The following is a 56,361-nucleotide window of genomic DNA, read 5'->3' as shown; positions in this document are numbered from 1 at the left end:
CCGGGGCGGGCGGCCGGCACCCCGCTGGAGCCGCCCGCCCCGGGCGCGGTACGGTCCCTCCGCGACGCGTCGAGCGGTACGTCTCCGCGCCGCCCGCCCCGAGGGCCATCAGGCCGCTCGGGGTCAGGAGCATCAGGGACATCAGGGGAACTCATGCGCATATCTCTGCGCCGGCGCCTGGCCACCGCGGCCACGGCGCTCGGCCTCGCCACCATCGGCGTCCTCGGCGCGGGCGCGGCCCCCGCCCAGGCGGAGCCGAGCGACTGCCCGAAGGGCTACTTCTGCGCCTGGACCACCGCGCACGCCACGGGCACGATGCTCAAGACCACCACGAGCATGCCGACGCTCGGCACCTGGGACAACAAGATCAACGCGGTCTCCAACCGCACGAACATGTACGCGTGCGGCTACGACGAGCCGAACTACACGACCTCGTACTGGGGCGTCGGCACCCGTGAGCCCGACCCGGGCGGCACGGAGTGGGGGTACATGGGCCTGAGGTCGATGAGTTCGCTGAAGCTCGTCCCCACGTACCGGGAGTGCACCGGCCCCGCGTATCCCAGCTGGCACGTCTTCTCCGACGCCTCGGTCCGTTCTTCCTTCGCCAACCTGGACGGCAACCTCTCGTCGGACCTCCTGGTCCGCGACAAGGCCGGCCGCCTGTGGTTCCTCCCCGGTGACGGCAGCGGCAAGCTGGTGGGTTCGGGCTGGAACGCGATGAACGCCCTGACGCGGCACGGTGACTTCTCCGGTGACGGCAAGGAGGACGTGATCGCCCGCGAGGCGTCCACCGGCAAGCTGTGGCTGTACAAGGGCGCCGGTACCGGTTACGTCGGTTCGCGCGTGCTGATCGGTTCGGGTGGCTGGAACTCGATGAACCACCTCACCGCCTTCGGCGACCTGTCCGGCGACGGCCGTTCGGACCTCCTGGCGGTGGAGAAGTCCACGGGCAAGCTGTGGCTGTACCCCGGTACGGGCAGTGGTCTCGGTGCCCGCAAGCTGATCGGCTCCGGCGGCTGGAACGGCATGAACGCGCTGGTCGCCCCCGGTGACATGAACGGCGACGGCCGGGCCGACCTCCTCGCCCGCGAGGCGTCGACCGGCAAGCTCTGGCGCTACCCGACCAAGCCCGGAGCCCTCGGCACCCGGGCCCTCGTCGGCGGCGGCTGGAACGTGATGAAGACGTTCGTCGGCATCGGCAACATCGAGTACGGCGACCCCAACGACCTGCTGACCATCACCGGCAGCGGCGCCTCGACGTCCCTCACGGGCAGCAGCTGCGAGGGAGCCGGCTGCATGATGGTGTACACGGGCAGGGGCACCGGCGGCCTGAACGCGGGCTTCCACCACGACAGCGACTACAACTGGGACGACATGAACGCCGTCTTCTAGCGGCTCGCCCCACGACCCAGGGCCTCCGCCCCGACCGGGACGGAGGCCCTTTCGCGTGCGCCGCGCCTGCTTCGCCCGGGCGAGGAACTCGCTCCAGGCGGCGGGGAGACGACGCGGGAGAGGAACGCCTCCTCCTCCTGGCGCCGGGTACGCGTGGCCGCGGGGCCGGAGGTCGCTCCCGACGCTCGAAGATCCGTTCGTGGAGGGAGAGTTGTTGTACCGGACGGTGGAGTCTGCGCTACGGTGACGCCAACGTCACGCTCCGTAAAAGGAGCGGCCCCCGGGGGTGCGCCAACACCGTCCGAGGGCCTTCATCGCCAGTGGATTCGGAGTCCACCAGAAATGCTTCGGCATGCTATCGCGCCCTTGTCGGCGTACACGAAGGTCTCGCACGGTGTCGTCCGGAATCCGCGACTGACCAGCGACGCGAAGATCCTCCTCATCTACCTCCAGGGCCTCCCGGCGAGCGCGGCCACCGTGAAGCCGCTCGGCGAGCACGCCGTCGACCTGGGCATGAAGCCCCGGGCGTACCAGCGCGCGAAGGCTGCCCTGGCCGCATGCGGACATCTGCACGAGTGGCGATGGCAGGACGACCGGGGGCGCTGGATCACCGAACAGCTCGTCGCGAACGTCACCCTCACGCGGGACGAGGCGACGGCGGTGCGCCACGGCGACCGGTCACCGACCGTGCCCGATCCGACGGTCGGTGGACCGGCCGCCCCGGAACCCGGTGGCTCCCCCCAAGACGAAGACGGGGAGAAGAACAACCCCCACCCCCCGACCCCCCGCTCGGCGACCGCCGTCACCGGACCGGAGGAGCCGCCCCAGGGCCGACCCGCGCCGCCGCCCCGGGGCATGCCCGCGCCGCCGCCCCACGACCGCCCCGAGGCCCCGCCCCACGATCATCCCGAGGCTCCGCCCCACGACCGGCCCGGGGCCCCGCCCGAGGACCACCCCGAGCCCGACGATCCCGCCCTCGTCCACGCCGAACGCCTCCTCCTCACCCTCCACCACGTCCACCGCGACCTGCGCCTCGGCGTCCGCGAGGCACGTGCCCTCGCCGCCACGGCTGCGGAGTGGCTGCGCAGGGGCGTATCGGCGAGCGACCTGCGGCACGTGCTGACGGGGCACCTGCCCCGGGGCGGCGTCCACTCGGCAGCGGGTTTCCTGCGGCACCGGCTGACGGAGAAGCTCCCGCCGGAGCCGACGGAGGCTCCGTTCGGCGAGGCCCCGCGTCCGGCGCCCGGCCCGCTCGTGGAGTGCCAAGGGCCGGGCGAGGCGCACGTGTTCCGGCCGGTGGCGGACGAGACCCACTGCGGCCCCTGCCGCCGCGAGGCCGCCCGGAGGGCCGGTCCGTACGCCCGGCACGCGGAGGACAAGCCCGCCCCCACCGGCTGGCGGGGGCGCGTGGCGGAGGCGTTCGCCGAACGCCCCGGGCTCACCTGGGGCGCGCTCGACGGCTCGGCCGGGCCCGAACCGTCCGGCGGCTAGCGTTCCGGGCCTTACGCGGCACGGGCCTCACGCGGCACGGACCCCACGCGGGACGGGCCCCACGCGGGACGGGCCCGCGTCCCTGGCGCCGGGAGGTCCCGATGCCGGAGAGCGCTCCGGACGCCGGGACGCCCGCCCCGGCGGAGCGTCTGCACGCCCTCGTCGACGAACTCGACTCGACGGAGCCGGAGTTCGCCGCCTGCGACCGGCTCCGCTTCGGCGGCCCCGCCTCCGGGGCCACCCGCGTCGACGCCGCCCGCGCCCGTCACCCCCGCGTCGGGGCGGCTAGCCTGGCCCGGTGACACGCTCCTGGGTGACGCCGACCCTCCTGGCCCTCGCGGGGCTGCTCGCCGCGGGGAGCCGTGCGGCGGACGGCGGGCCGGTCACCGGCCTCGCCCTCCTGGTGCTCTTCCTCCTCCTCGCCGCCGCCACCTCCCCGCTCGTCTTCCCCAGGCCGACCGGTGCGGCCGAGGCCCTGCGCCGCAGCGCGGCCGACGGCCGCCCGGTCGTCTACTGGCGTCCCGGCTGCACCTTCTGCGTGCGCCTCCGCGTCCGCCTCGGCCGCCGGGCCCGTCAGGCGTACTGGGTGAACATCCGGCGCGACCCGGACGGCGCGGCCGCCGTCCGCGCCGTGAACGACGGCGACGAGACCGTGCCCACGGTCCTCCTCGCCGGCCGCCACCACACCAACCCGGACCCGGCCTGGCTCCGCGCCCGGATCGACGGCCTCAGCCGGGAGTCCGGGCCGGCACACCGACCCCGTGCGCCAGGAAGGCGCCGGTGAGCACGGCGTAGTCGGCGGCGCTGAGCCCGTCCCGCTTCCAGACCGCCTGCGCGGTCATCGTCGTACAACCGATCGCGGCGCGCAGGCCGCCGGGCCGGCCGGCGCGCAGTTCCCCGGACCGGGGGTGGAAGGCGTCGCGGACCGCCTTCCGGAGCGTGGCGAAGCGGGCCGCGTCGAACTCCGGCACGGCATCCGGTTCGTACTCCCCCGACGCCACCGCCCGGGCGGTGGCGTCCCGGATCTCGTCCAGGGCGGCCAGGGGCAGCCGGGAGGCCTCGATGACGAAGGCAGCCACTTCAGGGGGGATCAGAGACACCGGAGCACCTTCGCACGGCCGTCCTCGGCCGCTCCCGCGGGGCGGGACCCGCAGCCGTCCCTCACGCCTTCGCGAGCGTGGCGCGCACGGCCTTCGACGCGGCCGTCACGTCCTCCGCGAAGGAGTCCCGGCCCGCCGCGAGCGCCGCGCGGGAGGCGACCGCCAGGGCGTCGCGCCAGGGTCCGGCGAGGGCGGGCAGCAGGTCCTCGTCCCCGTCGGGGGCGCGGCGGGCCAGGGAGTCGCATATGAGGTGGGTCTCCAGCGCGACGCGCCACGCCTCCGGCACGTGTCCCTCCCGCAGCAGCAGGTCCGCCACCGTCGTGAGCGCGGCCGCCTCCGGGGCGAAGGCGGACCCGCTCCGCACCCGCACCGAGGCCGAGTACGACTCGTGCCCCGTCAGCTCCTTCCGCAGCCGCGCCGCCTCCTCCGGCCGCAGCGGCGCGTCCTTCCGCTCCCGCAGCAGCGACTCGCCCGTCGTGAGGGCCTGCGCCAGCGACGGCGGCAGCGGCAGCGCGGCCAGCTCCTCCTCCCGGGCCACCGACCCCGGCGCCACCTCCTCGGCACGGGCCAGCACCGGCTCCGCCTGCCGGACCCGGCCGGCCAGCCGCAGGTGCAGCCCCTCGCGGGCCAGCGCCTGCCCGAGGGCGCCGGCCCCCGCCTCGGCCGCCTCCCGTGCCACCTGGTTCACCGCCAGCGCGGCCTCCCAGTTGCCGCGCGCCGCCTCCAGCCGGGACGCGGTGTCCCCGGCCGCGTCCGCCATGTAGCCGGCCTCCTCGCGGTCGAGACCGCCCCGCTGCCGCGTCAGGTCCTGGTAGCGGGCGAGGGACTGGCGGGCGCAGGCCAGGGCCTGGTCCACGTCCCCGACCTTCAGGTGCACCGTCGCCGCCAGCGCCAGGACCCGCGCGAAGTCCGGGAGCAGCGGGTGCGGTGACGCGTACGCGCCCGCCTGTACGTACGCGCCGATCGCCCGGTCCACGTCCGCCAGCGCCGCCATCGGCCGGCCCGCCTCGCCGTACGCCCGGGCCCGGCGTATCAGGGCGTCCGCCGCCAGGAGGGCCGCCTCGGGGAGCCCGCTCCTTCCGTAGGCGTCCACACAGGCGGTCAGGTCCGCCGTCGCCGCCTCGTGCCGGTCGAGCGTCAGCTGGGTGGAGGCCCGCGCATAGAGCAGGGCGCCGCGCATCCGCCACAGCTCCGGGTCGTCCGGAGCCGTCGCGAACAGGTCGTCGAGACGGGCGGCCGAGCGGTCGAAGGCGTCGAGCGCCGCCCGCGCCCGGCTCGGCAGCACCTGGTGCCCGACCCCCTCCTCGTACGCCTCCCGCGCCCGCCGCTTCAGCAGCTCGCGGTCCGGGCCCGTCGCCTGCGCGATCGTGTCCGGCTCCGGTGCCGCGCTCCTCTTGTCCCGCCGGCCGAAGAACCCCATGCGAACCTCCCCCAGTCGTCACCGCCCGTGCCCCTCGCCAGCATCATGTCCCGCTCCCCCCGCCTCCGACACCCCTGTGGACAACGGCCTGTGGAAAACCCGTGGCCGCCGTTCGCGACGGCCGGATACGTTGCCCGCCATGACCAGTTCCCGCCCGCAGGCCCGGCCGACGACGACCCTCTGGCGCCCCACCGGCCCCGAGGAGCTCGCGCTCGTCCGTGAGCTCGGGTGGCGCGCCTGGCCGCCCCGCCTCCCCGAGCAGCCGATCTTCTACCCGGTCCTCGACGAGGACTACGCGATCCGCATCGCCCGCGACTGGAACGTGAAGCACAGCGGCTCCGGCCACGTCACCCGGTTCGAGGTCGACTCCGCGTTCCTCGCGCGCTACCCCGTCCGGCAGGTCGGCGGCAGCACGATCCTGGAGCTGTGGGTGCCGGCCGAGGAGCTGGACGAGTTCAACGCGCACATCGTCGGGCCGATCAGGGTCACCCACACGTTCCGTTGACCCGGGCGGCCGGTACGGTCGGCGCCGAAGAACGAACACCATCCACAGGAGAACCGATTTTGCGCGCTGCCATCAGAAAGAGCCTGGCGTCCCTGCTCGGGGCCGTGACCCTGGGGGCCGCCGGGCTCGCCGGGGCCGCCCCCGCCCAGGCCGCGGTCTCCGACTGCCCCGCGGGCTATTTCTGTGCCTGGACCAAGGAGAGCGCCCAGGGCACGATGCTCAAGACCCGTACGAACATGCCCACCATGGGCTCGTACGGCACCCGGTTCGGCTCGTACATCAACCGGACCTCCTCGTTCGCCTGCATGTACGAGGCGGCCGACTACGTCCCCTGGGAGGGCTACTGGTCGGAGAGGCCGGCCGTCAACGGCTCCTGGACCACCGGGCCCATGTTCACCATGAGCTCGCTCAAGTTCGTCAAGACCGACCGCGAGTGCTCGCAGAACGCCTACCCGGACTGGTGGTCCGAGACCTCCCCCAAGGCGTCCGGCTTCGGTGACCTCGACGGCAACCGCAAGTCCGACGTCCTCGTCCGCGACACGGCGGGCCGCCTCTGGTTCACCCCCGGCGACGGCACCGGCAAGCTCGTCGGCACGGGCGGCTGGAACGCCATGAACGCCCTCGTCCGCCACGGCGACTTCTCCCGCGACGGCAAGGAGGACGTCATCGCCCGCGAGGCGTCCACCGGCAAGCTGTGGCTGTACAAGGGCGCCGGCACCGGCTCCGTGGGCTCCCGCACGCTCATCGGCTCCGGTGGCTGGAACGGGATGAACCACCTCACCGGCGTCGGCAACCTCACCCCCGACGGCTACGCCGACCTCCTCGCCGTCGAGAAGTCCACGGGCAAGCTGTGGCTCTACCCCGGTACGTCCTCCGGCGGTCTCGGCGGCCGCAAGCTCATCGGCAGCGGCGGCTGGAACTCCATGAACGCCCTCGCCGGGCCCGGTGACCTCAACGGCGACGGCAAGGCCGACCTGATCGCCCGAGAGGCCTCCACCGGCAAGCTGTGGCTCTACCCCGGTACGTCCTCCGGCGGTCTCGGCGCCCGCAAGCTCATCGGCTCCGGTGGCTGGAACGCGATGGGGACGCTCCTCGCCGTCGGCGACTTCAGCGGCGACGGCCGACCCGACCTGGCCGCCGTCACCAACGAGCGGTACGCCATCGACGGCTTCGTCGGAAACCCGGGCTGGCTCCTCACCTACAACGGCCTCGGCAACGGCGGCTTCGCCTCCGGCGTCCGCGCCAACAGCGAGTGGTGGCGCCTCAACGGGGCCTTCTGACCCCGAGGGACCGGCAGAAAGGGGCGTCCACGCGCGCGTGGACGCCCCTTTCCCCTGCTTCGGGTCGCGTCAGCCCTTGCTGACCGCCGCCAGGATCTCCGGCAGCCGCCGCGCCATCCGGCCCGACATCAGCCGCAGCGCGCCCCACAGCAGCAGCGCCCCGTACGCCACGCCCAGCGGCAGCAGCAGCCACAGCAGGCCGTGGTGGCCGGAGACGCGCAGCCACACGAGGAGGCCGATCAGCGGACCGCACAGCAACGGGCCGGCGAACATGCCGCCGAAGATCGCCGCGATCGCCATGCCGCCCTGGCCCGGTGCCACGTTCCGGTGCGAGTCCTGGGGGATCGAGTACGGGTAGCGGACGGAGACGACGACGCCCAGCGCCAGCATCGCGCCCAGCAGCGCGAACGCCAGGCCGAAGACCTCCGGGAGCTGCGACCAGCCGCCGGCGACTGCCGCCGTGCCGACGGCGACGAGCACGGTGAACGGGACGGTGACCGCGGCCATCACGTACGCCCGGTCCCGCAGCTCCGCGTACGCGTCCGCCGGCGACGCGATGGTCTGCGCGACCATCCAGAACGCCGACGAGTCCTGCCCGAACTGGTTGAACATCTGGAGGCCGAGCATCCCGGAGGCGAAGCAGGCCCAGTAGACCGAGCCGTTCTCCTGGAAGGCGTTGAACAGCGGCACGAGCGCGCCGACCGCCAGCGCCGACACCCACGCCGCCTTCGTCTTCGGGTCACGCCAGATGTAGCGGAAGCAACGTTCCATCACCGCTCCCGTACGGCCTCCGGGCAGCAGCCGCGCCAGCAGCCCCCGCCCCGCCGCCGGGTCCTTGACCGTGTCCGGGGCCGCGCCGATCGTCGAACCGTCCGGCTCGACCATCAGCCGCACCAGGCTCCGCCGCCACCACCACAGCAGCGCCGCCAGCGCCACCACGGCGAGCAGCAGCCGCGCCCCGGCGAGCACGAGGTCGCCGTCGGCGGCGGAGTCGACCGCCGCCACCGCCGACGCGGGCGGCAGCCAGCCCACCACCGACGCCGCCGTGTCGAGCACCGACAGGTCCCCCGTGCGGCCCAGTGCCTGGGCGCCGAAGTTGACCGCCTGGATGCCGAGCGCGATCAGCAGGCCGCTCAGCAGCGCCATGTCCCGGCCCTTGCGGGAGGACAGCAGCCGTACGTTCGCCGTGGCGATCGCCCGCGACAGCGCCACGCACACCATCAGCACCAGAGGCACCGCGAGCACCGCGGTCACCGTCGCCGCCGTCCCGTGCGCCACGGCCGCCACCGCCCCGACCGCCAGGCAGAGCGTGAACAGCGGGCCGGTGCCCACCAGCGAGGCCACGAGGAGCGCCCGCACCAGGGGCTGCGGCCGCAGCGGCAGCATCACCAGACGCGACGGGTCGAGCGTCTCGTCCCCGCTCGGCAGGAACAGCGGCATCACCGCCCAGCCGAGCCCGAAGACCCCGGTCGTCAGCACCGCGACCGCCCCGGCCGCCCCGTGCCCCCGCAGCAGGAGGAAACCGAGCACCATGAAGGCGGCGATCAGCAGCACCACCACCAGGGAGGCGACGAACGCGGCCGTGCGCCCGCTGGACTGCCGCAGACCGTTCCGCAGCAGCGACAGCTTCAGCCGGACGAAGACCGGGGTCAGCGACGGCTCGGCAGCGGCGGTCGGAGCGCCGGCGGTGGCCGGGGCGCTCACGAGCGGTCTCCCCGGGCGCCGCCCAGCCAGTCCAGCGAGTCCCCCGCCGCCGCCCGGTCATGGGCGCCCACCAGCTCCAGGAACGCCTCCTGGAGGGTCGCGGCCGAGCCCTTCACCTCCGCCAGCGGACCCTGCGCCCGGATCCGGCCGCCGGCCATCACCGCGACCCAGTCGCACAGCGACTCCACCAGCTCCATGACGTGGCTGGAGAAGACCACGGTCGCGCCGGAGGAGGTGTACCGCTCCAGGACGCCGCGGATGGTCTGCGCCGACACCGGGTCGACGCCCTCGAAGGGCTCGTCGAGGAAGAGCACGTCCGGGTTGTGCAGCAGCGCCGCCGCCAGCCCGATCTTCTTCCGCATGCCGGTCGAGTAGTCGACGACCAGCTTGTGCTGCGAACCCGCCAGGTCCAGGACGTCCAGGAGCTGGGTGGCCCGCTTGTCGACCTCCGCACCGGGCAGCCCCCGCAGCCGCCCGCTGTACGCGAGGAGTTCACGCCCCGAGAGCCGCTCGAAGAGCCGCAGCCCCTCCGGCAGGATCCCGATCCTGGCCTTCACCCGCGCCACCGACTCGGGGTCCCGCCACACGTCGTGGCCGGCCACCCGGATCCGGCCGGAGTCCGGCCGCAGCAGGCCGGTGATCATGGAGAGGGTGGTGGTCTTGCCGGCGCCGTTGGGCCCGACGAGACCGATGAACTTCCCCGCGGGCAGCACCAGATCGATCCCGTTCACCGCGATCTGCTGCCCGAACCGCTTCCACACCCCCTCCACCTGCACCGCGGGCGCCGCACCGGAGTTCTCCGGTGCGGCGCCCGTCGGTTCGAACGTCCCGTCAAATGCCTGGTCGGGCATGGTCCGTCAACCCTTCGGTTGTCCCCTGCGACGCCTGTGCGCGCCGTTCCGGCCACCCTAAGGGGCCGTCCGGGGAGAACCCCAGGTCACGGACGGCGCGACCGCGCCTCCGCCGCCTCGCGCCCGCACGCGTACGCGAGCGCGCTGATCAGCTCCTCCGCGTCCGGCAACCAGCGGTTGGCGGGCGTGGGGCGCCGCGCCCACTGCACCGCGCCCCGGCCGCCGATCCGGGTGGGCGGCGCGGCCACGTAATGCCCCTCCCCGCGCGTGGTGAGGTCGAGCGCGGACGGGGCCCAGCCGAGCTTGCGGATCAGGTCGGGCACCTTGGCGGCGGCGCCCGGCAGCACGAAGAAGAACATCCGGCGGTCCGGGGCGCAGGTCACGGGACCCAGCGTCAGCTCCATCCGCTCCATGCGGGCGAGCGCGAGGAAACCGGCCGCCTCGGGGACCTCGATCGCGTCGAAGGTGCGGCCGGTGGGGAGGAGGATCGACGACTTCGGCTGCTTCGACCACATGCGCCGGGCGCCCACCCCGCTCCCGGTCGCCAGCGTCGCCCAGTCGGGCTTCACCGCGTGCCCGCCGGGCAGGGGGCAGTCGGCGGTGCCGCAGGAGCAGCGCTCCCGGCCGTCGACGGCTTCCAGCCAGGTCCCCGGGAACACGTCCCAGTGCCGCTCCTCCGCATACCGCACGGCGCTGTCGAGCAGCTGCTCGCCTCGCTGCTTGGGGATCTGTGCGGTTTCCGTCGTGACTCCGATGGTCTCATCCACGTCGAAGACAACTCCGCCCGTCACCTGGGGTTACGGGCGCGGCGGCGCCGGGGGTGAGGCATCGATCCTGCATGCGGGGCGCATGGGTGCACGCGCGGGGGCGCGCGGGGGACCGGGGAGCGGGGGAGGGGTACGGAAGAGGACGGGGCGGACACGGCACGGGGCGGGGCGGGGTGCCGCGGACCGCTCACCGTCGTGTCCGGTTTCGCGTGTTCACATCTGCATTGGCCGGATATTCGCCGGGCAGTGATCCCTTCGTGTCCGTATCCGTCCCTTCTGGGGGTTCCACTCATGGCAGCCAGGCCACTCGTGCCGCGACAGCCCAACGAACGGCTCCAGGCGCTCATCCAGGAGGCCGCCTGCTCCAACGCCGGTCTCGCCCGCAGGGTCAACATGGTCGGCGCGGAGCGCGGTCTCGACCTGCGGTACGACAAGACCTCGGTGGCGCGCTGGCTGCGCGGGCAGCAGCCGCGCGGCCGGGCGCCCGGCATCATCGCCGAGGCCATCGGCCGCAAGCTGGGGCGGACGGTGACGATCGACGAGGTGGGGATGGCCGACGGCCGGAACCTCGCGGCGGGCGTCGGCCTCCAGTTCGCGCCGACCGTGCTCGGCGCGATCGAGCAGGTCTGCGAGCTGTACCGCAGCGACGTGGGCCGCCGGGAGTTCCTGACCGGTTCCGCGGTCGCCGCCTCCGCGCTCGTGGAGCCCAGCCGCGACTGGCTGATCAGCGGCGTCGACGCGCAGGTGGCGCGGGCGGCCGGGGCGCGGGTGGGGCGCGCGGACGTGGCGGCGGTGCGGGAGACGACGGCGGCGCTCGTCGAGCTCGACCGGCGCTTCGGCAGCGGGCACGTGCGCCCGGTGGTGGTCCACTACCTCGACAGCGTGGTCTCCGGGATGCTGTCGGGCTCCTACCGGGAGGAGGTGGGAAGGGAGTTGTTCGGCGCGGTGGCCCGGCTGACGGAGCTGGCCGGGTACATGGCGGTGGACACCGGCGAACCGGGGCTGGCGCAGCGGTACTACATCCAGGCGCTGCGGCTCGCGCAGGCGGCCGGGGACCGCGGCTACGGCGGCTACGTGCTGGCCGCGTCGATGAGCCACCTGGCGGCGGAGCTCGGGAACCCCCGGGAGATCGCCCAGTTGGCGCGCGCCGCGCAGGAGGGCACGCGGGGCGGGGTGCCGCCGCGGGCCGAGGCGATGTTCCTGGCGGCGGAGGCGCGCGGGCACGCGCTGATGGGCGACGAGCGGGCCTTCGAGTCGGCGGCGGGACGTGCCGTACGCGCGCTGGAGGCGGCCGATCCGGAGTCGGGCGACGACCCGGTGTGGATCGCCCACTTCGACCGGGCCTACCTGGCGGACGAACTGGCGCACTGCTACCGGGACCTGGGGCGCGCGGACGCGGCGGTGCGGGCGGCGGAGGAGTCGCTGGCCGGGCATCCGGAGGGGCGGGCGCGGCGGCGGGCGATCGGACTCGCGCTGCTCGCGCACGCGCGCGTGGAGCAGCGGGAGGTCGAGGAGGCGTGCCGCACGGGCACGCGCGCGCTCGAACTCCTCGGCACGCTGCGGTCGTCGCGCGGGGCGGAGTACCTGGAGGAGCTGAGGGAGCGCCTGGAGCCGTACGCGGGCGAGGCGGTGGTCCGGGAGTTCGAGGCCCGGCTGGAGGCGTACGCGGTGTGAGCGGACGGTTCCGGGGGCGGTTCCGTTCCACGGGAAGGGTGTTACCGGGCTCACACGTGTGTGCGGAGCCATGGACGCACCCGGTAGCGTGAGCCGACGATTCCGTAGGTCGGTCCATCAGTAGGAGTCCCGGTGACGCAGAACGGACAGGGTCCGGAGCAGGGGGGCGCGCAGGCGTGGGGTGGTGCCTGGGGCCCCGCGGGCGGCCCGCCCCCGCCCGGCGGGCAGCCGCTGCCCCCCGCGCAGCCGCTGCCGCCCGAGGCGCCGGCCGCCGGTGATCTCCAGGCCACGCAGTACATCGCGCCGATCCCGGCGCAGCCCCAGGGCCCGCCGATGCCCCCCGCGGGCCCCCCGGCCGGTCCGCCGGCGGGGTACGGCTACCCGCCGCCGGTCGCCGCGCACGGCACGGCCGGCGACATGCAGGCGACCCAGCACATGGCGCCCGTGCCCGGCGGCGTCCCGCCGCAGGGCCCGCCCGCCGGGTACGGCTACCCGCCGCCGGCCGCCGCTCCGGTCCCGGACATGCAGGCGACCCAGCACATCGCGCCGGTGGCCGGCGGCGTCCCGCCGCAGGGCGGCGCGCAGACGCAGTTCCTGGGCACCGGGCCGCTGCCGCAGCCGCCCGCGGGGGCCTCGGACGCGACGCAGTACATAGCCCCCCTGCCGGGGAGCGGCGGCCCCGTGCCGGGAGGTCCCGTGCCCGGTGGTCCGGTGCCCGGTGGTCCGGGGCCTTCGCAGCCGCCCGCCGAGTTCGACAGCCTGTTCCGGGACTCGGCGCCGGCGCAGCCCGCGCCGCCGGCGTACCAGCAGCCCGCCCCGGCTCCGTACCCCCAGCAGCCCCAGCACCACCAGCCACAGCAGCAGTACGGCTATCAGGGCGGCGGTCACCAGGCGCCCGGCGGGCACCAGGACGCCTACTACGACGACGAGCCGGCGCCGCGCCGGAAGTCGCCGGTGGCGCTGATCGCGGCCGTGGTGGTGGGCTGCGCGGTCGTCGGTCTCGGCGTGGGCGCCCTGCTCAGCGGCGGTGACGAGGAGAAGGAGACGACGGCCGGGACGAGCGTGGCCCCGAGCTCGGCGCCGTCGGCCGCCGGCGGCGACTCTTCTCCGGCGCCGGAGAAGAAGGACGATCCGGCCGAGCCGCAGGCGAAGGAGCTGGACAAGCTCCTCGCGACGAGCAACGACAGCCGGGACGCGGTGATCCGCTCGGTCGAGGCGATCAAGCAGTGCAAGAACCTCGACAAGGCGGCCGCCGACCTGCGGGGCGCGGCCCAGCAGCGGCGGGGTCTGGTGACCAAGCTGCAGACGCTGAGCGTCGACAAGCTCCCGGACAGCGGGGCGCTGAAGGCGGCCCTCACGCGCGCGTGGCAGGCGTCGGCGGAGGCCGACGACCACTACGCGGGCTGGGCGGAGCAGTCGAAGGCCAAGAACGCCTGCAAGGGCGGCCAGGCCAAGTCGACCAACCGGCTCAAGGCGGCCAACGCGAAGAGCGGCGAGGCGACCGAGGCGAAGAAGGAGGCGGCCGGGCTGTGGAACCCGACCGCCGGGAAGTACGGACTGACGAAGCGGTCCGCCACCCAGCTGTAGGGGCGGCGGACCGGGGGCGGGCCGGGGCGGGCCGTGGACGGACGGTCAGCCCCGGTTGGTGACGGTGGGGCCGATGTCGACGAAGCCGGGCTTCTGGGCGACGAGCCGGCCCTTCCTGACCACCTGGAACGTCACCTCGTGGTTGACGATCCTGGGGAAGTCGGGGGCGCCGAGCAGGTCCTCGTACATCCAGCGCAGCGGCGGGGTGAGGCCGCCGGTGTCCACGCGGGCGCCGTGGTCGAGGGCCTGCGTGATGCGCGCGCTGGTGATCACGTCGGTGTCGAGGGACTCGATGACCTGCTTGAGGACGGTGTACGCGATCCAGGTCGTCTGCACGCCGGTGTCGGTCGGGTCGACCCGGTTGTCGGCGAAGGCGTGCTCCTTGACGACCTTGCGCATCGGCTCCCAGCTCTTGTCGTCAGCCTCCGGGTACCAGCCGGTGACGTAGGCGCCCTCGAAGGGGCTGCGGGCGCCGCCGGTGCGGTCGATGACGGGCTGGCCGACGCTGCCGAGGACGGACGAGATCCGGATCGGGGAACCGCCGGAGCCGGAGCCGGATCCGGAATCCGAGCCGGAGCCGTCGGACCGGGCGCCGCCGGTGGGCTCCGGGAGCCGCCGGAAGGAGTCGAAGAAGGTCTGGGTGCGCTCGCCGAGGACGGCGGCGACGCAGCCGTCCTCCGTGCCCGCCCTGTCCCGGGCGCGGGCGGCCTGGGAGGTGTACTCGGTGGCGTCCTCGACGGCCGGGATGTCGACGGCGCCGCGCTTGCTCGCCTTCTTCAGTCCGGCGTCGAGCAGTTTGGGCAGCCGGTCGCCGGCGAGGGTGTCCGGGCGGACCAGGGAGACCTTGTCGCAGTCCTCGGCGAGCTGCATGCCGTGGCCGGCGAGCAGGGCGGCGAGGCCGCCGTTGACGGGGTACGAGAGGGGGCTGGTGAACTCGTCCTCGGTGATGCCGTAGCCCCCGATGTAGGGGATGCCGGCGGCTTCGAGGGGGGCCATGAAGGCGCGGCCGTTCTGGCTGTACGAGCCCACGACGGCGACGGCCTTCTCGCGTACGGCGCGGCGGGCGCACGAGGCGGCGCCGGTCGGGGTGTTCTGTTCGTTGCACGTGAGGACGCGCAGTTCGTGGCCGTCGATGCCGCCCTGGGAGTTCACCCAGCGGGCGAACGTCTGGGCCATGGCGGGCATGCCGGGCATGTTGGTCGCGCGGGTCTGGTCGGGGGCCCAGGTCATCACCGTGACGGGCTCCCTGGAGCCCCCCGTGGCACCAGGGAGCACGCCACACCCGGTGAGGAGCGCCGTGCCGGCCGCCGCGGCGGTGACGGACGCGAGGAGAGTGGACAGTCGCCTACCGGTCATGGACACGCACAATTCCGCCTCAGGGGTAACGCGGGAGTGTGCACCGTTCAACGGACGGTGACCTGGAGGTGAATTACGGGGGGCGGAGGGTCTAAGAGGAGGGGGTGAGTCCGGTTGTCGGTGGGCGACCGTACGATCGGACGATGTCCAGTACCGCGTCCAGTACCGCCTCCAGTACCGCCCCGGGTCCGGCCGGCTCTTCCCGTCGCGGGCGTCGCTCCTCCACCATGGGCGGCATGCCGCTCAACGACATGCCGTGGTGGCGCTGGCGCACGAATGTGCGATCGGCGCTGCACATGCTCTCCGATCCCGCGTTCCACCAGTCCGTCTGGCTCGCCGGCCAGGAGGGCTACGGGGACGTGACCGACGCCGTCTACCGGCTCGTCGAGGACACCTGGCTCGACAACTGGTCCGCCGAGAAGTACGTCGGCGCGATCTTCCGGGACTCGGGGGAGGCGCAGCTCGTGGACGTCGCCGTCCTGCGGGTGCTGCGGATCCTGCACCAGGTCGGTCCCGACGCGCCCGTCTCCGCCTACCTGGAGCACCCGGGCTGGCCCGAGGCGGTCCGGGCGGCGCGCGAGGCGCACGTGCGGCTCGCGACGGCGGACGGGGACGACCCGGACGTGCCGCCGCGCTCCCTGGACGTGCTGAGGATCCTCACGCGCGCGTGAGAGCCGGTGGACGGGGTGTTCCGGAGGACGGACGGGGTACGGCCCGGACCGCGCGGTGTGGCACGCTGTCCGGATGACCGACCAGTACGTCCTCACCATCTCGTGCCCGGACAAGCAGGGCATCGTGCACGCCGTGTCGAGCTACCTCTTCATCACCGGATGCAACATCGAGGACAGTCAGCAGTTCGGAGACCGTGACACGGGTCTCTTCTTCATGCGGGTCCACTTCTCGGCGGAGGCGCCGGTGACGGTGGAGAAGCTGCGGGCGAGCTTCGCGGCGGTGGGCGACTCCTTCCAGATGGACTGGCAGATCCACCGCGCCGACGAGCGCATGCGGGTCGTGCTGATGGTCTCGAAGTTCGGACACTGCCTGAACGACCTGCTCTTCCGGTCGTCCATCGGGGCACTGCCCGTCGACATCGTCGCGGTCGTCTCCAACCACACGGACTTCGCGGAGCTCGTCGCCTCGTACGACATCCCCTTCCGGCACATTCCCGTGACGAAGGAGACGAAGGCGGAGGCGGAGGCGGAGCTGCTCGCGCTCGTCGAGGAGCAGAACGTCGAGCTGGTCGTGCTCGCGCGGTACATGCAGGTGCTGTCGGACGAGCTGTGCAAGCGGCTGTCCGGGCGGATCATCAACATCCACCACTCCTTCCTGCCGAGCTTCAAGGGCGCGAAGCCGTACCACCAGGCGCACGCGCGCGGCGTGAAGCTGATCGGGGCGACGGCGCACTACGTCACGGCGGACCTCGACGAGGGGCCGATCATCGAGCAGGAGGTCGAGCGGGTCGGTCACGAGGTGACGCCGGACCAGCTCGTCGCGATCGGGCGCGACGTGGAGTGCCAGGCGCTGGCGCGGGCCGTCAAGTGGCACGCCGAGCGGCGCATCCTCCCCAACGGCCGCCGCACCGTCGTCTTCACCTGAGCCCCGCGCTGCCGCGCCTGCCCGCGGGGACGGCGGGTGCGCCGCTCGTGCGTCCTGAGGGTGGGGGCGGTCAGAGGTGGCTCAAGGAGGCGGCCGCTGCCAGGACCTCCTGGATGGCCTGGCGGTCGCCGGTCTGGCCGGCGGCGGCTTCCTCGGGGGTGATGTGCCCCGCCACCAGCTGGCAGAACTCGACGCCGTCCAGGGCGACCTGCGCGACCGTGTGGTCGGGGGAGCCGAGGGCCGCCGGGGAGTCCAGGGCGATGTACCAGTGGCCGCCGCCCGCGCCCTCCACCTCCAGGTGGAGCGAGCGGCCCGGCGCGCCCGCCGTGACGAGGTGGCGGGGCGCCGCCGCCCGGCCGGTGCGGCGGCGGTGGGCGACGGCGGCCGGCAGCAGGCGGGCCGCCAGGTCGATCATGCCGTGGAGGTGCGGGCCGCTCGGCGGCTCGTACGGGTAGGCCACCGCGTTCGCGATGTCGTCCGCGTGGAGCCAGCACTCGAAGGCCCGTTCCAGCAGGGCGTCCTTCAGGGGCAGGGCGAAGTCGCCGTAGGTGACGGTCAGGTCGGCGACCTCGCGGCCCGCGAAGGAGACCGTGCGGATCAGGGTGTGGCTCTGGTCCCGCCAGGGGCCCCGGAGGGAGCGGTTCGGCGGGCGGTCGAGGGACTCCCAGAAGGCCTCCGTCCGCTCGGTGGGGGTGAGCTCCGGGGAGACGTCGGCGCCCAGGGGGTCGGTGAGGCCCAGGGCGCCGGACACCAGGCCGTCCACCGCCAGGAGGTGGCCGATCACGCCCGCGACCGTCGCCTTCCGCCGGACCTGGCGGTCGTCCTCGTACCACTTGAGCCGCACCGGCGCGTGCCACTCGGATTCGCCGATGTCCCGCAGCAGCGCGTCGAGACGGGCGGTCTCCGCGTCGTACGGCGTCGCCCACGCCGGCACGGGGATGCGGGCCGGGCGGCGGCCCAGGCAGTTCTCCAGGACCCGGGAGCGGAGGAGCGGGTCCAGGTCGAGGTCGCGGTCCTCGTGGAGCAGCGTCACCGCGTCGCGCAGCCGCAGGGCCTCGTCCGCACACGGCGCGCAGGCCGTCAGGTGGTCCTCCACGGCCCTCGTCTCGGCGGCCGAGCACGCCGAGAGCGCCCACGCCCCGAGGAGGGACTTGAGCACGGTGTGGGAGAGGACCGGCGGTTCCGCGAGCTCGGCGTGGTCGTCGGCCGACTCCCTCGGAGCCGGTATCCACGGGGCGCGTGCGAGGTCGTCGCCCTCGCCGTTCGCCGCCGTCACAGCGCCCGCCCGTAGCCGCCCGGCGGTCCGTCCAGCGGGCGGGTGTTGGCCGAGGAGAGGAGCTGGAGGCCGAGCCGCAGCCGGCGTCTCGCCTCCTAGTGGCTGATCGACAGGTCGGCGGCGGTCTGGCGGTAGTCCCGCCGCTGGAAGTACGCCAGTTCGAGCGCCTTGCGGAGCGGGGCCGGCATGGAGGTGACGATGTAGTCGGCGCGGGCGGCGACGGAGGCCCGGTGCACCTTGGCCTCCAGCTCCTCCGCCGAGCCGATGCCGGTCTCCGCGTACGCCGTCGCCTCGGCCTGCCGCAGCCGGTGCACGGCCGTCCGCTGGGTCACGCCGGCCACCCAGGAGCGGAGGTTGCCCTGCCGGGGGTCGTACGCCTCGGGGTTCTCCCAGATGTAGCCGAAGACCTCCCGGGTGACCTGGTCGGCCGCCTGGTCGTCGTCGAGGACGCGGTGGGCGAGGCTGTGCACGAGGGAGGCGTAGCGGTCGTACAGCTCGCCGAGGGCCGCGGCCTCGCCGCGCGCCAGCCGCTGCTGCATCCTGCGGTCCCAGCGCGGTGGTGTGTCCGTCGCCATCCGAGCCCTCCGCCTTCCGCTTCCCGTGCCGTGCCGTGTTGTGCACTGCCGTGCTGTGCCCTGTCGTGCCGTGTCGCCTTGCCGTCGCCGGTTCCTGTCCCGCCCCGTCCCGTCCCGTCCTCCACCCCAAACTAGTGCGAGGCGCCGACGACGCACGCCTCTTTGCCGCAAGTGCGGCCTTCACGCAGGAGCGGATGGTAAGGAAAGCGTCATAGCGGGCGCCAGGGGTTTCGGCGGGGCCTCCGGGGGCAGGCGCCCGTCCGTGACGACGATCGAGGCCGACCAGGACGACCGCGGCGGGTGGACGGTGCTCCGCCTGCGCGGTGAGCTCGACCTGTTGACCTCGCCCCAGATACGGCGGCGGGTCCACGACGCCGTGGCCGCCGGCCGGCACCATCTCGTCGTCGACCTCACCGGGGTGCGGTTCTGCGACTCCAGCGGGATCGGCGTGCTCGTCGCCACGCGCCGGCTGCTGCGCTCCTGCGGCGGGCGCCTGCGGCTCGTCCTTCCCCGCGCGGGGGAGGGGCACGGCCATGTGACGCGGGTGTTCGCCGCGCTGGGCGTCACCCGGCTCTTCGAGGTGTACGAGGACCTGCCCGCGGCGCTCGCGGGCGGGCCCGCCGCCGTCCCTCCGCAGGCCGGACCTACCCTGCTGCCCCCGGGCCCCCCTCTGGCGTCGGTGTCCCCTCCGCCCCCGGTGACCCCGCTGCCCCGAACCGCTCCCTGAGCCTGTACTTCAGCACCTTCCGCAGGGTCTCGTTGCGCGGCGGGGCGTCCACCACCTCCAGCTGCTCCGGCAGTTTGTGGACGGAGAGCCCGGCCGCGCGCAGGAAGGCCGTCACGCCCTCCAGGGTGAGCGGCGCGGCGCCGTCGGGCTGTTCGACGACGGCGCAGACCCGTTCGCCGCGCTCGGGGTCGGGGAGGCCGATGACGGCGGCGTCGACGACGGCCGGGTGTCCGTGGAGCAGGTCCTCGGTCTCCTTGGCCGAGACGTTCTCGCCTTTGCGGATGATGACGTCCTTCTCCCGTCCGGTGAGGACGAGGTGCCCGCTGGGTCGGGCGGCCGAGGTCGCCGGTGATGAGGAAACCGTCCTCGTCGAAGGCGGCGGCGGTCTGCGCCGGGTCGAGGTAGCCGCGCCAGACGCCGGGCACGGCGAAGTACTCGGCCCGGGACTCGCGCAGCGCGAAGCCGACCTCCTTGTCCCGGTAGAACGGGATGACGGGGGCCTGGACGGCCCCGAGCCGGGCGAGCGCGAAGGACGGCACCGCCGTCTCGATCCGGGTCGGCGGCTGCCAGGCGACGACCGTGCCGGGCCGGACGCCCATGCCGTACAGGCCGGCGGCGCAGCGCTCGGCGCGGTGCTCGACGAGCTCCCAGAGCGTCCGGGAGGCACCCAGGGCGTGCGCGGTCCCGGTGTCGGTGCCGGTTTCGGTGCCGGGCTCGACCTTGGTCGTGGCCTCGGTCTCGGTCTCGGCCTCGGTCCTCGTCCCGGTCCTGGTCACGCTCTCGGTCACGGCGACTCCCTGGGCGAACCTGTCTGACTGACCGTCAGGTGGTGGGGAGGGCGTAGGGGGCGGACCCTCGCCGGTCCAGAGGCGCGCACGGGGTGCCGGCGCCGGCCGGCGCGGCCCGGCGGGGGTGCCGCCGGGTGCCGGCGGCGCGGGCGCCGGTCGTGGCTCCCGGGGGCCCGGAGAGCAGTGCGGTGGAGGCGATCAGGGGGCCGAAGCGCAGCTGTGCGGGGTTGGGACCGGAGAGCTTCCTGGAGGTGCGGACGTGCGTCACGGGGCGGTTCCGTTCCGGTGGGGGGCGAGAGGGACCGGCGAGGAGTCTTCCCGGCCCGCCCCGGGCTTTCCAGGGACGGATCGTGCAGACAATCCGGTGGCCGGTCCGGTGGCCGGTCCGGCGGTCGATCAGGGGTGGGTCGAGGCCGGACCGGGGTCGGTCCGGCGGTCGGTCGGGGGCAGGTCGAGGCCGGACCGGTGGCCGGTTCGGTGGTCAGCCCGGCGGTCGGTCGGGGGAGCAGTCGAGGTCGAACCGGCGGTCAACCCGGTGGTCGGTCCAGGGGTCGGGTCGGCGCGCGGTCCGGTGGCTGGACCCGCGTCGGTCGGGTGGCCGGACCCGCGTCGGTCCGCGTCTCCGTGCGTCGACGGGTACTACCCATGCCCACCCGGAGGCGTTGGCTTGAGTGCGTCAGAATCTGACGGTCCATCAGGCATGAGGAGGGGTCATGGCCGAACTGCCCCGCATCATGAGCGTCGACGACCGCGTGATCGAGCCCGCCCACCTCTTCGACACCTGGCTGCCCGCGAAGTACCGGGACCGGGGGCCCAGGGCACTCACGGTGGGGATCGGCGAGCTCGCGTACGTCGGGGGGGACCAGATCACGATGGACCCGGCCGGACCGCCCACCGACTGGTGGATCTACGAGGACCTGAAGTTCCCGTACAAGCGGAACATCGCGGCCGTCGGCTTCGGCCGGGACGGCATGACCCTGGAGGGCATCACCCGGGAGGAGATGCGGGGCGGAGTCGGGCTCGGGCTGCCGGAGGCGGTGCTCGTCTTCGAGGAGGCGGGGCGGGCGCTGGTGCCGGGACCGCTGGTGGCCACGCACGGGGCGGCGGGGTCGGTGCGGGGCGCGGCCGAGGGGACGGTGGTCGTCACGGAGGTCTCGGCCGAGGGGCTGGCGCCGTGGCTGGACGCCGCCGACGTGGTGCTGGGCGACGCCGCCGGAGGGGTACCCCTGCGGTCGGTCGATCCGCTCACGCCGCTGCACCGGGTGCCCGGCGCCGGAAGGTGCGCGCGGAGGCGGTCGCCGGGGGGGGGGCGTGCCGGAGGCGGTCGCCCGGGGGGGTGCGCGCCGGAGGCGGTGCTCCTCACCGCCGCCGAGCAGGTCGGGACCGCCGCCTGGTGCACCGACGCCGCCGTGGCCCACGCGGGGCGGCGGGAGCAGTTCGGGCAGGCTGTCGGGGGGTTCCAGGCCGTGCAGCACCTCTGCGCGGGGATGCTCGTGCGGACCGAGCCGGCGCGGGCGGCCGTGCACGGCGCCGCCGTCACCGCCGACCCGGTGGAGATCTCGGGGGCGAAGCTGCTCGCCGACGAGGCGGCCGTCGCCAACGCGCGGGACTGCCTCCAGGTGCACGGCGGGACGGGGTTCACCTGGGAGGCGGGCGTCCATCTGCACCTGAAGCGGGCGTGGGTGCGGGCCGCGCTGGTGCTGCCGGCGGAGCGGGCGGCGGAGGAGGTGGCGGCCGCGCTCTGAAGGCCCGAACTGGTGACGGAGCGTGTTCGAATCCCGGTGGGCGTGGGCGGAATGTCGATATCGGGTTGTGTCCTTCGGAGGGCCGTCGCGGGCCGGAGACCGCCCTCCGCTCCGGTACTCTCCGTGGGATGCGAGTGCTTGTGAGCCCGGGTCGCGCCCCGCGTTCGACTCCCCGCCGCGTGCGTCGCACAGTATGGACCATGCGTACTCCTTCGCGCTGGAATATGCCCGAAGCGCTTGTTGCGGTGACTGTACGTCAACCATGCTGTCTCACAAGGGAATCACGTTCCGTAAAGGTGTGTTCGCCGGTTCGGATGGTGTGAACGGTGCAGGTGCTTCAGGTTCAGTTGGAGGTCGGGCCGGACCCGGCCGAGGTGGGGCGTGCGCGCCGGTGGGCGCGGAAACGGCTGGCCGGCTCCGGGATAGGCGACGACGAGCCGCTGGCGGAGACGCTGGTGCTGCTCATCTCCGAGCTCGTCACCAACGCGGTGGTGCACACGGGCTGTCCCGCCGTGCTGCGGATGCTCTTCGCGGCGGAGGGCGGGGTGCGGGTCGAGGTCGCCGACAGCAGCGAGCTGCCGCCCCGGCCCCGGCGCGCCGCGGGCGAGGACACCAACGGGCGCGGCCTGGAACTGGTCGACGGCCTCGCCGACCGGTGGGGCTGGCAGGCCGAGGGGCGCGGGAAGAGCATCTGGTGCGAGGTCGACCGGACGCCCGCGGTCGTCCCCCTGGCCGTGCCGGGGGTCGGTGAGGGCGTCAGTTCACCCGGGCGGGTGCGCTGTTGACGGTTCGTTCCGTTTTGCCCACCCTGGGGTGAGCGATTCGTGGCGAGGGGAGCCGAGGGCCGTGTGCCCTCGGCATGTGCGGGTCGTGGTCGGGTGGCGGCGGTCCGTGCCGTGCTCGGGGCGCGCGCGGGCGCGCCGCCACCCGTGAACCCGGGAGCGCGTGAACCCGGGAGCGCGTGAACCCGGGAGCGCGTGCACCAGGGAAGGCGGGAGCGCGTGCACCAGGGAGCTCGTCAACCCGCGAACGCCTGAGCCCGTGATGAACGCGTGAGCTCGTGAATCCGAGACCGTGGAGGGCCGTTCAGAGGATCGCGACCGGGGCCACCGGCGTGCCGGTGCCGCCGACGAAGGGTTCCGGCATCGCGGAGAGCGGGAAGGCGTAACGCCCTTCTTGTGCACAGGCTGTGGACAACTCCTCCAGGTTCCAGTTCTGACCCTGGAGCATCCCCATCTCGACCAGGTCGAGCGCGTGCACGCCCAGCCACAGGTCCTCGATCTCCGGCGGGAAGATCTCGAAGGTGAGCGTGTCGTTGGCGACGGCCGCGACGTCCCGGGCGTGGAACCACTCCGGCGTACGGATCGAGAGCCCGGGCGACGGGAAGGCGTACGCGTGCCGGTCCCCGGCCAGGTACAGCCGCAGCTGCCCGGTCCGTACGAGGACGACGTCGCCGGCCCGTACCTCGTCGTCATCGGCACCGGCGGGATCGGGCTCAACGTCATCCAGGGCGCCCGGCTCGCGGGCGCACCGACGTCGTCGCCGTGGACGCGAATCCGGCCAAGGAGGAGGCGGCGCGGCGGTTCGGGGCGACGCACTTCCCCTCCTCCGCCGACGGCGTGCGGGACGTGCTGCCGACCGGCGCCGACCACGTCTTCGAGTGCGTCGGACACACCGGCCTCGTCCGGACCGCGATCGACCTCCTCGACCGGCACGGCAGGCCGTCCTGCTCGGGATGACCGCGCCGAGGGCGGAGGCGAGCTTCCCGCCGGCGGCGATGTTCCCCGACAAGTCGATCCTCGGCTGCCGGTACGGCTCCTCCCGACCGCAGAAGGACGTCCCGCTCTACACCGCGCTGTACCGGACCGGCGAGCTGCTCCTCGACGAACTGGTCACCGCGTCCTCCCCGGTGGAGGAGTTCGCGCGGGCGCGGGATACGCGGCGAGCGGCACGCTCGCGGGCGGGCTGCTGCGCGTGGTCGCCCCGTCGACGGCGATCCTCTGCGGGGTGGGCCTGACCCTGCTGCTCGTCGCGGTCGCGGCGCTCGGCGAGCTGAGGCTCGTACGGAACCGGGAACGGGAGGCCGCCCCGGGGCGGGCCGACGGTGCCGACGACGGGGACGACGGCGGTCAGCCGGCCGGCAGGCCGGGGCGGAAGGTGCGGCGGTAGGCGGTCGGGGTGACGCCGATCGCGGTCATCAGATGGACCCGCAGGGACTGGGCGGTGCCGAAGCCGGAGTCCTGGGCCACCCGGTCGACGGGCAGGTCGCTGGTCTCCAGGAGGTGACGGGCCCGTTCGATCCGCTGCTGGGTGAGCCACTGGCCGGGGCTGATGCCGACCTCGTCGCGGAAGCGGCGGGTGAAGGTGCGGACGCTCGTCGCCTCCCGTTCGGCGAGGTCGCGGAGCTGGATCGGTTCGTGGAGGTGGGCGAGGGCCCAGGCGCGGGCGGCGGTCGTGCTCTGGGTGCCGGCGTCGGGGACGGGGCGGGCGATGTACTGGGCCTGGCCGCCGTCCCGGTGCGGGGGGACGACGGTGCGGCGGGCCACGTCGTTGGCGACGGCCGCGCCGTGGTCGCGGCGGACGATGTGCAGGCACAGGTCGAGGCCGGCGGCGACGCCCGCCGAGGTGAGGACGTCGCCGTCGTCGACGAAGAGGACGTCGGCGTCGACCCGCACGGTCGGGAAGAGCCGCTGGAAGTGGTCGGCCGAGGCCCAGTGGGTGGTGGCCGGGCGTCCGTCGAGGTACCCGGCGGCGGCGAGGACGTACCCGCCCGTGCAGATCGCGACGAGCCGGGTGCCGGGCCGGACGCGGGCGAGGGCGGCGGCCAGTTCGGGGGTGAGCCTGCCCTCCTCGTAGACCGGGCCCAGTTCGTACGACGCGGGGACGACGACCGTGTCCGCGGTGGCCAGCGCCTCCGGCCCGTGTTCCACCTGGATCGCGAAGTCGGCGTCGGTCCGCACCGGCCCGGCGGCCACGGCGCACGTCACGATCTCGTACAGCGGCCGCCCCTCGGAGTCCTTGGCGCGGCCGAAGATCCGGTGCGGGATGCCCAGTTCGAAGGGGAGGAGGCCGGGCAGGGCGAGGACGGCGACGCGGTGCGGCCGGTGCGGCGTGGTCTCTCCCATGGGCGTCTCCCTCGGCTAAATCAATGGTGGTCCAGACCAGTCGGTGGTACGACTGGCTGCCCGTGACGGACAACACGTACAAGCCCGGGGCCGACGCGCTGATTCCCCTGCCGGCCGCGCCCCCCGCGCTCTGGAACCGTAACTTCAGGCTCTTCTTCACGGCCAGGGCCGCCGCGGTCCTCGGCGAGGGGATGGTCCCCGTCGCGTTCGCCGCCGGCCTGCTCGGCGCGGGCCGGCCCGGCTCCTCCGTCGGCTACGCGCTCGGCCTCTGGACGGCCGCCTTCGCCGTCTTCGTCCTCTTCGGCGGCGTCCTCGCCGACCGCTTCACCGCCCGCCGCATGATGATCGCCGCCGATCTGCTGCGGCTGCCCGGGGCGGCGCTGCTCGCCGTCGCCTTCGCGGTCGGCAGCCCGCCGCTGTGGGCCGTGTACGGGCTCTCGGTCGTCGCCGGCGTCGGCGCCGCGCTCTTCCAGCCGGGGGTCGCTTCGACGATCCCGCGGATCGCGTCCGACGTGCAGCGCGCCAACGCGGTCCTGCGGGTGGTGGAGGCGCTGATGACGATGGCGGGTCCGGCGCTCGCGGGGCTCCTCGTCGCCGCCTGGAACGCGGGCGCGGCCTTCGCCGCGAACGCCGCCACCTTCGCCGTCAGCGCCGTCTGCTTCCTGCTGATGCGGATCCCGCCGATCACCGGCGGCAGCCGGGCCCGCGGCTCGTTCGGCTCCGAACTCGCACGGGGGTGGCGGGAGTTCCGTGCGCGGAGCTGGCTGTGGGGGGTCATCTCCATCTGGACGGTGTACGGGCTGACCGTCGCCGGTCCGATGGTGCCGCTCACCGCGAGCCTGGTCACCGGCGGGCACGGCTCGGCGGTGTACGGCGCGCTGATGGCGGTCAACGGCGCGGGCAGCGCGCTCGGGGGACTGCTCGCGCTCCGCATCCGCCCGCGCCGGCCGCTCGCGTCCGGGGCGGTCGCGCTCCTCGGCCTGCCGGTGAACCTGGCGCTGCTCGGCCTCGGCGCGCCGGTCGCGGCGCTGGCGGCCGGGCAGTTCGTGGCGGGCACGGCGTTCGCGTACTGGCTCGTCATGTGGTCCACGGCGGTCCAGACGCACGTCCCGCAGGAGGCGCTGAACCGGATGCACGCCTACGACGTGGCCGGATCCCTGCTGATGATGGGCGTCGGACGCGCGCTGTCCGGACCGGTCGCGGGGGTGGTCGGCACGGAGGCGGTGCTGCTCGCGGGGGCGGGGATCGCGGTGCTCGTGGTGGCGGCGCTGCTGGCGGTGCGGCCGGTCAGGAACCTGCCGCGGGCGGCCTGAGGGCGAGGACGGTTGGCCCGATCTGTTGGAAAGCTGACAGTCGGGCCAATGGCGGGGGCGGGCGGCGGCCGGAATCCTCGATGGCATGGCCCAGACAACGGAGGACCGGTCCTCCCTCTCCACCTCCCGCTCCCCGCGCTTCCACCGCGCCTGGTCCGTCGCCGCGGTCACCTTCGTCACGATCATCGGCGCGGCGGCCTTCGCCTCGCTGCCGGGCCTGCTCATCGAACCGCTCCACGAGGAGTTCGACTGGTCGCGCGGCACGATCGGCTTCGCGGTCTCCGTCAACCTCGCGCTCTACGGCCTCACGGCGCCGTTCGCCGCGGCGCTCATGGACCGGTTCGGCATCCGCAGGGTCGTGGCGGCGGCGCTGTCGGTGATCGCGCTCGGCTCGGTGCTGACGGTCTGGATGACGGCGGCGTGGCAACTGGTCCTCTACTGGGGGATCCTCGTGGGCCTGGGCAGCGGCTCGATGGCCCTCGCCTTCGCGGCGACCGTCACGAACCGCTGGTTCACCGCCCGCCGGGGCCTGGTCACCGGCATCCTGACGGCCGCGGGCGCCTCCGGCCAGCTGGTCTTCCTCCCCCTCCTCTCCTGGCTGGTCGAGCACCACGGCTGGCGCCCGGCGGCGGTGACGGTCGCGCTGTCCGCGCTGGCCGTCGTCCCCTTCGTCTGGCTGCTGCTCCGCGACCACCCGGCGGACGTCGGCCTGGCCCCGTACGGCGGCGCGTACGCCGAGAAGCCCGACCCCGCCACGGGCGCGGCCCGCCGCGCGCTCACGGTCCTCCTCAAGGCCGCCCGCACCGGGCCCTTCTGGCTCCTCGCCGGTACGTTCGCGATCTGCGGCGCCTCCACGAACGGCCTGGTGAAGACCCACTTCGTGCCGGCCGCCCACGACCACGGCATGCCGGTGACGGCCGCGGCGGGGCTCCTCGCGGTCATCGGCGTCTTCGACGTCGTCGGCACGATCGCCTCCGGCTGGTTCACCGACCGCTTCGAGGCGCGCCGCCTGCTGGCCGTCTACTACGCCCTGCGCGGCGTCTCCCTGCTCTTCCTCCCCATGCTCCTGGCGCCCTCCGTGCACCCCCCGATGCTGTTCTTCATCGTCTTCTACGGCCTGGACTGGGTGGCGACGGTCCCGCCGACGATCGCCCTCTGCCGGGAGCACTACGGCGAGGACTCCGCGATCGTCTTCGGCTGGGTCCTCGCCTCCCACCAGATCGGCGCCGCCGCCGTCGCCTTCGCCGGCGGCGTCGCCCGCGACGTCTTCGGCTCCTACGACCCCGTCTGGTACGCCTCCGGCGCGCTGTGCGCGGCCGCCGCCCTCATGGCCCTGGTCATCCGCCGCCGCGCGGCATGATGGCCCCATGGGGAGAGGACGACCGTGGTTGTTATGGCTGACCCTGCTGCTGCCCGCGGCCGCGACACTCGCGGGCATCGGCACGTACACCCGAGTCCTGGGCCCGGAGGACCCGCCCAGGCCGTCCCGGGCGGACATGGCGGGACGGTACGAGGACGGGCACGGGGGTGAGGTGACGCTGCGGGCGGACGGGACGGCGGTGGTGAGCGGCATCGAGTACACCGCGTACGAGGACGCCTCCGTGAAGCGGTGCGAGGGCACGGGGACCTGGCCCTTCGAGGAGACCCTGCCTCGCTGGCACCACAAGGTACGGGTCTTCACCGCCTGCGGCTACTTCCAGCCCTGGGACGTCGACGGCCCCCCGTCCGCCCCCCGGATGACCCACTGGACGGAGCCCGGCTACCCGGGCGGCAGTCGCGTCCTCACCCGCCGCTGAACCGCCCGAAGTCCACGGGCTCCGCCAGCTCCTTGGCTGACGTCCCGGTCGCCGGGTGCGGCGGCGTGCCCGTGGGCGGTGGTGCGGGGGGATTCCCCGCAGGCGTCCACGCGGGCGCGCAGACCGGTGGCGAAGGTGCCGTGAGTCGATCCAGGCATCGTTGCGCTCCGCCCTTCCGTGCAGGACGCGTCCCGGACAAATGACCTGACGCTTAGTCAGATCACAGAACTGACGGTCAGCCGGGAATGGAGCGTCGGACGGGAAGCACGAAGGCCCCGCCGGGGGGCGGGGCCTTCGGCACCGGGGGGCGGGCGGTCAGTGCGCGGGAGCCTTCGACCTGCCGGGCTCACCCGGCTCCGGCGTCCCCGGCGTCTCCGGTTCCGGCTTCCCCGACTCCGGAGTCTCCGGCTTCGGCGTCCCCGACGTCCCCGGTTCCGACGTCCCCGGTTCCGACGTCCCCGGCTTCCGCTTCCGCTGCGTGCGCGCGATCCGCCGCGCGATCCGCTCCGCGTCCCGTGACAGCTCTCTCAGCATCCCGCTGATCGGGTTGGTGAACCCGGTGAAGTAGAGGCCCGGTGCCTGGCGCGGACTGCGGGGCCCGTGGGCCACGGGCCGGCCCCGGTCGTCGAGGACGCCGAGGTGGCCGACGAGGGGTTCGAGGGCGCGGCGGTAGCCGGTGGCGGCGATCACCGCGTCCGGGGCGATCCGGCTGCCGTCGGCGAGGACCACCTCGCGCCCGTCCAGGGCCTCGACCGCCGCGACCACTTCGACCTTCCCGGCCCGGATCGCCGCCACGAGCCCCACGTCCTGGACCGCGATGGCGCCCTCCCGGACGCGGGTGGCGAGGCCGGCGCTCGGGCGCGGCAGTCCGTACGCGGTGAGGTCCGGCGAGGCGAACCGGGCGAGGCCCCGGCCGAGCAGGTCCACGAGCCGGACCGGCAGCCGCCGGACGAGGATGCCGCTGCGCTGCGCGGGCCAGCCGGCCGTCGTGCGGCGGAGGATGTGCGGCGCGGTCCTGACGGCGATCCGGACCCGTGCGGCTCCGCCCTCGGCGAGGTCGGCGGCGATCTCGGCGCCGGTGTTGCCGATGCCGACGACGAGCACGTCCTTGCCCGCGTACGGCTCCGGGGCGCGGTACTCGCGGGCGTGGATCAGCTCGCCCTCGTAGGTGCCGAGGCCGGGCCACGCGGGCACCTTCGGAGTGTGGTTGAAGCCGGTGGCGACGACCACCGCCCGGCCGGTGAGCCGCCGTCCGCCGGTCGCGTGCAGCACCCAGGTCCCGGTGCCGTCCTCCGCCCGCTCGATCCGGTGCACCTCGACGCCGGTGACGACGTCCAGTTCGTGCTTCTCGGCGTACGCCTCCAGGTAGCGGACGAGGTCGGCGCGGGCGACCCAGCGGCCGTACGCGCGGGGGATCCGCAGTCCGGGCAGGCCGGAGAGGCGCCGGGTGGTGTGCAGCCGCAGCCGGTCGTAGTGGCCGCGCCAGGAGGTTCCGACGGATCCGGACTTCTCCAGGACCACGGCGCGGACGCCACGGGCGCGCAGGGTGGCGGCGACCGCGAGCCCGCCGGGGCCGGCGCCGATGACGTACACCGGTTCTTGGGGGGTGGTGGTGACCATGAGTGCTGAGCGTAATGACGTGTACACGCAGTGGGTCTCGGTCGAGAAGGGATTTCGGTTGCGAATCGGTCACGCGCCCCCGCCCCTTCCCGGCCCCTCCCGCGCTGCTGGAGCGAGGACGTCGACCGGGTCCGGGCGAGCGGCCGCGCCACGCTCTGCACGTGGTCCGTCGTCCACCGCAGCGACCTCCCGCCCTTCGGCGACCGGGTGCCCTGCGTGGCGGCCGTCGTCGACCTGGCGGAGGGCCCGCGCATGATGACGCGGGTCGTGGACGTGCCGGAGCGCGGGCTCCGCCCGGACATGGAGCTGACGGTCGCCTTCCGGACGGGCGAGGACGGCGTCGCCGTACCGGTCTTCACGGCACCCCCCTCCCGGTCCCCCTCCTGAGTACGCAAGAGCACGCGTACTCATCCCGCCTCCGCGTCCGGACGGCCCCGAGGAGCACGGGAGTTCATAGGATGAGACTCCGTCAGAGGCGACGTTCCGGCAGCGCGTCGGCGCCGACGGCGGGGAACGGGGGTGCCACGCATGGCGTGGGACGAGTGGGAGCAGCTCAAGGCCGGCGCGGCGCAGCGCGGCTCCGAGCAGATGCGGCTGAACCAGGCGGCCGCCGTGGACGGCGGCGGGTCCGGCACGTCCGCCGGGGACCTGAGGTCGGACAAGAAGGCCTGGGCGCGGGCGGGCCAGGGCGTGAAGGGCCTGAAGGAGGGCGTCGGCAAGGGACTGACGGCGCTGTCCGACGGCCAGGCCGGTCTGGGGGACGGCGCGAACGTCCAGAGCGCGGCGGCCCAGAAGGAGCTGTACGACTCCTGGAAGAAGTACCTCGGCGACGTGAACGGGCGGTGCGAGGCGCTCGGCGGGCTCCTGGAGGGCGCCGGCCACGACCTCGCCAAGTCCGACGAGGCGGTCCTGGCCGATCTGAACCGGCTCAAGGCGCGGTACGAGGACACCGAGGCCGTCGGCGGCCAGGCGAAGGGGAACTGACCGGACATGGACCTCGCGACGCTGAAGGCCTTCAAGCCGGCGGAGTACGAGCAGGCGGCGGACGGCTACCGGGCGGCCGGTGACATGGCGAGTGCCGCCAAGGACGCCCTCGACAACCGGATCTCCGCGGGCATGCGCAAGGACCGGCTGGAGGGCGAGGCGGCGAACGCCGCCCTGGCGGAGCTCAAGGAGCTGTCGAAGAACTTCCACTACGCGCAGACCGAGTGCGGCCTGGCGAGCACCGCCCTGAACGGCTTCGCCTTCGACATGGCGGCGGCGAAGCGGAGACTGGACACGGCCCTGGAGGACGCCGCCGCGGGCGGCTGCACGGTGAACCCCGACGGATCGGTGTCGTACCCGGCGGGCCGCAAGCCCGGCGAGGAGAAGGACGCCCCGGCCGGCACGGTCGGCGGGAGCGCCGGGGGCGGCGCGACGTCCGACGCGATCGAGCGCCAGGCGGCGAACGTCCACCCGAACCCCCACTACGGCAAGGCGATGGGGTACGCGAACCGGATCGCCGACGCCCTGAAGGAGGCCGCCGACGCGGACGCCAAGTGGGCGCCCCGGCTGCGCTCGCTGAAGGCCGACGACGACCTGAAGGTCTCCGACCGGGACTGGACCGACGCCCACGCGGACACCGGCGGCGTCCGCGAGGCGGGCAAGGGCTACCTCGACTCCCTGCCGGACGCCCCGAAGAGCGGGGACCCGAAGGAGAACGCGGCCTGGTGGAAGGGGCTGACGCCCGAGGAGCAGGCCGCCCACATGTCGCTGAACGCGGCGCAGGTCGGCGCCCTCGACGGGCTGCCCTCCGCCACCCGCGACGAGGCCAACCGCATCGTCCTCGCGGAGAAGCGGGCGGAGCTCCAGCTCCGCCTCGACGCGATCCCCCCGGAGCCGAAGAAGCTGATCATCGGGCCGAGGGCCGCGGTCCGGAACCCGGAGTGGACCGCGTGGAACGAGAAGTACGGCAAGGACCTCACGTTCCTGAAGGACAACCTCAAGGGCATCGACGCCATCCAGGCCCGCTTCGACGCGACCGGCAAGGACGGCCTCCCGGAGGCGTACCTGCTCGGCTACGACACCAAGGGCGGCGGGCGGGCCGTCGTCGCCAACGGCAACCCCGACGTCGCCGACCACACCGCCGTCTTCGTCCCCGGCACGTACACCAACATCACGGAGACCGAGAAGTACATCCACCACATGAGCGAGATGTGGAAGGAGACCAGCGCCAAGGTCCCCGGCCAGAACGTCTCGACCATCACCTGGATCGGCTACGACGCCCCGCAGAGCATCGTCCCGGAGGCGATGAAGGAGCACTACGCCCACACCGCGGCACCCGACCTGAACCGCTTCATGTCGGGCCTGGAGCACGTCCAGGGCGGCGACGACAAGAGCCACACCACGCTCATCGGCCACAGCTACGGGTCCACGGTCCTGGGCGCGGCCTCCAACGGCGGCGACCTGCGCACCGACGACATCATCGCGGTCGGCAGCCCCGGCATGCTCGTCGAGTACGCCAAGGAGCTCGACGTCGAGGAGGGCCACGTCTGGTCCCAGGCGGGCGGCTTCACCGACGACCAGGTGCCCCTCGGCGGCAAGTTCGCCGGCCTCGGCCGGAACTCCGACTGGTGGCAGGACCTGCTGCCGTTCGGCTCGATCTGGGGGCAGAACGTGCCCTCCGACGAGAGCTTCGGCGCCCATAGGATGGCCCACGACTCCGGTAGCCACACCGACTACTGGAGGGACGGCTCCCTGAGCATCCAGAACCAGGCATCGGTGGTCGCCGGGCAGTACGACAAGGTGCAACGTGACTGACATACGGAACGCGGTCGGCCGACGTGCCGTCTCCGGCCCGAGGGCGCTGGCCCTCGCGGCCGCCATCGCGTCGCTCGCGGCGCTGACTGTGGGGTGTTCGGACGTGAAGGAACTCGACTACACGCCGGTCCGGATGGACCCGGACCCGGCCCGCACGAAGGCGCGGGAGGTCTCCAGCCGCCTCCTGGAGCTGACCGGGATCAAGGGCAAGGTCACCGAACCGGGCCCGAGCGTCTCGCGCTGCTCCGAGTACGGCGAGGACCTGTTCTCCACCTCGCACCCCTGGTCCGTGTACGCCCTCACCGACGCCCAGGTCGACACCGGCATGGAGAACCTCCGCAAGAACCTCGGCGAGCACGGCTGGAAGATCACCAAGGACGGCAAGGCGAACTCCCAGGCCCAGGACCCGGAGATCTACGCCGAGAACAAGACCGAGCAGTTCGCCGTGCACGTCGTCGCGATGAAGGACGGAGGCAACCAGACCATGCTCAACTTCAAGGTCGTCTCCGCCTGCTACCGCGCGGCCTCCGCCGCCGACCTGGACGGCGAGTACTGACGGGCGGGGCCTACAGGGCCCCGATGTTGCGCCAGAGCTGGCTGGTGCCCGAGGACTGGCAGGGGTAGTTCATCACCGCGTAGCTGTTGGCCGTCAGGCACTGGTTGTCGCCCACGTTCTTCAGCTGCCGCCCGGCCGACGTGGAGGTGCCGAACCTCCAGTTCTGGTTGCTCGCGCCGTTGCAGGCGGCGAGGGAGGCGTCGATGGTGCGGGTGAACTGGAGGCACTTTCCGGACTTCCTGTTGACCAGGCGGAAGGTGCCGTTCCCGTTGGACTTGTACGTCCAGGAGTAGGTGACCGATTCGGGCTTGGTGCCGCACGCCGTCGTGGAGACGATGACGGCGTACCCCTGGTCGTTCTCCGCCAGGCAGTTGCCGCTCGTCCCGTTCTCCAGCGAGTACGTCCCCGAGGGCCCCGAGCCGCCCCCGCCGGAGGTCGGCGGGGGCTTGGGCGCGGTCGTGGTGGGGCGGGGCGCGGTGGTGGTCGAGCCGCCGGACCCGGACGAGCCGCCGGAGGTCGAGCCGCCGGAGGTCGAACCCCCCGAGGTGCCTCCGGACGTGGTGGAGGAGCCTCCCGAAGAGCCGCCGGACGACCCGTCCGAGGAGCCGCCAGAAGTCGACGTGCCGCCCCCGCCACCGGTGACCGTTCCGCCGCCGCCGCCGCCGTCGGCAGGCGGCTGCGGGGCGCCCGGCGGCGGGCTCCCCGGCGGTACGGAGGTCGCGGGCGCCGAGGACGGGGCGGACGCGGAACCGGACGGCTTCGCGGACGCGGACGGCTTCGCCCCGGGGACGGCCGCGGACGGCTGCGGCCCCGTCGGGGCGATGACGGCGGTGGGCGAGGCGGAGGCCCGGTCGTCCGCGCCCGCCTTGCCGATCTCGTACGGCCCCAGGGTCAGGGTCAGCGTCGTCCCGGTCGTGATGACGACGGGCACGGCCAGCATGACCAGCCGGTTGCGCCGCCGGGGCTCCTTGCCGCCCGCCGGCTTCCCGGCGAGCACGTACGCGGGGTCCGTCGCCGGCGTCTGCGGGGTCAGCGGCGCCGTGACCACGTCCTCCGAGGGGTCGGCGGCCTCCAGCTCGGCCAACGCCTCGGCGGTCGGCGCGCCCGCCGCGAAGGCGGTCCGCTCGGCGATCCGCGCCGTGACCGCCTCCGGCCACGCGACCCCCGCCGCGCGCGCGTCCGCGTGCCCGACGAGCTCGGTGGCCGTCGGCCGGTCCGCGGGGTCCTTGGCGAGACACGTGCGGACGAGGTCGGCGAGGTCCGGGTCGAGCTCCGGAAGCCGCCCGAAGTCCGGCTCCCCGTGCACCACCCGGTACAGCAGGTCGTGCCCGGACCCGTCCCCGAACGGCGGCCGCCCGTTCGCCGCGTACAGCACCAGGCTGCCGAGGGCGAAGACGTCCGCCGCGCCGGTCAGCGCCTTGTCCGCGACGGCCTGCTCGGGCGCCATGTAGGCGGGCGTCCCGATGATCATGCCGGTCTTCGTCAGCCGGCTCTGGTCGGCCGCGCGCGCCACGCCGAAGTCGATGAGCGACAGCCCGTCCCCGGTCAGCATCACGTTCGACGGCTTGAGGTCCCGGTGCACCATCTCCGCCGCGTGCACCGTCCGCAGCCCGGCCGCCGCCTCCCGCACCAGCCGCCACAGCGCCTCCGGCGGCAGCGGCCCGCCGTGGAGCCGCAGCGCGTCGTTGAGCGTCACGCCCGGGATGAACGCGGTCGCGAACCACGGCGGCTTCGCCAGCCGGTCGCTGGCCAGCAGCTTCGTGCTCGCCCCGGCGGGCAGCCGCGCCAGGTTGTCCAGCTCGTGCCCGAAGTGGCTGAGGAAGTCCGTGTCCTCCGCGAGCGAGGGCAGCACCCTCTTCACGGCCGCGTACGTCCCCGGGACCGCGCCCAGGTAGACGCGGCCCATCCCGCCGGAGCCGAGCACCCCGAGCAGGCGGAACGCGCCGATGCGGCGCGGGTCGCCCGCGTCGAGCGGTATCGCTCCGCTCCCGGCCAAATTAGAGTCGTTTTCCAATTCCCCCTGCATGGGCCACAGGGTAGCCCAGGGGGGTGACGGACTGAATCTCCGTCAAGGTCTTGTTACGGGGCCGTGGTTGAAGGTGTCCGGTGCGCGGTGACGCCGACGAACACGGCCCAGGCCGCCGGGGCGACGGCGAGCTGGGGGCCGTGGGGGACCTTGGAGTCACGGACGTGGACGAGGGCGGGGTGGGCGGCGACCTCGACGCAGTTGCCGCCCTCGCCGTCGCTGTAGCTGGACTTGCGCCAGTCGTAGGCGACCTCGATGCACTCGCCGCCGGAACCGCCGCTGTAGCTGCTCTTGAACCAGGCCAGATCTGCGGTACTCATAGCTCTCCCAGCAATTGCTTCAGGTGCTCCAGGGACTCCGGTGGCGTGAGTGCCTGTGCGCGCATGATTCCATACCGCTCCGCGTAGACGCGTGCCTCGTCGAGGCCGGTGAACAGGCGGGCGGTGCCGTAGCTTTCGGCGTACGCGACCTCCCGTTTTCCCTTCAGGGTCAGCAACGTGAACTGGCCTTCCAGGGCGGGGTGATCGGTCCGCTCGTTCGGCATGATCTGGAGGTGTACGTTCCGGAGATTGGCGACTTCGAGGAGGCATCGGATCTGTTCCCGGAAAGCGTCGCGACCGCCCATGGGGCGGTGCAGGACGCTCTCCTCGATGACGAAACTGACGGTCGGAGCGGGCCGCTTCTCGAAGAGGGCCTGGCGAGCCAATCGGTCGGCAAGCCGCTTTTCGATCTCCTCCTCCTCGTACAGCGGGCGATGGTGACGGAAGACCGCCTCCGCGTAGGCATGTGTCTGGAGAATGCCGGGCACAACCTGCGGCGCGTAGTAGTGCAGCGCAACGGCTACCGCCTCCGCAGCCGCGAAACTTCCGAACCACTCTGGATGTCGGGTCCGCGCCCGCGACAGGGCTTGCTCCGTGTCCTCCACCGCCGCCGTCAGCACCCCCGTCCCGCCCAGCGCGGCATCCGCCAGCATCAGAAACTCCGGCTGCGGGGTCCGTACGCCCCGCTCGATCGCGGAGATCAGGTCCTCGCTGCAGTGGGTGATCGAGGCGAGCTGCGCCTGGCTCAGGCCCGCGTTGGTCCGCAGCACCTTGATGATCTTCCCCAGCGCCTTGAACAAGTGCGCCGTACCGTCCGACTCGGAGGGCTTCTCCGGCCGCTCCTCGTGCTTCCCCGACATCCGTACCGCCCTCTTGGCGTACCCGTACAGTTACCCAGCGTCGTGGCGTCGCTGCTGTTCAGCGTAGGTCGCGGGCGCCACTCTCGGAGTCATGAAGCCCGAAATCACCACTCCAACAAGTGAGTACGCGCCGGAGTTCGCGCTCCGCCTGACGCCCACGCCCCGGGGCGCGCGCCTGGCCCGGCTGCTGGCGGCGCACCAGCTGCGGGCGTGGGGGCTGGCGGGGCCCGCGGCGGAGGCGGCGGAGCTCGTGGTGGCCGAGCTGGCGAACAACGCGGCGCAGCACGGACGGGTGCCGGGGCGGGACTTCGAGCTGCGGATGGAGCGCACGGGCGACCACGTGACGGTCGAGCTGTCGGACGCGCGCGGCGAGTGCCGGCCGTTACCGTCCCGGGAGCCGGACGAGGGTGGCTACGGGCTGCTGCTCGTGGCCACCCTCGCGACGGCGTGGGGCGTCAGGGACCGCACGGTCGGCAAGACGGTCTGGGCGACCGTCCCGCGTCGGTAGGGGTCAGGCGAAGAGGTTGAACTCCCGCCCGTTCTGGACGTAGTCCACGCTCTCCACGGCGCGGAACGGCGCCTGCCACGCGCCGGTGCCCCGGTAGAAGCCCGGCGACAGGGTGCCGTACTCCTGCCGGGTCGCGTACAGGTCGGGCTTGCCGTCCCGGTCGAGGTCGCCGGAGCCGATCAGGGCGTCGTAGCGCTGCCAGCCGCCGCCGATCTTCGTGCGCGGCGCGAAGGTGCCGTCGCCCTTGCCGAGGTAGAGCCAGAGGACGCCGTCCTTGTCGCGGGCGACGAGGTCGCCGGCGGCGGCGCCCGCGATGTTGCCGGTGGCGGTGAGCTGGTCGTAGACCTGCCAGCCGCCGCTGCCGATCAGCCGGCGGGCGGCGAAGGGCGCGGTCGTGGAGCCCGTGGCCCTGTACAGCCAGAGGCGGCCGGAGCGGTCGGTGGCGACGAGGTCGGGCCGGCCGTCGCCGGTGAGGTCGCTGCCGCCGGTCAGGTGGGCGTACGTCTGCCAGCCGCCGCCGATCTGGCGGCGGGCGGTGAAGGTGCCGTCGCCCTTGCCGAGGTACAGCCAGAGGACACCCGCGCGGTCGCGGGCGACGAGGTCGGGAGCGGCGGCCCCGGCGAGGTTGCCGGTGGCCTCGATCCGGTCGTAGACCTGCCAGCCGCCGCCGACGGGCGCGTCCGGGTTCTGGGTGGTGTCCTTCCAGCCCGGGTGGTGGTGGACGTCCTGGAGCCACAGCCGGCCGGAGGTGTCGCGGGCCAGGACGTCCGGCGAGCCGTCGCTGTCGTAGTCGTGCGCGCCGGTCTTGCGGGTGACCGTGAAGGACCCGGACTCCTTCAGAGTGGGGCCGATGCCGTTGAGCGGGGCCGCGCTGATCGTCCAGGTGTACGGGCCGGCCGAGGCGGCGGTCCAGAAGCCTTCGGTGCCCTGCCAGTCGAGCGTTCCGTCCCAGTAGAACCGCATCGTCCGCGGGTCCTCGCCCGGCGCCGGCTGGTCGATGTGCCGCGTGACCGACTCGCCCGTGCGGGTGTTGCGGAGGGTGACCCACATGTTGACGTTGGTCCGGCTGAGCTCCCATTCCATGGTGAGCTTGCCGCCGGTGCGGTCGAGGTCCACGGTCGTGGGGACGTTCTGCCGGAGCAGGGTGACCTGCGTCGGTTCGCCCGTCGCGGCGAGCTGCGTGGCGGCCGGAATGCCGTCCGGGCCGGGGGCGATCCGGTAGAGGCCCTCGCCGCCGGCCATGGTGCCGCCGAGGAAGGCGTGCGCGTCCCCCGCGGCGTCGATGTCCGACGCCGCGTGGTCGAGGATCCTGCGGGAGGGGCCGGTGACGGCGAGGTTCGAGACGGACAGGCTGAAGTACGAACTCTTCCTCTGGGACAGGAAACCGCCGGGCTCGAAGAACGCGATCCACGATCCGACCAGACCGATGTTCAGCCTGTTCGTCTCCTCCACCAGGGCGTAGTGCCGGATCTTCTGGGTGGCGCGGTCGAGGACGAGGACGGACACGCCGACGCCGCCGCCCCAGTCCTGGGTCCAGGCGACGTGACCGGCGGAGAGGGCGTAGTCGGACTTCTCGGTCCAGTCCCCCTCCCCGAACTGGTGGGACAAGGTGACGGCGGCGGAAGCGAGGTCCAGGACCGCCCAGTGGTGGGTGCGGGCCGTCCCCGTGCCGGTGGCGTACGCCACCATGGCCTCGCCGTCCGACGCCGCCACGACGGACAGGTCGTCCGCGTCCGCCGGAAGCCCGGTCGCCGCCCGGCGCTCCGGCCCGTCCGGACCCGGGGAGTAGAGGTCGAGGGGGCCGGTTTCCGCGCCATCGGTGCGGACGAAGAGGGTGGAGCCGACGGCCCCGGCGTACTGGCCCGAGGTCAGCGGCAGGGAGAAGAGCTCCTGGCCCGCCGCCATGTCCCGGAGCGTGACGGTGCCCTGTGCCCGGTCGACCACGACGTCCGAGTCGAGGGAGGCGGAGACGACGTGTCCGTCCGGGAAGGTCGTCACCGCCCCGTCCGACAGGCGGGTCCAGCGCTGGACGTCCGGATCGGCGGCGTCCCGGCTCAGGAACCCGGTCCGCCCCACCCCCGAGACGCTGTCGCCGGGCTTGAGGACGGGCGCGGTGGCGTCCGCCGTCGCCGCGGGCGCGGCGACGGGCAGGGAGCCGGTCCCGGTGGCGGCACCGGCCGGCAGGACGGCCGGACCGGCGGTGGCCATCAGGACGACGGCGACGACCGCGCCGAGACGGCGCCGGGCGGTGGATCTGGGATGGGTCACGGAGTCGTGCCTCTCGGGAGTGCGGAGGGAGTCCGGGTCAGGACATGAGGTCGTGCTCGTACTGGCTGCCGGAGGTCTGGTAACCCCGTTGGAAGGGGGTCTTCCAGGCGCCGGTGCCCTGGTGGACGAAGGTCTCGCCGAGGCGGTCCATGGCGACGAGGTCGTTGCGGCCGTCGTTGTTCATGTCCGCCGCGCCGGTGATGTCGGTGTACGCGTTCCAGCCGCCGCCGATCTTCGTGCGCGGCGCGAAGGTGCCGTCGCCCTTGCCGAGGTACAGCCAGAGGACGCCGGTGCGGTCGCGGGCGACCAGGTCCCCGGCGGCGCCGCCGGCGAGGTTGCCGGTGGCGGCGATCCGGTCGTAGGCCTGCCAGCCGCCGCCGATCCGCTTGCGGGTGGCGAAGGGCCGGGTCGCGCTGCCGGTGCCGGGGCGGTAGAGCCACAGGACCTCGCGGCCCGTCGCGTCGTCGGGGAAGGCGGCGAGCAGGGTGGAGCCGACCGCGCCCAGGACGTTGGCGCGGTACAGCCGGTTGTTGTCCACGGTCAGGACGACCGTGCCCGTCGTCATGTCCCGGACCTTCGTCGCCGTGCCGCTGTACGTCGACTCCGCGACGCTGTCCGCGCCCTGGATGTACGGGATGCGGGCGAACGGCAGCTCGGTGGTGGCCCCGGTGTCGAACCGGACCCAGCTGTACGTGTCCGCGTCGAGGTCACGGACCAGGTAGCCGGTGGTTCCGGCCCCGGCGACCGTCCCGGCGGGCAGGGGCAGGAGCTGCTCCTCGGCCGCCTCGGCGACGGCGGCCGGAAGCGCTCCGGCCGGGGCGGCGGGGGCCGCCAGTGCGGGGGCGGCCGAGCCCGTGGCGAGGACGACGGCGAGCGCGGTGGTGATCAGGCGGGACAAAGGGAACGTTCCTCCCCATGGGTGCGGGCGTGGCGCCACACGCCACGCCCGCATGACTCATGGAGAGATCGAAAGGTTGTACGCCCGCCTCAGAGGACGTTCACGTACTTCCCGTCGGCGTTGTACAGGTCCAGTTCCTCGGGGGTGCCGTAGGGGGCGTCCACGAGACCGGTGGTCGGGTAGTACCGGGAGCCGGCGGCGCCGATGCCGTACAGGTCCACCCGGCCGTCCCTGTTCTGGTCGCCGAGGCCGGCGAGGTGGGTGAACCGCTGCCAGCCGCCGCCGATCTGGCGGCGGGCGGTGAAGGTGCCGTCGCCCTTGCCGAGGTAGAGCCAGAGGACGCCGGAGGCGTCGCGGGCGAGGAGGTCGCCGCCGGTGGCTCCGGCGATGTTCCCGGGCGCGGTGATCTGGTTGTAGATCTGCCAGCCGCCGCCGATCTTCACGCGGGGCTTGAAGGGGGCGGTGGCGTTGCCGGTGGAGGCGTAGAACCACAGGACGCCGCTCGTGTCGGTGGCGAGGAGGTCGCCGCGTCCGTCGGCGTTGAGGTCCGAGCCGGCGGTGATCTTGTTGTAGACCTGCCAGCCGCCGCCGATCCTCGTACGCGGGAGGAACTTCCGGCCCTCGCCCTGGTGCAGCCAGAGCACGCCGTCCCCGTCACGCCCGACGACGTCGGGCGAGCCGGAGCCGCCGAGGTCGCCCGGGGCGGCCAGCAGCGCGTACGGGCTCCAGTCCGCGCCGGACAGCCCGATCGGGAACTCGTACCACGGATCCTTCGAGCCCGCCTGCTGCCGGCGCAGCATCTCGGTCTCGTACGCGGTCATCTGCCCGCTCGCGAACCGGACGAGGACGTCGGGGACGCCGTTGGCATCGTAGTCGCGCGGCGCCGGCGGCCGGTTGAGGGTGAACCCGCCCGTCCGTTCGACACGGTTCCCGGCCGCGTCGTAGGCGAGCATCCGCCAGGTGTACTCGCCGGCGAGGGGCGACATGCGGTCCGGCGTGTAGCCGGCCAGCTCGAAGCGGTGGCTGGAGGAGAGCACGTCGCTGGTAACAAGATCCCACATGTGAGTCTCGGTGGTGTGGGACAGCGTGAAGTCCTCGATCTTCACGGGCCGGTCGAACTCCCAGACCATGGGCGCCCGGTCGCCCGGCTCGTCGAAGTCGATGACCGTGGGCATCTCCTCGCGCGTCACGACGATGTCCCCGGCCGCCGCCTCCGCGGCCGTCGCGGGGGTGGGCGCGGGCGCGGCGACGGCCGCCGGGGTGGTGAGCAGCGTGCCGGTGACGGCTGCCGCGGTCAGGACGGCGGCGGCCAGGCGGCGCCGCGAGGTGGGTGCGATCACGTCGGTCCTTTCGATGATCAGGTGGAACGGGAGGAGGGGGCCCTCAGAAGACGTCCCCGGAACCGATCGCGGTCCGCTGGTGGTTCAGCGTGACGCCGGGCTTGAAGGGGGCGTCCACCAGGCCCGAGGTGGCGTAGTAGCGGCCCGCGGTGGCCCCGATGGCGTACAGGTCCACCCGGCCGTCCCCGTTCTTGTCGCCGAAGGGGGCGAGGTCGGTGAACTGCTGCCAGCCGCCGCCGACCTCGCGGCGGGCGGTGAAGGTGCCGTCGCCCTTGCCGAGGTAGAGCCAGAGGACGCCGGAGGCGTCGCGGGCGAGGAGGTCGCCGCCGGCGGCTCCGGCGATGTTCCCGGGCGCGGTCAGGAGGTTGTACTGCTGCCAGCCGCCGCCGATCTTCACGCGGGGCTTGAAGGGGGCGGTGGCGTCGCCGGTGGAGGCGTAGAACCACAGGACGCCGCTCGTGTCGGTGGCGAGGAGGTCGCCGCGTCCGTCGGCGTTGAGGTCCGAGCCGCCGGTGATCTTGTTGTAGACCTGCCAGCCGCCGCCGATCAGCGTGCGCGGCCGCAGCTTCTGGCCGTCACCCTTGTGCAGCCACAGCAGGCCGTCGCGGTCGCGGCCGACGATCGTCCGCTCGGAGGGCGAGGCCATCAGCGTGTACGTGTTCCAGCCGGTGTGCAGGACGGTCGGCTCCAGCGGCCGGTTCCACGCCTCGTGGATGCCGTGCAGCTGGTTGGTGTCGAACGCCTTCAGCGTGCCGTCGGTGTCCCGGACGAGGACGTCCGCGACACCGTTCTCGTCGTGGTCGCGGGCCACCGTCGGACGGTTGACCGTGAAGCTTCCGCTCAGCTCGACGCTCGGGCCGACGTCCTGCGTCTCGGTGGCCGTCAGCTTCCACGTGTACGCGCCGCTGTACAGACCCATGCCGTACAGGTCGGTGTTGCGCAGGCGGATGGAGAGCGTCGGGGACGCGGAGGTGGAGTAGGCGCCCTCGGTGTACTCGCGCCCGGTGGCGGTGTGGACCAGCGTGAGCCTTCCCGTCACCTCGTGGTTGAACGTCCACCGGAGTTCCTGGGAGCCGTACGGCTCGTCGAGCGCGAAGGCCTGGGGCACCTCCTGGCTCACCAGGGCGAGGTCCGGGAGGCGCCCGCTGCTCGCCACGAGCTGCGTGACGGGCTTGCCGTCCGCGCCGACCGTCACCCGGTAGACGCCCTCCTCGCGCGCGAGCGCGCCCTGCACCAGGAACGAGCCGTCGGGGCCGGGCTTCACCTCGTCGGCGCGGTCGAGGGCGTACAGGGTCTGGTCGCCGGTCAGCGAGTGGAGGGCGAGCGGCTTGCCCTTGCCCGCGCCGGTGCGGGTGTCGAGGAGCGCTATCCAGTCCTCCGAGAGGGCGGGCCGGGAGCGGTCGTTGCCCACCGGCAGGATCCGGGACCTGCCCGTCGCCACGTCGAGGAGGTGGAAGTGGCCGCCGTCGTCCGCGGGCGTCCAGTCGTACCAGGCGAGGTGGGTCCGCGACCCGGCGATGGCGTCGAAGCCCAGCACGCTGTTGTCGGAGGTGGCGGTGGCGATCACCTTGGCCGAGGCGATGTCCACCAGGTAGAGCTTGCTGTTGTCGCTGGTCACGGTGAACGTGTCCGCGTCGTCGAGGGGCATCCCGAAGGACATGGAACCCGTCGGAAGGCCGGTGACGCTTCGGCGGACGTCCTGGTCGCCGACCCTGTCCAGCAGGTAGGTGCCGTTCCAGTCGTGCATCACGAGCGTCGAGCCCGAGACGCCCAGGAGCGCGCCGGTGGCCTTCATGACGACGGGTTCGGCGTCCGAGCCCATGTCGCGCAGGACGACCGTGTCGCCGGGGCCCTCCTGGGCGATCGTGTCGGTCCCGGCGGAGCCGACGTACTCGCCACCGGTCAGCGGCGTGACGGTGCCGTCGTACGTCATCCAGGCGTACGGCGCCCCGGACACGCCCGTCTTGTACAGGAAGCCGGTCTTCCCGGCGCTGACGATCTCGCCCTCCTTCGGGAAGGGGGCGACGTCCTGGGCGGCCGCCGGGAGCGCGGTCGCCGGCGCGGCGGGCGGCGCCGCGACGGCCGCCGGGGCGGCCAGCAGGGTGCCGGACACGGCCGCGGCGGTGAGGACGGCGGCGGTGAGACGACGGTGGGAGACGCGGTGGTTCAACGTGGGCCTTTCGGTCGGGAGGGGGAGAGGGAGAGGGAACCGGCTTCGGATGACGGTCCCGAACGCGGCGTCGGACCGGCGGGCTCAGAAGAGGGTCTTGAAGCGGGTGGAGTCGGTGCGCAGCGGCAGGGTGTGCGCCGGCGCGAAGGGGCCGGTGGCCGTGGGGTCGCTCGCCACGACGACGTCGGCTCCGGGGGCGCCCCGGTGCTGCGTCGCGCCGTCCACCGGGAAGCCGGTCAGCCCGGCGCTCGTCACGTCGGGCTGCCGGGCGAAGGGGAAGGTCTCCTCCGCGGCCGTCTCCCGCGCGACCGCCGCGGTGGCGGTGCCCGGGACCGTGAGGGTACCGAGGGGCGTGGTGGCCAGGGCGACGGCGACGGCGGCGGTGAGCCGGAGCCGGGTGGTGCGGGCGCGGTGCACGGCGCGGGCCTCCTGGCGGGCGGGGTCCATCGGGTGCGGGTGAGGAACCCGCACCCGATAGACCCCCCGGAGGATCGAATGGTTGTACGTCGTACGTGTCGTGCACCCCGTCCGTTCACCGGAGCGGGGCGGAGAGCCCGCCGTCAGGCGAGGTGGTCGTACGCGTTCCCGGTGAAGACCGTGGTCGCCTTCTTCGTCACGAAGGGACGGGCGCGGTCGCCGGTTCCGCCGTAGAAGTAGACCTTCTTCTCGCGGGCGTCGTACGCGAACAGGTCGGCCTTGCCGTTGTGGTTGGCGTCGCCGCCCGCGACGAGCTCCGTGTACGCGTTCCAGCCGCCGCCGATCCGGGTGGGGGCGGTGAAGGTGCCGTCGCCCTTGCCGAGGTAGAGCCAGAGGACGCCGTCCTTGTCGCGGGCGACGAGGTCGCCGCCGGTCCCCCCGGCGAGGTCGCCGACGGCGGTGAGGTGGTTGAACTTCCCCCAGCCGCCGCCGATCCGGGTCTTCCCGGTGAAGGGCGCCGAGCTGTTCCCGGTGCCCTTGTAGTACCAGAGCACGCCCGCCTTGTCGGCGGCGAGCAGGTCGGCCCTGCCGTCGCCGTTCAGGTCGCTGCCGCCGGCGAGCTTGTCGTACACCTGCCAGCCGCCGCCGACCGAACGCCGCGCGCCCGTGCCGCCGTTGCCGTCGCCCGGGTAGTACCAGAGCACCCCGGCCCTGTCCCGGGCCACCAGTGTCTGCCCGCCGGCGCTCTCGATCCGGTCGTACGCCTGCCAGCCGCCGCCGATCCGCCGCGTCGGGGCGTTCAGCTCCCCCTTGTTCGTCATGACGGTGCTGTCGGTCCACAGGACCCCGGAGGCGTCACGGGCGAAGAAGTCCGGGTCGGCGTTGCGGTCGAAGTCGTGCTGCCCCTCGGCGCGTTCGACCGTGAAGCCGCCCGATACGGTGGCCGCCGTGCCGATGCCGTTCATCAGCGTGAAGGTGAAGGTGGCGGTGTAACGGCCGCCGGGGGCACCGGCGTAGCGGTCGGTACCCGCGTCGAGGTAGTGCTCCCAGTCGAAGGTGGCCCGGCCGGAGCACGGCTCCCACGGGTTCGGACGGGTCGCCGCGTTCCAGGTCTTCCGGAGCGTCTTCCCGGAGCTGTGCCGCAGCACCGCGTCGACCTTCACGTCACACCGGTTCACCGTGAAGGCGAACCGGGTGGGGGAACCGCCGGGGACGGCGTCCGGGCGGAGGGTCTCGCCCTGGTGCGGGAGGACGGTGGAGCCGGTGCGCACGCCGGTGGGCTCGCCGGTGGTCGCCTCCAGCACGGCCCGGGGCACGCCGTCGGCGCCGGGGACGATCCGGTAGACGCCCTCGCCGGCGGCGACGCTGCCGCCCCGGACCACCAGGCCCAGCGGGTTGGAGGCCTCGAAGGCCCTCGCGTCCTGGAAGTGGTCGAGCAGGCGGACCGCCGGGCCGACGGCGCCGGTGGCCGACACCTTGCGGGCGGTCAGGGCGTGGAGCTCCGAGGGGGCGTTCGTGTCGATGCCGCCGGGGCGGCCGGTCAGCAGCCAGTCGCCGGTCAGGGCCACCTGGAGGTCCTGGGTATCGGCGTACGGGCCGAGCGGCACGGAGGCGGACCTGCCGGTGGCCCGGTCCTGGACGACCGCCCAGGCGGTGCCGTCCGCCCGGCGCTCGGCCCACGCCATCCGCGTCTCGGAGAGCGCGAAGTTCTCCGCGCCGGGCGGGACGGGGTAGGTCCGCACGACCTTCGCGGCCGCCAGGTCCACGAGCGCCCAGACGAAGGCTCCGCCCGCGTCCTTGGTGCGGACCACGGCGTGGGAGTCCGTCGAGGCCTCCACCTCGGGGTACGCGTACGTCCCCGGGAGGCCGGCGACCGTCCGGGAGCCCTCGGCCGCCGTGTAGTACTGGACGGCGCCGGTCCTGGTCCGGGCGAGCAGGCCCTTGCCGGCGATCTTCAGGGGGGCGACGGCTTCGTACGTGGAGCCGTCCAGCTCCAGGGTGGTGGAGGTGCCCCCGGCCGCGTCGAGGAGGACGACGGCCTCGTCCTCGTACTTGACGACCGCTCCGACGTCCCCGGAGACCATGGGCAGGGAGTCCGTCGCGATGAAGTCGTACTCCTTCTTGGCGTTGTCCGCGTACCGCGTCCAGGTCAGCCTGCCGAAGGTGGGGTCCTGGCCGCCGTAGGAGCCCCCGTCGACCGAGAAGAAGCCCTTCTCTCCGCCGCCGAGGACCCAGTGGTCGGCGGGGATGGACGCCGGCTCGTCCGTCGCGGCCGCCGCGGCGGACCCGGCGGTCGGCGCGGCCGCGGCCGCGGGGGCTCCCGCCAGGGCGCCCGCGCCGAGGGTCACCGAGAGGACGGCGGCGACGGCGGGGCCGAGCCTGCGGCGGCGGGTGGTGTGAGTGGACGTCACGCATTCCTCCGGGAACGAGATCGGACGGTACGCACATCGGTGTGTACCGTCCGATAGGACTTCTGATCCCTCTATATGGTTGTAACAGCGCCGGGCGGTTTCCTGGAAGAAGGTCTTGAACCGGGTGGCGTCGGTGCGCAGCGGCAGCGTGTACACCGGTGCGAACGGCCGGGTCGTGCTGTTCGCGTCGCTGGAGTACGCGGAACCCCCCGGCCGACGAGGAGGTCTCCAGGAGGAGGGCGCCCGGCTGACGGGGTGGAGCTCCTCGGTGGTCTTGTCGACCCTCACGAGCGTGGACCCGACGACCTCGCGCAGCTCGTACGACGCGGGCGTGTCGATGACGACGGCGACGGCGGTGGTCAGCCGGAGCCGGGTGGTGCGGGATCGGGACACGGTCGCTGTCTCCTCGGGGCGTTGAGCGGCGGAACGCGTCAGGAGACGCTGGTGAACTTGGTGCCCTCGCCCGCGTAGAGGTTGGTCCTGGCGCGGGGGGTGAAGGGGGTGGTGACGCTGCCGGTCGACCGGTACACGTAGGTGCCGCCCGCCCCGTACGCGATCAGGTCCGGGCGCCCGTCGCTGTCGACGTCGCCGGCGCCGACGAGCTGGGAGTAGCCCTGCCAGCCGCCGCCGATCCGGGTGGGGGCGGTGAAGGTGCCGTCGCCCTTGCCGAGGTAGAGCCAGAGGACGCCGTTCCTGTCGCGGGCGACGAGGTCGCCGCCGGTGGCGCCGCCGATGAACGGAAAGGGTCGTACGGCGAGCCCGCCCCCGGCCGACGGCGGCCGAGCCCGCCCCCGGCCGAGACCGCCGGTCAGGTGACCAGGTTGTACGCGCCCCCGGAGAGGACCGTGCTCGTCCGGCGCGGCTTGAAGGGTTTCGCGCGGTCGCCGGTGCCGCCGTAGAAGTAGGTCTTCTTCTCGCGGGCGCTGTACGCGAAGAGGTCGCGGTTCCCGTCGTGGTCGGCGTCGCCGCCGCCCATGATCTGGGTGTACGTGTTCCACCCGCCGCCGATCCTCGTCCGCGCGGTGAAGGTGCCGTCGCCCTTGCCGAGGTAGAGCCAGAGGACGCCGTCCTTGTCACGGGCGACGAGGTCTCCGGCGGGGCCTCCGGCGATGTCGCCGACGGCGGTGATCTGGTTGTAGATCTGCCAGCCGCCGCCGACGTACCTGCGCTTCGCGAAGGCGTGGAGCCCGTGGTAGCTCGTCTTCTCGTAGGCCCAGAGGACGCCGGTCCTGTCCACGGCCAGCAGGTCGGGGTGGCTGCTGCCGAGGACGTCGCTGCCGCCGGCGAGGTGCTCGTAGACCTGCCAGCCGCCGCCGACCTTGCTGCGCAGGCCGCGCGCGGGGTTCGCGTAGTGCCAGAGGACGCCGTCCTTGTCACGGGCGACGACCTGCCAGTCCTGCACGTGCTCGACCTTGTCGAAGGCCTGCCAGCCGCCGCCGACCCTGGTCAGCGGCGCGTCGAGGTCCTGGTCCACGGGCATGACCGTGCTGTCGGTCCAGAGGACGCCGGCCGCGTCGCGGGCGAAGAAGTCCGGCGAGCTGTTGGCGTCGACGTCGTGGAAGTTGTCCTGCCGCTCGATGGCGAAGCTCTCGGTCTGCGACCACCGGAGCACGGGGCCCACGCCGCCGAGCGGGGTGGCGGTCAGCTGGACGGAGTAGGTGCCGTCGAAGGCCTCGATGTACTGTCCGCCGCCCAGCTGGTGGACGCGGTCCCAGTCGAGCTTGAGGTTGCCGTCCTTCGTGACCCAGGACTTGCGGAAGCTCTTGCCCGTCCGGCGGTTCGTGAGGGTGACCTCGACCCGCGCGTTCCCGTGGTTCAGCTTCCACGTGAACGGCATGGGGCCGTAGGTCTCCTCCACCCGGGCGAGCCGCCCGAAGACGTCGTACCGGGTCTGCCCGGTGAAGCTCTTCACGGCGAGCGCGGTGCCCTCCCCGGTGGTGGCGACCAGGGTGGCGGCGGGCCTGCCGGAGCCGTCGAGGGCGATGCGGTAGTTCCCCTCGCCGTTCTCGCCGGTGGCGACGCTGCCGCCGCGGACGAGGTGTCCGCCCTCGGGGACGAGGACCGTGCCGGTCGTGTGGTCGAGGAGGCGGAGGGTCTCGCCGGTCTTCACGTGCCGGGCGGTCAGCGCGTGGAGCGGCGACGGGGCGGCCGCCTCCATGCCGCCGGGGCGGGTGAAGGTGAGCCAGTCGCCGAGCAGCCCCAGGGTGACCCGCCGGCCCGTGCCGTCGCCGAGGGGGACGGAGGTGGAGGCCCCGGTGGTGATGTCGCGGACGACGGCCGTGGCGGCGTCGGTGGCCGCCTCGTACTCGACCCAGGCGATGCGGGACCCGGAGAGTGTGACGGAGGACTTGTCCGCCCGGGCGGGGATCGGCACGTCCGCGACGACGTCGGCGGTCCTGAGGTCGACGACCAGCCAGTTGGACCCGGAAGCGGACCCGGACCGGTGGATCTCCACGAGGGCGTGCGTGTTCGTGGCCCCCCGCATGACCGGGAACAGCCGCTGGGAGGGCATGTGCGTGACGAGGCGGGTGCCGTGCTCGGGAGTGTTCAGCTTGAGGCTGATGCCGTTCAGCTCGGTGCGCAGCTGGGTGAGCGCGCCGCCGGCCACGAGCCCGACGACGCCGTCGGTGGTGTCCTCCAGCGGCACGGTGTACGTGCCGCCCTTCGCCCCGTCGTAGATGTCGAGCTTCTTCTCGCCGGACACGGCGACGGCGGCCAGGTCGCCGGAGACGAAGGTCTTCGGGGTGTTGTTGTACGTGCTGGGCCACTCGATGTCGTGGGTGGCCCCGTCCGCGTACCGGGTCCAGCGGTAGTGGCTGACGTCGCCCTCGTCGAGCTCGGTGAAGAAGCCCTGCGCGCCGGCCGCCACGAGGGTGGAGCCCGCCTCGATCGGCGGGAGGGCGGCCGTCGTGGCCTCGGACGCCGTGGTGCCGGGTTCGGCCAGGGCGGCGGGAGCGGAGAGGACGCCCGCGCCGAGGGTCACGGCGAGGACGGTGGCGACGGCGGCGCCCAGACGGCGCGGCGAGCGTATGGAAGTCAAGGAGAGTCCCTCCGGGGAAGACACCGATCGGCCCGCACGCGGGTGCGTGCCGATCGGTTGGACCCCCGGGCGGGGCCGATGGTTGTACGGGCCGTCGGGAGGTTCGCGTCAGCCGCGCCGCTCCACCACCCCCCGCACGTACGCCGCCTGCCCCGCGTGCTGGAGGTCGTCCGCGATCACCGAGACCAGCCGGACGCCGAGGGTGACCGGCGGGTCCCAGGAGCTGTCGACGACCCGGTCCAGGTCCGCGTCGGTGACCGGGGCGAGGAGCGCGGCCGTCCGGTCGTGGACGGCGTCGTGGTAGCCGAGCAGCAGCTCCGCCGGAGCCCGTACGGCTCCGGCCTGCGCGGACGTCTGGCCGTAACCGGTCGCGGCCGGCGGGAACGGCAGGCCGAAGCGGTCCCGCCAGCCGTCGGAGCGCCACAGCTGCTCCGTCCCGAAGGCGCCCGCCAGGTGGTCGTCCTGGATGCGGGTGAGGTGCCAGACGAGCCAGGCGATCGAGTTGGCGTCCGGGTCGATCCGGGCGGCGAGGTCGTCCTCGCCGAGGCCCTCCACGGCCTCGTGGACGGCCTCCCGGATCCTGCCGAAGGAGTCGAGCAGCAGACCGGCACTGTTCATCACGCCCCCTTGGGGTCGCGCGCCTCCCGCCACCGGGCCAGCTCCGCCTCGACGTCGAAGGGCGTCAGGCGCAGCGGCGGTCCGGCCGGCGGGCGGCGCAGGGCTTCCGCGATCTTGGTGTTGATCTCGCCGAGGACCCGCCGGACCTGGGCCTCCGAGGCGGCCGCGGCGACGGCCTCGGCCGCCTCCTCGGCCTCCTTGCGGAGCCGGAGGGAGGGCGGCAGCGCCCCCATGCCCTCGCGGTGCATCTTCTGCTTGATCCACCACAGCTCGTCGTAGGGCGCGGCGTCGTCGGGGAGGGGCTTGCCGAAGCCGGAGAGGCGGCGGAACTCGCCGCGCTCGGCCGCCTCCCGGATCTGCTTGTCGACGAAGGACTCGAAGCTGACACCGGGCGGTTTCCGATCGGTCATGTGTCCAGCCTACGTACCGGGGCCGGGTCGCATGTGGGGAACGCCGTCTACTGCGGCGGCCGGTCTTCCGGCACCCTGTGGTCGGTCAACGCGCGTAAACCCTTGCCCCCTCACGTCCCGGAGGACGCATGCGTCACCTGCGTACGACGAAGACCACCGCCCGGTTCCCGGCCCGGTTCCCGGCCCGGTTCCCGGCCCGTGTCCCCGCCCTCGGCGCCCTGCTCGCCCTCCTCGCCGGGCTGCTCACGGTCCTCGGCACGGCCGGCACCGCCCACGCCGCGCCGCTCTTCAAGGCCCCGTTCCCGTGTGGCCAGAAATGGACGTACAGCCACCATGCGGCCGAGGTCCGCCAGGCCCTGGACTTCGTCCGCTCCGACGGCGGCGCCACCGCCGGCGCCCCCGTCCTGGCCTCGGCCTCCGGCACCGCCTACCGGTACGCGCAGCCCTCCGGCGCCGGGAACTACATCGTGGTCGACCACGGCGGCGGCTGGAAGACGTACTACTTCCACCTGGCCGCCTACTCGGTCGCGAACGGCGCCGCCGTCGCCCAGGGCCAGCAGATCGGCACCACCGGCTCCACCGGCAACAGCTCCGGCGCCCACATCCACTACGAGCAGCTCTACAACGGCGTCGGCCAGTCCATCGTGATCAACGGCGCCTCCCTCGCGCCCTACCCGGGCTCCTACGGCTCCAGGCACCTGACCAGCGACAACGGCTGCTCGGGCGGAGGCGGCGGAAAGTACTGGGTGGACACCTTCGCGAACGCCACCGGCTACGCCGCCGCCAACACGAACGACCCCCAGGGCGTCCTGAACGCGGGCACGAACTACGTCTACTGCAAGGTCTGGGGCCAGGAGATCCGCGACGCCTCGGGCAACTACAACCACTGGTGGCTCCGCACCGACCTGGACACCGTCCACGCCGGCAAGAACGGCTACGGCGCGTACGTGTCGGCGTACTACCTCTCCCGCTGGGGCAACGACGAGGCCCGCGACAACAACGGAACCGTCATCCCGAACTGCTGAGTCGTCCCGGAACGAAACGGGCAGGAGCCCCGCTCGTGCCGCACCTGCGGCACGAAACGGGCAGGAGCCCCGCTCGTGCCGCACCTGCGGCACGGAGCGGGGCTCCTTGGGTACTGCTCTAGAAGATCGAGATCGCCACTACGGCGTTCAGATCGTGGTGACGTTCTCCGCCTGCGGACCCTTCGGGCCCTGCGTGACGTCGAAGCTCACCTGCTGGTTCTCCTCAAGCGAACGGAAGCCGTTCGCGTTGATCGCGGAGTAGTGGACGAAGACATCCGGGCCGCCGCCTTCCTGGGCGATGAAGCCAAAGCCCTTTTCAGCGTTGAACCACTTGACGGTTCCGGTAGCCATGAGCCCTCCTATGGGCCAAAGGGTCGCCCTGCTCCAGAACCTGCAAACAAGTCTGAAAACTACAAAAGCCTGCGGGTCACATGCTCCGCAGGCTCTGTACTGCAAGGGAAACCAAACTGCAACTTGCGTCGAGCCTAGCACGCAGTGAGCGCGCAGCGATAGAGGGAAAGATCACGTCACTCTCATGTTTGATCCGGTCCTCGCACGCTGACGCGCCGACCCGATCCGTCCCGAAGTGCCCCGCCGATGTCCACCGTGCGAGACGGGGCTAGCCTCGCGATGTGGACAATGCGAACGAGAACGACGAGAGCCCGCGCAGCCGGCCCCGGGTCGGGCACATCCAGTTCCTGAACTGCCTGCCCCTCTACTGGGGCCTCGCCAGGACCGGGACGCTCCTCGATCTGGAGCTGACCAAGGACACCCCCGAGAAGCTGAGCGAGCGGCTCGTCCGGGGCGACCTGGACATCGGCCCCATCACCCTCGTCGAGTACCTCCGCCACGCCGACGAGCTCGTCGCCCTCCCCGACATCGCGGTCGGCTGCGACGGCCCCGTCATGTCCTGCGTGATCGTCTCCCAGCGCCCCCTGGAGGAGCTGGACGGCGCCCGCGTGGCCCTCGGCTCCACCTCCCGGACCTCGGTCCGGCTCGCCCAGCTGCTGCTCGGCGAGCGGTACGGGGTCGAGCCGGCGTACTACACCTGCCCGCCCGACCTGGGCCTGATGATGCAGGAGGCCGAGGCGGCGGTGCTCATCGGGGACGCCGCCCTGCGCGCCTCGCTGCACGACGCGCCCCGGCTCGGGCTCCAGGTCCACGACCTCGGGCTGATGTGGAAGGAGTGGACGGGGCTGCCCTTCGTCTTCGCCGTCTGGGCCGCCCGCAAGGACTATCTGGCGCGCGAGCCGGAGACCGTCCACGACGTCCACCGGGCCTTCCTCGCCTCCCGCGACCTCTCCCTCGACGAGGTCACCAAGGTGGCGGAGCAGGCCGCCCGCTGGGAGGCATTCGACGCCGAGCTCCTCGAGCGGTACTTCCGCACGCTCGACTTCCGGTTCGGCCCCGATCAACTCGCCGGAGTGCGCGAGTTCGCCCGCCGCACCGGACCCACGACCGGATTTCCGGCGGACGTCGCGGTCGATCTGCTCCCGCCGGAATAGGACCCCGGTCCGGGGCCCTCCGCCGCCCCGGCCAATTCACCCCCCGCAATTCCCGCCCGCGTCCGCGCCGCGCGTTCCCATTCACTCCCCGGCCCCTCCCCGGGAATCGCGCAATTGAACGTTCACTGGAAATTCACGCGGACCCGGACCCCGGCCCGGTCCCGCACCCCCGCTGGCGTACGCTGGGCCGGTCCGTCGACAAGCCTCCGAAAGGGACGAAACGGTGACCGAGAAGGCCGCGCTCCAGTCCGTTCTCGACCGCGCCGCCGCGGGCGGTCGCATCACCCCCGAGGAGGCGCTCGACCTGTACCGCTCGGCGCCGCTGCACGCGCTGGGCGCCGCCGCCGACGCCGTGCGCCGCCGCCGCTACGCCGGTACCGAGCACATCGCGACGTACATCATCGAGCGGAACATCAACTACACCAACGTCTGCGTCACCGCCTGCAAGTTCTGCGCCTTCTACGCGGCCCCCAAGGACACGAAGAAGGGCTGGACCCGCGACCTCGACGACATCCTGCGCCGCTGCGCGGAGACCGTCGAGCTCGGCGGCACCCAGATCATGTTCCAGGGCGGACACCACCCGGACTACGGCGTCGAGTACTACGAGCGGCACTTCTCGGCCATCAAGAAGGAGTTCCCGCAGCTCGTCATCCACTCCCTCGGCGCCTCCGAGGTCGAGCACATGGCGCGGATCTCCGGCGTCTCCGTCGAGGAGGCCGTCACCCGCATCCACGCCGCCGGCCTCGACTCCTTCGCCGGCGCCGGCGCCGAGCTCCTCCCCGAGCGGCCCCGCAAGGCCATCGCGCCGCTCAAGGAGTCCGGCGAGCGCTGGCTGGAGATCATGGAGATCGCCCACGGGCTGGGCGTCGAGTCGACCTCCACCATGCTCATGGGCACCGGCGAGACCAACGCCGAGCGGATCGAACACCTGCGGATGATCCGTGACACGCAGGACCGGACGGGTGGCTTCCGGGCCTTCATCCCCTACACGTACCAGCCCGAGAACAACCACCTCAAGGGCCGCACGCAGGCCACCCTCTTCGAGTACCTGCGCATGATCGCGATCGCCCGGATCTTCCTCGACAACGTCGCCCACATCCAGGGCTCCTGGCTGACCACCGGCAAGGAGGTCGGCCAGCTCTCCCTGCACTACGGCGCCGACGACCTCGGCTCGATCATGCTGGAGGAGAACGTCGTCTCCTCCGCCGGTGCCAGGCACCGCTCCAACCGCCTGGAGATCATCGACCTGATCCGCAAGGCCGGCCGCGTCCCCGCCCAGCGCTCCACCACCTACGAGCACCTCGCCGTCCACGACGACCCGGCGAACGACCCGGTCGACGACCGCGTCGCCTCCCACATCTCGTCCGTGGCGATCGAGGGCGGCACCGCCCACCCCGAGCTCAAGCTCCTCGACGCGAACTGAGGCCCTCCTTGCCCACCCTGCACGCCGCCGACGGGTCGCCGGAGACCGCCGTCCTCGTCGACGGCGCGCGGATCGCCGCCGTCGGCCCGTACGAGGAACTGGCCGAGCGGCACCAGGACGCCCGCCTCCGCCGCTGGCCGGGCATCCTGCTGCCCGGCCTGCTCAACCCGTACGCCCCCGAGCTCCTGGAGCGCACCTACCACCCGGACCCGCGCGAGGCCGACGCGTACGGCACCGCGCCGGTCACCGGCGAGCGGGCGGCGGAGATCCTCCGCTCCGACCCCGCCCGCCCCGGCGCCAGCGCCCGCCGGGGCGTCCAGCGGATGCTGGCCCACGGCACGGTCGCCGTCGCGGGGGAGCTGCGGTCACGGGCGGCCCAGGACGCGGTCCGCCGCGCCGGCCTGGCGATCGGCGAGCGCCCTCCGCGCCTCCCCGGCCCCCCGTCCCTCTCCCCGACCCCCCTCATCCTCCTCCCGCGCCTCGTCCCCGGCGCCCCCGCCCGCTTCGCCGTCTTCGACGTCCCCACCCCGGCCGAGCTGGTCCGCCGGGGCGCCTCGACCTGCGTCGCCACCGTCATCGACGGCCGCCTGGTCCACCGCGCCCGCTGACGTCCGGGAGCGGCGGGGGCGATGCCCGGTCAGCCGCCCACGACGGGCGGCGCCTCCTTCTCCTCCACCGGCCGCGCGTCCGCGTCCCGCACCACGTCGAGGAAGCGGGGATCCTCCGCGACGGCGAACAGCTGGCGCGGGGTCACGCGCGACGACGCGCCGTCGGGCTCCACAGAGATCCGCACCCGGCTCCCGCCGTACAGGAACCGCACGTACGCGGCCGACGTCCCCGGCCGCTCCGTCGCCATCGACCGCAGCTGCGCCTCGCGGTCCCCGTCGAAGACGACGGTCTCGCAGACGATCCTCGGGTCCGGCCTGTCCGGGCACGGGTCGAGGGCCTTCTCGTCGGTCGGCCGCACCGCCACGGTCAGGTGCAAGGGCGTGCCGTCGGCCGTGATCCGGTAGGCGGACACCTTGTCCTTGACCGGCCGGATCTCGGTGACGTACGCGGGCAGCAGTTCGTCGAGCAGTGCGGCCACGCGCTGCTGGTGGACCGCCCGGCGCTCCCGTTCGGCGGCGGACAGCCCGTCGGGGTTGTCGGGCGGCGGGACGCCCGGCGTCTCCTCCACGACCACCGGGGGATAGCTCGCGTCCGGGCGCGCGCTCACCTCCGGGCTCGCGCTCGCCGCCGGCGACGAGGGCGGGGCGGCCGGCATCGCGGGCGCCGGGCCGTTCCCCGGCAGCAGCGTGAGGCCGAGGGCCCCCGCGGTGACCACGCCGAACGCGGCCGTCGCGGTGGCGAACCGGGCCCTGGCGCGCCGCCTGCGCCCCTCGCGCACGGCGAGCGGCACGAGGTCGGGCAGCGGCGGAAGCTCCTCGGCCGCACGGTCCAGGGCGTCGCGGAGCGGAAAGGTCTCATCGGTGTCCACAGCGGACCTCGGCTTCCTGTGATCGAGAGCCCGGCGTCGGCCAGGCGTACGCGGAGACGGGCGAGGGAGCGCGAGCACTGGCTCTTCACGGTGGCCTCGCTGCACCGCAGCAGCGCGGCGACGGAGGCCACGCTCTGGTCGTCCCAGTAGCGCAGCACCACCATGGCCCGGGCCCGCGGCGGCAGTTCGGCGAGCGCGGCGAGCAGCGTCACCCGCAGCTCCGGATGGTCGGCGGCCGGCTCCGGCACGGTGCCGCCGGTGCGGGTGAGGAGGAGCAGGTCCCGCAGCCGCCTGCGGCGCTCGGCCAGGAAGGTCCGGGTCAGCACGGTCTTGGCGTAGGCGTGCGGATGCTCGGCCGCCCCCGCCTTCCGCAGTGCTGGTACAGCTTGGCCAGCGTGGTCCGGGTCAGGTCCCGCGCCTGCTCCGCGTCCCCGCAGAGCAGGTACGCCGTCCGGTACAGCCGCTGCTGCGCGGTCCGCGCGAACGCCTCGAACCCGGCGGCCGACCCCACGTCCGGGCCCCTGTCCGCGACCACGTCCGCTCCCGGGTCCCGTTCGGTCGTCAATGCCATCGCACCCCTGCTCTCCTCGCTGCCGTACGGC

50 protein-coding genes and 6 pseudogenes are annotated in these 56,361 nt (G+C 73.4%); 27 read left to right on the top strand and 29 right to left on the bottom strand.

Translation table 11 applies throughout. The annotated features are described in order from the left end of the window. Positions 1-153 precede the first annotated feature (153 nt). The 4 genes from IE245_RS17835 to IE245_RS17820 all read left to right on the top strand — a co-directional run bounded on the left by IE245_RS17835 (position 154) and on the right by IE245_RS17820 (position 3,667). Positions 154-1,392: an FG-GAP-like repeat-containing protein gene (locus IE245_RS17835; RefSeq protein ID WP_189948574.1), complete on the top strand. Its 1,239-nt coding sequence runs from the start codon at positions 154-156 to the stop codon at positions 1,390-1,392. 366 nt (positions 1,393-1,758) lie between these two features. Continuing rightward, positions 1,759-2,883: a hypothetical protein gene (locus IE245_RS17830; protein ID WP_189948567.1), complete on the top strand. Its 1,125-nt coding sequence runs from the start codon at positions 1,759-1,761 to the stop codon at positions 2,881-2,883. 101 nt (positions 2,884-2,984) lie between these two features. Then, positions 2,985-3,185, top strand: coding sequence for a DUF6058 family natural product biosynthesis protein (locus IE245_RS17825; protein ID WP_189948565.1), 201 nt, complete (start codon positions 2,985-2,987; stop codon positions 3,183-3,185). After that, on the top strand, positions 3,182-3,667 hold the full coding sequence (locus IE245_RS17820) for a glutaredoxin domain-containing protein (RefSeq protein ID WP_189948563.1): 486 nt from the start codon (positions 3,182-3,184) through the stop codon (positions 3,665-3,667). The genes IE245_RS17825 and IE245_RS17820 overlap by 4 nt, the downstream gene beginning before the upstream one ends. Here the strand turns inward: IE245_RS17820 and IE245_RS17815 are convergent. Both IE245_RS17815 and IE245_RS17810 read right to left on the bottom strand, forming a co-directional pair. Next, positions 3,612-3,983 carry a hypothetical protein gene (locus IE245_RS17815; protein ID WP_189948561.1) on the bottom strand — a complete coding sequence of 124 codons (372 nt, stop codon included), beginning with the start codon at positions 3,981-3,983 and terminating at the stop codon, positions 3,612-3,614. The two genes, IE245_RS17820 and IE245_RS17815, sit on opposite strands and share 56 nt — an antisense overlap. A 61-nt stretch (positions 3,984-4,044) precedes the next feature. Continuing rightward, positions 4,045-5,403 carry a hypothetical protein gene (locus IE245_RS17810; RefSeq protein WP_189948559.1) on the bottom strand — a complete coding sequence of 453 codons (1,359 nt, stop codon included), beginning with the start codon at positions 5,401-5,403 and terminating at the stop codon, positions 4,045-4,047. 139 nt (positions 5,404-5,542) lie between these two features. On the opposite strand from IE245_RS17810, the gene IE245_RS17805 reads away from it, so the two are divergent. Continuing rightward, positions 5,543-5,908 carry a hypothetical protein gene (locus IE245_RS17805; protein ID WP_189948557.1) on the top strand — a complete coding sequence of 122 codons (366 nt, stop codon included), beginning with the start codon at positions 5,543-5,545 and terminating at the stop codon, positions 5,906-5,908. A gap of 59 nt (positions 5,909-5,967) precedes the next feature. Beyond that, on the top strand, positions 5,968-7,188 hold the full coding sequence (locus tag IE245_RS17800) for an FG-GAP-like repeat-containing protein (protein ID WP_189948555.1): 1,221 nt from the start codon (positions 5,968-5,970) through the stop codon (positions 7,186-7,188). 69 nt (positions 7,189-7,257) lie between these two features. Here the strand turns inward: IE245_RS17800 and IE245_RS17795 are convergent, their stop codons facing one another. The 3 genes from IE245_RS17795 to IE245_RS17785 all read right to left on the bottom strand — a co-directional run bounded on the left by IE245_RS17795 (position 7,258) and on the right by IE245_RS17785 (position 10,510). After that, positions 7,258-8,892 carry a transporter gene (locus IE245_RS17795; RefSeq protein ID WP_189948551.1) on the bottom strand — a complete coding sequence of 545 codons (1,635 nt, stop codon included), beginning with the start codon at positions 8,890-8,892 and terminating at the stop codon, positions 7,258-7,260. After that, positions 8,889-9,743, bottom strand: a complete 855-nt coding sequence (locus IE245_RS17790) for an ABC transporter ATP-binding protein (RefSeq protein ID WP_189948549.1) — start codon at positions 9,741-9,743, stop codon at positions 8,889-8,891. The genes IE245_RS17795 and IE245_RS17790 overlap by 4 nt, the downstream gene beginning before the upstream one ends. Positions 9,744-9,829: 86 nt before the next feature. Further along, the gene (locus IE245_RS17785) at positions 9,830-10,510 is read right to left on the bottom strand and encodes a bifunctional DNA primase/polymerase (protein ID WP_189948547.1); all 681 of its coding nucleotides are present in this window, start codon (positions 10,508-10,510) and stop codon (positions 9,830-9,832) included. A 291-nt stretch (positions 10,511-10,801) separates the two neighbouring features. Here IE245_RS17785 and IE245_RS17780 point away from each other — a divergent pair, with 291 nt between their 5' ends. Together IE245_RS17780 and IE245_RS17775 are read left to right on the top strand one after the other, a co-directional pair. Beyond that, positions 10,802-12,184, top strand: coding sequence for an NsdA family TPR-like regulatory protein (locus tag IE245_RS17780; RefSeq protein WP_189948545.1), 1,383 nt, complete (start codon positions 10,802-10,804; stop codon positions 12,182-12,184). Between the two features lie 132 nt (positions 12,185-12,316). After that, the gene (locus tag IE245_RS17775; RefSeq protein WP_189948543.1) at positions 12,317-13,771 is read left to right on the top strand and encodes a hypothetical protein; all 1,455 of its coding nucleotides are present in this window, start codon (positions 12,317-12,319) and stop codon (positions 13,769-13,771) included. 45 nt (positions 13,772-13,816) lie between these two features. Here IE245_RS17775 and IE245_RS17770 read toward each other — a convergent pair whose 3' ends face one another. Further along, complete coding sequence (locus IE245_RS17770) at positions 13,817-15,127, bottom strand: ABC transporter substrate-binding protein (protein WP_189948541.1); 1,311 nt, start codon at positions 15,125-15,127, stop codon at positions 13,817-13,819. 227 nt (positions 15,128-15,354) lie between these two features. On the opposite strand from IE245_RS17770, the gene IE245_RS17765 reads away from it, so the two are divergent. Together IE245_RS17765 and purU are read left to right on the top strand one after the other, a co-directional pair. After that, on the top strand, positions 15,355-15,798 hold the full coding sequence (locus IE245_RS17765) for an SCO4402 family protein (RefSeq protein ID WP_444545737.1): 444 nt from the start codon (positions 15,355-15,357) through the stop codon (positions 15,796-15,798). 73 nt (positions 15,799-15,871) lie between these two features. Next, positions 15,872-16,723: a formyltetrahydrofolate deformylase gene (gene purU / locus IE245_RS17760; RefSeq protein ID WP_189948537.1), complete on the top strand. Its 852-nt coding sequence runs from the start codon at positions 15,872-15,874 to the stop codon at positions 16,721-16,723. 70 nt (positions 16,724-16,793) lie between these two features. On the opposite strand, the gene IE245_RS17755 is transcribed toward purU, so the two are convergent. Together IE245_RS17755 and IE245_RS17750 are read right to left on the bottom strand one after the other, a co-directional pair. Continuing rightward, entirely contained in the window at positions 16,794-17,999 is a 1,206-nt protein-coding gene (locus IE245_RS17755) for a maleylpyruvate isomerase N-terminal domain-containing protein (protein ID WP_189948528.1), read from the bottom strand. Further along, positions 17,996-18,574 (bottom strand): annotated as a pseudogene (locus IE245_RS17750) (sigma-70 family RNA polymerase sigma factor). The gene IE245_RS17755 and the pseudogene IE245_RS17750 overlap by 4 nt, the downstream one beginning before the upstream one ends. Positions 18,575-18,836: 262 nt before the next feature. Here IE245_RS17750 and IE245_RS17745 point away from each other — a divergent pair. After that, positions 18,837-19,301 carry an STAS domain-containing protein gene (locus tag IE245_RS17745; protein ID WP_189948524.1) on the top strand — a complete coding sequence of 155 codons (465 nt, stop codon included), beginning with the start codon at positions 18,837-18,839 and terminating at the stop codon, positions 19,299-19,301. Here IE245_RS17745 and IE245_RS17740 read toward each other — a convergent pair. Further along, positions 19,219-19,972, bottom strand: a pseudogene (locus IE245_RS17740) (AMP-binding protein). The gene IE245_RS17745 and the pseudogene IE245_RS17740 overlap by 83 nt on opposite strands. A 151-nt stretch (positions 19,973-20,123) precedes the next feature. Beyond that, the gene (locus tag IE245_RS17735) at positions 20,124-20,357 is read right to left on the bottom strand and encodes a hypothetical protein (protein WP_189948522.1); all 234 of its coding nucleotides are present in this window, start codon (positions 20,355-20,357) and stop codon (positions 20,124-20,126) included. 445 nt (positions 20,358-20,802) lie between these two features. Between IE245_RS17735 and IE245_RS17730 the strand changes: the two genes are divergently transcribed. Both IE245_RS17730 and IE245_RS17725 read left to right on the top strand, forming a co-directional pair. Then, on the top strand, positions 20,803-21,834 hold the full coding sequence (locus tag IE245_RS17730) for an acyl-CoA dehydrogenase family protein (RefSeq protein ID WP_229851344.1): 1,032 nt from the start codon (positions 20,803-20,805) through the stop codon (positions 21,832-21,834). 326 nt (positions 21,835-22,160) lie between these two features. After that, a complete protein-coding gene (locus tag IE245_RS17725; protein WP_189948520.1) occupies positions 22,161-22,619 on the top strand; it encodes an ATP-binding protein in 459 nt (152 codons plus the stop codon). A 301-nt stretch (positions 22,620-22,920) separates the two neighbouring features. On the opposite strand, the pseudogene IE245_RS17720 reads toward IE245_RS17725, so the two are convergent. Then, a pseudogene (locus tag IE245_RS17720) lies at positions 22,921-23,298 on the bottom strand (cyclase family protein); the annotation flags it as partial. Here IE245_RS17720 and IE245_RS17715 point away from each other — a divergent pair. After that, positions 23,290-23,851 (top strand): annotated as a pseudogene (locus tag IE245_RS17715) (zinc-binding dehydrogenase); the annotation flags it as partial. The pseudogenes IE245_RS17720 and IE245_RS17715 sit on opposite strands and share 9 nt — an antisense overlap. Beyond that, on the top strand, positions 23,842-24,003 hold the full coding sequence (locus IE245_RS17710; RefSeq protein ID WP_189948518.1) for a hypothetical protein: 162 nt from the start codon (positions 23,842-23,844) through the stop codon (positions 24,001-24,003). The pseudogene IE245_RS17715 and the gene IE245_RS17710, both read left to right, overlap by 10 nt. On the opposite strand, the gene IE245_RS17705 is transcribed toward IE245_RS17710, so the two are convergent. Further along, a complete protein-coding gene (locus tag IE245_RS17705; protein WP_189948516.1) occupies positions 23,964-24,959 on the bottom strand; it encodes a GlxA family transcriptional regulator in 996 nt (331 codons plus the stop codon). The genes IE245_RS17710 and IE245_RS17705 overlap by 40 nt on opposite strands. A gap of 23 nt (positions 24,960-24,982) precedes the next feature. On the opposite strand from IE245_RS17705, the gene IE245_RS17700 reads away from it, so the two are divergent. The 3 genes from IE245_RS17700 (at position 24,983) to IE245_RS17690 (ending at position 28,068) form a co-directional block, all read left to right on the top strand. Next, complete coding sequence (locus IE245_RS17700; RefSeq protein WP_189948515.1) at positions 24,983-26,272, top strand: MFS transporter; 1,290 nt, start codon at positions 24,983-24,985, stop codon at positions 26,270-26,272. 85 nt (positions 26,273-26,357) lie between these two features. Next, complete coding sequence (locus tag IE245_RS17695) at positions 26,358-27,632, top strand: MFS transporter (protein WP_189948513.1); 1,275 nt, start codon at positions 26,358-26,360, stop codon at positions 27,630-27,632. Positions 27,633-27,660: 28 nt separating this feature from the next. Continuing rightward, on the top strand, positions 27,661-28,068 hold the full coding sequence (locus tag IE245_RS17690; protein WP_189948511.1) for a hypothetical protein: 408 nt from the start codon (positions 27,661-27,663) through the stop codon (positions 28,066-28,068). A 315-nt stretch (positions 28,069-28,383) separates the two neighbouring features. Here the strand turns inward: IE245_RS17690 and IE245_RS17685 are convergent, their stop codons facing one another. Continuing rightward, positions 28,384-29,688 (bottom strand): flavin-containing monooxygenase, encoded by a 1,305-nt coding sequence (locus IE245_RS17685; protein WP_189948509.1) that lies wholly within the window; start codon positions 29,686-29,688, stop codon positions 28,384-28,386. Positions 29,689-29,787: 99 nt separating this feature from the next. On the opposite strand from IE245_RS17685, the pseudogene IE245_RS17680 reads away from it, so the two are divergent. From IE245_RS17680 to IE245_RS17665, 4 genes and pseudogenes are all read left to right on the top strand, one after another. After that, positions 29,788-30,075, top strand: a pseudogene (locus IE245_RS17680) (Zn-ribbon domain-containing OB-fold protein); the annotation flags it as partial. A 141-nt stretch (positions 30,076-30,216) separates the two neighbouring features. Then, positions 30,217-30,672 carry a hypothetical protein gene (locus IE245_RS17675; protein WP_189948505.1) on the top strand — a complete coding sequence of 152 codons (456 nt, stop codon included), beginning with the start codon at positions 30,217-30,219 and terminating at the stop codon, positions 30,670-30,672. A 6-nt stretch (positions 30,673-30,678) separates the two neighbouring features. Further along, positions 30,679-32,487, top strand: a complete 1,809-nt coding sequence (locus IE245_RS17670; protein ID WP_189948503.1) for an alpha/beta hydrolase — start codon at positions 30,679-30,681, stop codon at positions 32,485-32,487. Next, positions 32,480-33,043, top strand: coding sequence for a hypothetical protein (locus IE245_RS17665; protein ID WP_189948501.1), 564 nt, complete (start codon positions 32,480-32,482; stop codon positions 33,041-33,043). Before IE245_RS17670 ends, IE245_RS17665 begins: the two co-directional genes overlap by 8 nt. A gap of 10 nt (positions 33,044-33,053) precedes the next feature. On the opposite strand, the gene IE245_RS17660 is transcribed toward IE245_RS17665, so the two are convergent. From IE245_RS17660 to IE245_RS17650, 3 genes are all read right to left on the bottom strand, one after another. Next, positions 33,054-35,039 carry a protein kinase domain-containing protein gene (locus IE245_RS17660; RefSeq protein WP_229851343.1) on the bottom strand — a complete coding sequence of 662 codons (1,986 nt, stop codon included), beginning with the start codon at positions 35,037-35,039 and terminating at the stop codon, positions 33,054-33,056. Between the two features lie 83 nt (positions 35,040-35,122). Continuing rightward, positions 35,123-35,389, bottom strand: a complete 267-nt coding sequence (locus IE245_RS17655) for a DUF397 domain-containing protein (protein ID WP_189948499.1) — start codon at positions 35,387-35,389, stop codon at positions 35,123-35,125. Next, on the bottom strand, positions 35,386-36,249 hold the full coding sequence (locus IE245_RS17650; RefSeq protein WP_189948497.1) for a helix-turn-helix domain-containing protein: 864 nt from the start codon (positions 36,247-36,249) through the stop codon (positions 35,386-35,388). The genes IE245_RS17655 and IE245_RS17650 overlap by 4 nt, the downstream gene beginning before the upstream one ends. Before the next feature lie 91 nt (positions 36,250-36,340). On the opposite strand from IE245_RS17650, the gene IE245_RS17645 reads away from it, so the two are divergent. Next, a complete protein-coding gene (locus IE245_RS17645) occupies positions 36,341-36,757 on the top strand; it encodes an ATP-binding protein (protein WP_189948495.1) in 417 nt (138 codons plus the stop codon). A gap of 3 nt (positions 36,758-36,760) precedes the next feature. Here IE245_RS17645 and IE245_RS17640 read toward each other — a convergent pair whose 3' ends face one another. The 10 genes from IE245_RS17640 to IE245_RS17600 form a co-directional block, all read right to left on the bottom strand. Next, positions 36,761-39,025 carry an FG-GAP repeat domain-containing protein gene (locus IE245_RS17640; RefSeq protein WP_189948493.1) on the bottom strand — a complete coding sequence of 755 codons (2,265 nt, stop codon included), beginning with the start codon at positions 39,023-39,025 and terminating at the stop codon, positions 36,761-36,763. Between the two features lie 37 nt (positions 39,026-39,062). Next, on the bottom strand, positions 39,063-39,923 hold the full coding sequence (locus IE245_RS37725) for an FG-GAP repeat domain-containing protein (protein WP_268256564.1): 861 nt from the start codon (positions 39,921-39,923) through the stop codon (positions 39,063-39,065). 89 nt (positions 39,924-40,012) lie between these two features. After that, positions 40,013-41,263 carry a VCBS repeat-containing protein gene (locus IE245_RS17630; protein WP_189948491.1) on the bottom strand — a complete coding sequence of 417 codons (1,251 nt, stop codon included), beginning with the start codon at positions 41,261-41,263 and terminating at the stop codon, positions 40,013-40,015. 43 nt (positions 41,264-41,306) lie between these two features. After that, positions 41,307-43,433 (bottom strand): PLL family lectin, encoded by a 2,127-nt coding sequence (locus tag IE245_RS17625; protein ID WP_189948490.1) that lies wholly within the window; start codon positions 43,431-43,433, stop codon positions 41,307-41,309. Positions 43,434-43,517: 84 nt separating this feature from the next. Further along, positions 43,518-43,880 carry a hypothetical protein gene (locus tag IE245_RS17620; protein WP_189948488.1) on the bottom strand — a complete coding sequence of 121 codons (363 nt, stop codon included), beginning with the start codon at positions 43,878-43,880 and terminating at the stop codon, positions 43,518-43,520. Between the two features lie 113 nt (positions 43,881-43,993). Next, positions 43,994-46,654: an FG-GAP-like repeat-containing protein gene (locus tag IE245_RS17615; protein ID WP_189948486.1), complete on the bottom strand. Its 2,661-nt coding sequence runs from the start codon at positions 46,652-46,654 to the stop codon at positions 43,994-43,996. Between the two features lie 38 nt (positions 46,655-46,692). Next, positions 46,693-46,995: an FG-GAP repeat domain-containing protein gene (locus tag IE245_RS38280; protein WP_506005181.1), complete on the bottom strand. Its 303-nt coding sequence runs from the start codon at positions 46,993-46,995 to the stop codon at positions 46,693-46,695. A 74-nt stretch (positions 46,996-47,069) separates the two neighbouring features. After that, positions 47,070-49,301 carry an FG-GAP repeat domain-containing protein gene (locus tag IE245_RS37005; protein WP_229851342.1) on the bottom strand — a complete coding sequence of 744 codons (2,232 nt, stop codon included), beginning with the start codon at positions 49,299-49,301 and terminating at the stop codon, positions 47,070-47,072. 108 nt (positions 49,302-49,409) lie between these two features. Next, positions 49,410-49,919, bottom strand: coding sequence for a mycothiol transferase (locus IE245_RS17605; RefSeq protein WP_189948483.1), 510 nt, complete (start codon positions 49,917-49,919; stop codon positions 49,410-49,412). Further along, complete coding sequence (locus tag IE245_RS17600) at positions 49,919-50,329, bottom strand: DnaJ family domain-containing protein (RefSeq protein ID WP_189948481.1); 411 nt, start codon at positions 50,327-50,329, stop codon at positions 49,919-49,921. Before IE245_RS17600 ends, IE245_RS17605 begins: the two co-directional genes overlap by 1 nt. Positions 50,330-50,457: 128 nt before the next feature. Between IE245_RS17600 and IE245_RS17595 the strand changes: the two genes are divergently transcribed. Further along, entirely contained in the window at positions 50,458-51,354 is an 897-nt protein-coding gene (locus tag IE245_RS17595) for a M23 family metallopeptidase (protein WP_189948480.1), read from the top strand. A gap of 147 nt (positions 51,355-51,501) precedes the next feature. Here the strand turns inward: IE245_RS17595 and IE245_RS17590 are convergent, their stop codons facing one another. Beyond that, positions 51,502-51,705, bottom strand: coding sequence for a cold-shock protein (locus IE245_RS17590; protein WP_043227793.1), 204 nt, complete (start codon positions 51,703-51,705; stop codon positions 51,502-51,504). A 281-nt stretch (positions 51,706-51,986) separates the two neighbouring features. Here IE245_RS17590 and IE245_RS17585 point away from each other — a divergent pair, with 281 nt between their 5' ends. From IE245_RS17585 to IE245_RS17575, 3 genes are all read left to right on the top strand, one after another. Then, positions 51,987-52,859: a menaquinone biosynthetic enzyme MqnA/MqnD family protein gene (locus IE245_RS17585; protein ID WP_189948478.1), complete on the top strand. Its 873-nt coding sequence runs from the start codon at positions 51,987-51,989 to the stop codon at positions 52,857-52,859. 223 nt (positions 52,860-53,082) lie between these two features. After that, on the top strand, positions 53,083-54,282 hold the full coding sequence (gene mqnC / locus IE245_RS17580) for a cyclic dehypoxanthinyl futalosine synthase (protein WP_189948476.1): 1,200 nt from the start codon (positions 53,083-53,085) through the stop codon (positions 54,280-54,282). Between the two features lie 8 nt (positions 54,283-54,290). Further along, positions 54,291-54,890, top strand: a complete 600-nt coding sequence (locus tag IE245_RS17575; RefSeq protein ID WP_189948469.1) for an imidazolonepropionase-like domain-containing protein — start codon at positions 54,291-54,293, stop codon at positions 54,888-54,890. A 29-nt stretch (positions 54,891-54,919) separates the two neighbouring features. Here the strand turns inward: IE245_RS17575 and IE245_RS17570 are convergent, their stop codons facing one another. Together IE245_RS17570 and IE245_RS17565 are read right to left on the bottom strand one after the other, a co-directional pair. Further along, positions 54,920-55,759 carry a hypothetical protein gene (locus tag IE245_RS17570; RefSeq protein WP_189948680.1) on the bottom strand — a complete coding sequence of 280 codons (840 nt, stop codon included), beginning with the start codon at positions 55,757-55,759 and terminating at the stop codon, positions 54,920-54,922. Between the two features lie 11 nt (positions 55,760-55,770). After that, positions 55,771-56,330: pseudogene (locus tag IE245_RS17565) on the bottom strand (sigma-70 family RNA polymerase sigma factor); the annotation flags it as partial. Positions 56,331-56,361: the final 31 nt, after the last annotated feature.

Origin of the sequence: Streptomyces roseolus, from assembly GCF_014649855.1 — a bacterium.
GTDB lineage: Bacteria > Actinomycetota > Actinomycetes > Streptomycetales > Streptomycetaceae > Streptomyces > Streptomyces roseolus.
The sequence above is the reverse complement of the archived record's forward strand: the minus strand, read 5'-3'. Positions and strand labels throughout refer to the sequence as shown.

Bases quoted from the DNA above. Each gene is read 5' to 3' on its own strand.
- IE245_RS17600 (WP_189948481.1), bottom strand. From the start codon at position 50,329: ATGACCGATCGGAAACCGCCCGGTGTCAGCTTCGAGTCCTTCGTCGAC.
- IE245_RS17675 (WP_189948505.1), top strand. From the start codon at position 30,217: ATGGCGTGGGACGAGTGGGAGCAGCTCAAGGCCGGCGCGGCGCAGCGC.
- IE245_RS17645 (WP_189948495.1), top strand. From the start codon at position 36,341: ATGAAGCCCGAAATCACCACTCCAACAAGTGAGTACGCGCCGGAGTTC.
- IE245_RS17770 (WP_189948541.1), bottom strand. From the start codon at position 15,127: ATGACCGGTAGGCGACTGTCCACTCTCCTCGCGTCCGTCACCGCCGCG.
- IE245_RS17730 (WP_229851344.1), top strand. From the start codon at position 20,803: ATGGCCGAACTGCCCCGCATCATGAGCGTCGACGACCGCGTGATCGAG.
- IE245_RS17670 (WP_189948503.1), top strand. From the start codon at position 30,679: ATGGACCTCGCGACGCTGAAGGCCTTCAAGCCGGCGGAGTACGAGCAG.
- IE245_RS17805 (WP_189948557.1), top strand. From the start codon at position 5,543: ATGACCAGTTCCCGCCCGCAGGCCCGGCCGACGACGACCCTCTGGCGC.
- IE245_RS17605 (WP_189948483.1), bottom strand. From the start codon at position 49,919: ATGAACAGTGCCGGTCTGCTGCTCGACTCCTTCGGCAGGATCCGGGAG.
- IE245_RS17595 (WP_189948480.1), top strand. From the start codon at position 50,458: ATGCGTCACCTGCGTACGACGAAGACCACCGCCCGGTTCCCGGCCCGG.
- IE245_RS17655 (WP_189948499.1), bottom strand. From the start codon at position 35,389: ATGAGTACCGCAGATCTGGCCTGGTTCAAGAGCAGCTACAGCGGCGGT.
- IE245_RS17790 (WP_189948549.1), bottom strand. From the start codon at position 9,743: ATGCCCGACCAGGCATTTGACGGGACGTTCGAACCGACGGGCGCCGCA.
- IE245_RS17810 (WP_189948559.1), bottom strand. From the start codon at position 5,403: ATGGGGTTCTTCGGCCGGCGGGACAAGAGGAGCGCGGCACCGGAGCCG.
- IE245_RS17780 (WP_189948545.1), top strand. From the start codon at position 10,802: ATGGCAGCCAGGCCACTCGTGCCGCGACAGCCCAACGAACGGCTCCAG.
- IE245_RS17700 (WP_189948515.1), top strand. From the start codon at position 24,983: ATGGTGGTCCAGACCAGTCGGTGGTACGACTGGCTGCCCGTGACGGAC.
- IE245_RS17835 (WP_189948574.1), top strand. From the start codon at position 154: ATGCGCATATCTCTGCGCCGGCGCCTGGCCACCGCGGCCACGGCGCTC.
- IE245_RS17685 (WP_189948509.1), bottom strand. From the start codon at position 29,688: ATGGTCACCACCACCCCCCAAGAACCGGTGTACGTCATCGGCGCCGGC.
- IE245_RS17650 (WP_189948497.1), bottom strand. From the start codon at position 36,249: ATGTCGGGGAAGCACGAGGAGCGGCCGGAGAAGCCCTCCGAGTCGGAC.
- IE245_RS17705 (WP_189948516.1), bottom strand. From the start codon at position 24,959: ATGGGAGAGACCACGCCGCACCGGCCGCACCGCGTCGCCGTCCTCGCC.
- IE245_RS17620 (WP_189948488.1), bottom strand. From the start codon at position 43,880: ATGGACCCCGCCCGCCAGGAGGCCCGCGCCGTGCACCGCGCCCGCACC.
- IE245_RS17825 (WP_189948565.1), top strand. From the start codon at position 2,985: ATGCCGGAGAGCGCTCCGGACGCCGGGACGCCCGCCCCGGCGGAGCGT.
- IE245_RS17695 (WP_189948513.1), top strand. From the start codon at position 26,358: ATGGCCCAGACAACGGAGGACCGGTCCTCCCTCTCCACCTCCCGCTCC.
- purU (WP_189948537.1), top strand. From the start codon at position 15,872: ATGACCGACCAGTACGTCCTCACCATCTCGTGCCCGGACAAGCAGGGC.
- IE245_RS17765 (WP_444545737.1), top strand. From the start codon at position 15,355: ATGGGCGGCATGCCGCTCAACGACATGCCGTGGTGGCGCTGGCGCACG.
- IE245_RS17590 (WP_043227793.1), bottom strand. From the start codon at position 51,705: ATGGCTACCGGAACCGTCAAGTGGTTCAACGCTGAAAAGGGCTTTGGC.